The sequence below is a fragment of the Mesorhizobium sp. SARCC-RB16n genome, from assembly GCF_008520305.1.
Lineage (GTDB): Bacteria > Pseudomonadota > Alphaproteobacteria > Rhizobiales > Rhizobiaceae > Mesorhizobium.
The window spans coordinates 55,208-110,327 of sequence record NZ_ML703283.1; the positions used below are offsets into that span (position 1 = coordinate 55,208).

Annotated in this window: 56 protein-coding genes and 1 tRNA gene; 22 read left to right on the top strand and 35 right to left on the bottom strand. The window is 62.9% G+C overall.

The features are described 5' to 3' along the window. The first annotated feature begins 5 nt into the window (after window positions 1-5). Both C7I87_RS26090 and C7I87_RS26095 read left to right on the top strand, forming a co-directional pair. Window positions 6-899 carry a D-alanyl-D-alanine carboxypeptidase family protein gene (locus tag C7I87_RS26090; RefSeq protein ID WP_149906922.1) on the top strand — a complete coding sequence of 298 codons (894 nt, stop codon included), beginning with the start codon at window positions 6-8 and terminating at the stop codon, window positions 897-899. A 189-nt stretch (window positions 900-1,088) separates the two neighbouring features. Then, window positions 1,089-2,012: a DUF1003 domain-containing protein gene (locus C7I87_RS26095; RefSeq protein WP_149906923.1), complete on the top strand. Its 924-nt coding sequence runs from the start codon at window positions 1,089-1,091 to the stop codon at window positions 2,010-2,012. Between the two features lie 172 nt (window positions 2,013-2,184). Here the strand turns inward: C7I87_RS26095 and C7I87_RS26100 are convergent, their stop codons facing one another. Further along, window positions 2,185-2,571 (bottom strand): c-type cytochrome, encoded by a 387-nt coding sequence (locus tag C7I87_RS26100; protein ID WP_140508222.1) that lies wholly within the window; start codon window positions 2,569-2,571, stop codon window positions 2,185-2,187. Between the two features lie 325 nt (window positions 2,572-2,896). Here C7I87_RS26100 and C7I87_RS26105 point away from each other — a divergent pair, with 325 nt between their 5' ends. Further along, a complete protein-coding gene (locus tag C7I87_RS26105) occupies window positions 2,897-3,739 on the top strand; it encodes a DUF2189 domain-containing protein (protein WP_149906924.1) in 843 nt (280 codons plus the stop codon). Window positions 3,740-3,870: 131 nt separating this feature from the next. Here the strand turns inward: C7I87_RS26105 and C7I87_RS26110 are convergent, their stop codons facing one another. The 6 genes from C7I87_RS26110 to coxB form a co-directional block, all read right to left on the bottom strand. Then, on the bottom strand, window positions 3,871-4,341 hold the full coding sequence (locus C7I87_RS26110; protein WP_149906925.1) for an aminoacyl-tRNA deacylase: 471 nt from the start codon (window positions 4,339-4,341) through the stop codon (window positions 3,871-3,873). A gap of 105 nt (window positions 4,342-4,446) precedes the next feature. Then, the gene (locus tag C7I87_RS26115; protein WP_149906926.1) at window positions 4,447-4,827 is read right to left on the bottom strand and encodes a cytochrome C oxidase subunit IV family protein; all 381 of its coding nucleotides are present in this window, start codon (window positions 4,825-4,827) and stop codon (window positions 4,447-4,449) included. Window positions 4,828-4,836: 9 nt separating this feature from the next. After that, window positions 4,837-5,559: a heme-copper oxidase subunit III family protein gene (locus C7I87_RS26120; RefSeq protein WP_149906927.1), complete on the bottom strand. Its 723-nt coding sequence runs from the start codon at window positions 5,557-5,559 to the stop codon at window positions 4,837-4,839. 39 nt (window positions 5,560-5,598) lie between these two features. Continuing rightward, window positions 5,599-6,303 carry a cytochrome c oxidase subunit 3 gene (locus C7I87_RS26125; protein WP_149906928.1) on the bottom strand — a complete coding sequence of 235 codons (705 nt, stop codon included), beginning with the start codon at window positions 6,301-6,303 and terminating at the stop codon, window positions 5,599-5,601. Beyond that, window positions 6,300-8,075: a cbb3-type cytochrome c oxidase subunit I gene (locus tag C7I87_RS26130; RefSeq protein ID WP_149906929.1), complete on the bottom strand. Its 1,776-nt coding sequence runs from the start codon at window positions 8,073-8,075 to the stop codon at window positions 6,300-6,302. The genes C7I87_RS26125 and C7I87_RS26130 overlap by 4 nt, the downstream gene beginning before the upstream one ends. Before the next feature lie 48 nt (window positions 8,076-8,123). Beyond that, the gene (gene coxB / locus C7I87_RS26135; protein WP_149906930.1) at window positions 8,124-8,969 is read right to left on the bottom strand and encodes a cytochrome c oxidase subunit II; all 846 of its coding nucleotides are present in this window, start codon (window positions 8,967-8,969) and stop codon (window positions 8,124-8,126) included. A gap of 452 nt (window positions 8,970-9,421) precedes the next feature. Between coxB and C7I87_RS26140 the strand changes: the two genes are divergently transcribed. Together C7I87_RS26140 and C7I87_RS26145 are read left to right on the top strand one after the other, a co-directional pair. Beyond that, window positions 9,422-9,498 (top strand) — tRNA-Arg (locus tag C7I87_RS26140). A gap of 154 nt (window positions 9,499-9,652) precedes the next feature. Beyond that, window positions 9,653-10,417: a DUF5131 family protein gene (locus C7I87_RS26145; RefSeq protein ID WP_149906931.1), complete on the top strand. Its 765-nt coding sequence runs from the start codon at window positions 9,653-9,655 to the stop codon at window positions 10,415-10,417. Here the strand turns inward: C7I87_RS26145 and tcmP are convergent. Further along, a complete protein-coding gene (tcmP, locus tag C7I87_RS26150) occupies window positions 10,362-11,306 on the bottom strand; it encodes a three-Cys-motif partner protein TcmP (protein WP_149906932.1) in 945 nt (314 codons plus the stop codon). The two genes, C7I87_RS26145 and tcmP, sit on opposite strands and share 56 nt — an antisense overlap. A 450-nt stretch (window positions 11,307-11,756) precedes the next feature. Here tcmP and C7I87_RS26155 point away from each other — a divergent pair, with 450 nt between their 5' ends. The 3 genes from C7I87_RS26155 to C7I87_RS26165 all read left to right on the top strand — a co-directional run bounded on the left by C7I87_RS26155 (window position 11,757) and on the right by C7I87_RS26165 (window position 13,406). After that, window positions 11,757-12,518 (top strand): SDR family oxidoreductase, encoded by a 762-nt coding sequence (locus tag C7I87_RS26155; RefSeq protein ID WP_149906933.1) that lies wholly within the window; start codon window positions 11,757-11,759, stop codon window positions 12,516-12,518. Between the two features lie 88 nt (window positions 12,519-12,606). Further along, a complete protein-coding gene (locus tag C7I87_RS26160) occupies window positions 12,607-12,918 on the top strand; it encodes an ArsR/SmtB family transcription factor (RefSeq protein WP_015314540.1) in 312 nt (103 codons plus the stop codon). 2 nt (window positions 12,919-12,920) lie between these two features. Further along, window positions 12,921-13,406, top strand: coding sequence for an SRPBCC family protein (locus tag C7I87_RS26165; RefSeq protein WP_149906934.1), 486 nt, complete (start codon window positions 12,921-12,923; stop codon window positions 13,404-13,406). Window positions 13,407-13,442: 36 nt separating this feature from the next. On the opposite strand, the gene C7I87_RS26170 is transcribed toward C7I87_RS26165, so the two are convergent. The 3 genes from C7I87_RS26170 to C7I87_RS26180 form a co-directional block, all read right to left on the bottom strand. After that, window positions 13,443-14,243, bottom strand: coding sequence for a class I SAM-dependent methyltransferase (locus C7I87_RS26170; protein ID WP_149906935.1), 801 nt, complete (start codon window positions 14,241-14,243; stop codon window positions 13,443-13,445). Between the two features lie 119 nt (window positions 14,244-14,362). Then, window positions 14,363-14,878 carry a hypothetical protein gene (locus C7I87_RS26175; RefSeq protein WP_246696410.1) on the bottom strand — a complete coding sequence of 172 codons (516 nt, stop codon included), beginning with the start codon at window positions 14,876-14,878 and terminating at the stop codon, window positions 14,363-14,365. A gap of 182 nt (window positions 14,879-15,060) precedes the next feature. After that, window positions 15,061-16,191 carry a LacI family DNA-binding transcriptional regulator gene (locus tag C7I87_RS26180; RefSeq protein ID WP_188393997.1) on the bottom strand — a complete coding sequence of 377 codons (1,131 nt, stop codon included), beginning with the start codon at window positions 16,189-16,191 and terminating at the stop codon, window positions 15,061-15,063. A 620-nt stretch (window positions 16,192-16,811) separates the two neighbouring features. On the opposite strand from C7I87_RS26180, the gene C7I87_RS26185 reads away from it, so the two are divergent. From C7I87_RS26185 to C7I87_RS26195, 3 genes are all read left to right on the top strand, one after another. Further along, window positions 16,812-17,774 carry a sugar-binding protein gene (locus C7I87_RS26185; protein WP_149906937.1) on the top strand — a complete coding sequence of 321 codons (963 nt, stop codon included), beginning with the start codon at window positions 16,812-16,814 and terminating at the stop codon, window positions 17,772-17,774. A 123-nt stretch (window positions 17,775-17,897) separates the two neighbouring features. Further along, entirely contained in the window at window positions 17,898-19,442 is a 1,545-nt protein-coding gene (locus C7I87_RS26190; RefSeq protein ID WP_149906971.1) for a sugar ABC transporter ATP-binding protein, read from the top strand. Between the two features lie 12 nt (window positions 19,443-19,454). Then, on the top strand, window positions 19,455-20,450 hold the full coding sequence (locus C7I87_RS26195; protein WP_149906938.1) for an ABC transporter permease: 996 nt from the start codon (window positions 19,455-19,457) through the stop codon (window positions 20,448-20,450). Between the two features lie 4 nt (window positions 20,451-20,454). On the opposite strand, the gene C7I87_RS26200 is transcribed toward C7I87_RS26195, so the two are convergent. From C7I87_RS26200 to C7I87_RS26225, 6 genes are all read right to left on the bottom strand, one after another. Next, entirely contained in the window at window positions 20,455-20,670 is a 216-nt protein-coding gene (locus C7I87_RS26200) for a hypothetical protein (protein WP_149906939.1), read from the bottom strand. Beyond that, entirely contained in the window at window positions 20,667-21,422 is a 756-nt protein-coding gene (locus C7I87_RS26205; RefSeq protein WP_149906940.1) for a COG4280 domain-containing protein, read from the bottom strand. Before C7I87_RS26205 ends, C7I87_RS26200 begins: the two co-directional genes overlap by 4 nt. 80 nt (window positions 21,423-21,502) lie before the next feature. Continuing rightward, on the bottom strand, window positions 21,503-22,546 hold the full coding sequence (locus C7I87_RS26210) for an ABC transporter ATP-binding protein (protein WP_149906941.1): 1,044 nt from the start codon (window positions 22,544-22,546) through the stop codon (window positions 21,503-21,505). After that, window positions 22,543-24,372: an ABC transporter permease gene (locus C7I87_RS26215; protein WP_149906942.1), complete on the bottom strand. Its 1,830-nt coding sequence runs from the start codon at window positions 24,370-24,372 to the stop codon at window positions 22,543-22,545. Before C7I87_RS26215 ends, C7I87_RS26210 begins: the two co-directional genes overlap by 4 nt. A gap of 16 nt (window positions 24,373-24,388) precedes the next feature. Further along, complete coding sequence (locus C7I87_RS26220; protein WP_188393998.1) at window positions 24,389-25,393, bottom strand: ABC transporter substrate-binding protein; 1,005 nt, start codon at window positions 25,391-25,393, stop codon at window positions 24,389-24,391. Between the two features lie 87 nt (window positions 25,394-25,480). Beyond that, the gene (locus tag C7I87_RS26225) at window positions 25,481-26,401 is read right to left on the bottom strand and encodes a MurR/RpiR family transcriptional regulator (RefSeq protein ID WP_149906944.1); all 921 of its coding nucleotides are present in this window, start codon (window positions 26,399-26,401) and stop codon (window positions 25,481-25,483) included. A gap of 293 nt (window positions 26,402-26,694) precedes the next feature. On the opposite strand from C7I87_RS26225, the gene C7I87_RS26230 reads away from it, so the two are divergent. From C7I87_RS26230 to C7I87_RS26245, 4 genes are all read left to right on the top strand, one after another. Next, on the top strand, window positions 26,695-27,537 hold the full coding sequence (locus tag C7I87_RS26230) for a transporter substrate-binding domain-containing protein (protein WP_246696411.1): 843 nt from the start codon (window positions 26,695-26,697) through the stop codon (window positions 27,535-27,537). A gap of 84 nt (window positions 27,538-27,621) precedes the next feature. Beyond that, window positions 27,622-28,368, top strand: a complete 747-nt coding sequence (locus C7I87_RS26235) for an ABC transporter permease (RefSeq protein ID WP_246696412.1) — start codon at window positions 27,622-27,624, stop codon at window positions 28,366-28,368. A gap of 9 nt (window positions 28,369-28,377) precedes the next feature. Continuing rightward, on the top strand, window positions 28,378-29,109 hold the full coding sequence (locus C7I87_RS26240) for an ABC transporter permease (protein WP_149906946.1): 732 nt from the start codon (window positions 28,378-28,380) through the stop codon (window positions 29,107-29,109). After that, complete coding sequence (locus C7I87_RS26245; RefSeq protein ID WP_149906947.1) at window positions 29,109-29,924, top strand: ABC transporter ATP-binding protein; 816 nt, start codon at window positions 29,109-29,111, stop codon at window positions 29,922-29,924. The genes C7I87_RS26240 and C7I87_RS26245 overlap by 1 nt, the downstream gene beginning before the upstream one ends. A 69-nt stretch (window positions 29,925-29,993) precedes the next feature. Here the strand turns inward: C7I87_RS26245 and phnN are convergent, their stop codons facing one another. The 9 genes from phnN to C7I87_RS26290 all read right to left on the bottom strand — a co-directional run bounded on the left by phnN (window position 29,994) and on the right by C7I87_RS26290 (window position 40,007). Then, window positions 29,994-30,623 (bottom strand): phosphonate metabolism protein/1,5-bisphosphokinase (PRPP-forming) PhnN, encoded by a 630-nt coding sequence (gene phnN, locus C7I87_RS26250; RefSeq protein WP_188393999.1) that lies wholly within the window; start codon window positions 30,621-30,623, stop codon window positions 29,994-29,996. After that, window positions 30,620-31,759, bottom strand: coding sequence for an alpha-D-ribose 1-methylphosphonate 5-triphosphate diphosphatase (locus C7I87_RS26255; protein WP_149906948.1), 1,140 nt, complete (start codon window positions 31,757-31,759; stop codon window positions 30,620-30,622). Before C7I87_RS26255 ends, phnN begins: the two co-directional genes overlap by 4 nt. A gap of 31 nt (window positions 31,760-31,790) precedes the next feature. Continuing rightward, a complete protein-coding gene (locus C7I87_RS26260) occupies window positions 31,791-32,498 on the bottom strand; it encodes a DUF1045 domain-containing protein (protein WP_149906949.1) in 708 nt (235 codons plus the stop codon). A 255-nt stretch (window positions 32,499-32,753) separates the two neighbouring features. Continuing rightward, entirely contained in the window at window positions 32,754-33,566 is an 813-nt protein-coding gene (gene iolB / locus C7I87_RS26265) for a 5-deoxy-glucuronate isomerase (RefSeq protein ID WP_149906950.1), read from the bottom strand. A 381-nt stretch (window positions 33,567-33,947) separates the two neighbouring features. Next, window positions 33,948-34,181, bottom strand: coding sequence for a DUF3329 domain-containing protein (locus tag C7I87_RS26270; RefSeq protein WP_149906951.1), 234 nt, complete (start codon window positions 34,179-34,181; stop codon window positions 33,948-33,950). Between the two features lie 42 nt (window positions 34,182-34,223). Then, window positions 34,224-35,141: a myo-inosose-2 dehydratase gene (gene iolE / locus C7I87_RS26275; protein WP_149906952.1), complete on the bottom strand. Its 918-nt coding sequence runs from the start codon at window positions 35,139-35,141 to the stop codon at window positions 34,224-34,226. A gap of 40 nt (window positions 35,142-35,181) precedes the next feature. Beyond that, window positions 35,182-37,023 (bottom strand): 3D-(3,5/4)-trihydroxycyclohexane-1,2-dione acylhydrolase (decyclizing), encoded by a 1,842-nt coding sequence (gene iolD / locus C7I87_RS26280; RefSeq protein WP_149906953.1) that lies wholly within the window; start codon window positions 37,021-37,023, stop codon window positions 35,182-35,184. 48 nt (window positions 37,024-37,071) lie between these two features. After that, window positions 37,072-39,006: a bifunctional 5-dehydro-2-deoxygluconokinase/5-dehydro-2-deoxyphosphogluconate aldolase gene (gene iolC / locus C7I87_RS26285; RefSeq protein ID WP_149906954.1), complete on the bottom strand. Its 1,935-nt coding sequence runs from the start codon at window positions 39,004-39,006 to the stop codon at window positions 37,072-37,074. Window positions 39,007-39,161: 155 nt separating this feature from the next. Next, on the bottom strand, window positions 39,162-40,007 hold the full coding sequence (locus C7I87_RS26290) for a MurR/RpiR family transcriptional regulator (protein ID WP_149906955.1): 846 nt from the start codon (window positions 40,005-40,007) through the stop codon (window positions 39,162-39,164). 152 nt (window positions 40,008-40,159) lie between these two features. On the opposite strand from C7I87_RS26290, the gene C7I87_RS26295 reads away from it, so the two are divergent. Further along, window positions 40,160-41,269, top strand: coding sequence for a Gfo/Idh/MocA family protein (locus C7I87_RS26295; protein ID WP_149906956.1), 1,110 nt, complete (start codon window positions 40,160-40,162; stop codon window positions 41,267-41,269). A gap of 3 nt (window positions 41,270-41,272) precedes the next feature. On the opposite strand, the gene C7I87_RS26300 is transcribed toward C7I87_RS26295, so the two are convergent. Beyond that, on the bottom strand, window positions 41,273-41,971 hold the full coding sequence (locus C7I87_RS26300; RefSeq protein WP_149906957.1) for a helix-turn-helix transcriptional regulator: 699 nt from the start codon (window positions 41,969-41,971) through the stop codon (window positions 41,273-41,275). A gap of 128 nt (window positions 41,972-42,099) precedes the next feature. Between C7I87_RS26300 and C7I87_RS26305 the strand changes: the two genes are divergently transcribed. Then, window positions 42,100-42,735 carry a LysE family translocator gene (locus C7I87_RS26305; protein WP_149906958.1) on the top strand — a complete coding sequence of 212 codons (636 nt, stop codon included), beginning with the start codon at window positions 42,100-42,102 and terminating at the stop codon, window positions 42,733-42,735. Window positions 42,736-42,772: 37 nt separating this feature from the next. On the opposite strand, the gene C7I87_RS26310 is transcribed toward C7I87_RS26305, so the two are convergent. After that, window positions 42,773-43,864 carry a 3-deoxy-7-phosphoheptulonate synthase gene (locus C7I87_RS26310; RefSeq protein WP_149906959.1) on the bottom strand — a complete coding sequence of 364 codons (1,092 nt, stop codon included), beginning with the start codon at window positions 43,862-43,864 and terminating at the stop codon, window positions 42,773-42,775. A gap of 326 nt (window positions 43,865-44,190) precedes the next feature. On the opposite strand from C7I87_RS26310, the gene C7I87_RS26315 reads away from it, so the two are divergent. Further along, window positions 44,191-44,436: a type II toxin-antitoxin system VapB family antitoxin gene (locus C7I87_RS26315; RefSeq protein WP_027142415.1), complete on the top strand. Its 246-nt coding sequence runs from the start codon at window positions 44,191-44,193 to the stop codon at window positions 44,434-44,436. Further along, a complete protein-coding gene (locus C7I87_RS26320; RefSeq protein WP_246696413.1) occupies window positions 44,433-44,858 on the top strand; it encodes a type II toxin-antitoxin system VapC family toxin in 426 nt (141 codons plus the stop codon). The genes C7I87_RS26315 and C7I87_RS26320 overlap by 4 nt, the downstream gene beginning before the upstream one ends. Window positions 44,859-44,893: 35 nt before the next feature. Here C7I87_RS26320 and C7I87_RS26325 read toward each other — a convergent pair whose 3' ends face one another. The 7 genes from C7I87_RS26325 to C7I87_RS26355 all read right to left on the bottom strand — a co-directional run bounded on the left by C7I87_RS26325 (window position 44,894) and on the right by C7I87_RS26355 (window position 52,042). Continuing rightward, entirely contained in the window at window positions 44,894-45,688 is a 795-nt protein-coding gene (locus C7I87_RS26325) for an SDR family oxidoreductase (protein WP_149906960.1), read from the bottom strand. A gap of 37 nt (window positions 45,689-45,725) precedes the next feature. Then, window positions 45,726-46,721, bottom strand: coding sequence for an inositol 2-dehydrogenase (gene iolG / locus C7I87_RS26330; RefSeq protein WP_149906961.1), 996 nt, complete (start codon window positions 46,719-46,721; stop codon window positions 45,726-45,728). Between the two features lie 118 nt (window positions 46,722-46,839). After that, window positions 46,840-47,607 (bottom strand): ATP-binding cassette domain-containing protein, encoded by a 768-nt coding sequence (locus C7I87_RS26335; protein ID WP_023772158.1) that lies wholly within the window; start codon window positions 47,605-47,607, stop codon window positions 46,840-46,842. A gap of 2 nt (window positions 47,608-47,609) precedes the next feature. Beyond that, complete coding sequence (locus tag C7I87_RS26340; RefSeq protein WP_149906962.1) at window positions 47,610-48,686, bottom strand: ABC transporter permease; 1,077 nt, start codon at window positions 48,684-48,686, stop codon at window positions 47,610-47,612. 103 nt (window positions 48,687-48,789) lie between these two features. Continuing rightward, window positions 48,790-49,731: a sugar ABC transporter substrate-binding protein gene (locus C7I87_RS26345; protein ID WP_149906963.1), complete on the bottom strand. Its 942-nt coding sequence runs from the start codon at window positions 49,729-49,731 to the stop codon at window positions 48,790-48,792. 400 nt (window positions 49,732-50,131) lie between these two features. Beyond that, complete coding sequence (locus C7I87_RS26350; protein WP_246696414.1) at window positions 50,132-50,812, bottom strand: hypothetical protein; 681 nt, start codon at window positions 50,810-50,812, stop codon at window positions 50,132-50,134. A 198-nt stretch (window positions 50,813-51,010) separates the two neighbouring features. Continuing rightward, window positions 51,011-52,042 carry a LacI family DNA-binding transcriptional regulator gene (locus C7I87_RS26355; protein ID WP_149906964.1) on the bottom strand — a complete coding sequence of 344 codons (1,032 nt, stop codon included), beginning with the start codon at window positions 52,040-52,042 and terminating at the stop codon, window positions 51,011-51,013. A gap of 165 nt (window positions 52,043-52,207) precedes the next feature. Here C7I87_RS26355 and C7I87_RS26360 point away from each other — a divergent pair, with 165 nt between their 5' ends. Genes C7I87_RS26360 through C7I87_RS26370 form a run of 3 tightly spaced genes read left to right on the top strand, consistent with a single transcriptional unit; the run spans window position 52,208 to window position 54,875 of the window. Further along, window positions 52,208-53,299, top strand: a complete 1,092-nt coding sequence (locus C7I87_RS26360) for a fatty acid desaturase family protein (RefSeq protein WP_149906965.1) — start codon at window positions 52,208-52,210, stop codon at window positions 53,297-53,299. Between the two features lie 26 nt (window positions 53,300-53,325). Further along, window positions 53,326-53,640 (top strand): MocE family 2Fe-2S type ferredoxin, encoded by a 315-nt coding sequence (locus C7I87_RS26365; RefSeq protein WP_149906966.1) that lies wholly within the window; start codon window positions 53,326-53,328, stop codon window positions 53,638-53,640. Continuing rightward, window positions 53,637-54,875: an NAD(P)/FAD-dependent oxidoreductase gene (locus C7I87_RS26370; protein WP_188394000.1), complete on the top strand. Its 1,239-nt coding sequence runs from the start codon at window positions 53,637-53,639 to the stop codon at window positions 54,873-54,875. Before C7I87_RS26365 ends, C7I87_RS26370 begins: the two co-directional genes overlap by 4 nt. The last annotated feature ends 245 nt before the right edge of the window (window positions 54,876-55,120 follow it).

Below are 55,120 nucleotides of genomic sequence, written 5' to 3' on the forward strand. Positions count from 1 at the left end.
AGCCCTTGTCCTTCCCGCGTCTCTTTCCGCTTCTCCAGAAAATCCTGGCTGCCCTGGCCCTGGCGGCCATGGCTGCCGGCTGCTCGACCATGACCCCGCCCGACAGCGTGCTGGCCGTGCCGGCGCCGCCGCAGAAATACGCGGCCATCGTCGTCGATGGACGGAGCGGCAAGCAGCTGTTCGAAGTCAATTCGACGGCGCAGCGCTATCCGGCCTCGCTGACCAAGATGATGACGCTCTATCTGCTGTTCGAGGCGATGGAGACCGGCCGCGTCACCAAGGAGACGCGGATCCCGGTTTCCGACCACGCAGCCTCGCAGCCGCCGACCAAGATGCGCTTCCGGCGCGGCGAGAGCATCGACGCCGATTCCGCCATCCGCGCCATCGTCGTCAAATCGGCCAACGATGTCGCGGTGGCGGTGGGCGAATATCTCGGCGGTTCGGAGGACCAGTTCGCCGCCATGATGACATCCAAGGCGCGCTCGCTCGGCATGAGCAGCACCACCTTCCGCAACGCATCCGGCCTGCCCGACGACGGCCAGGTGACGACCGCGCACGACATGGCGGTGCTCGGCATGTCGTTGCAGCGGCGCTTCCCGCAGCACTTCCATTACTTCTCCGAAAGCGACTTCATGTTCCGCGGCAGGCTGGTGCGCGGCCACAACGACATGCTCGGCCGCGTGCGCGGCGTCAACGGCATCAAGACCGGTTACATCAGGGCCTCCGGCTTCAACATCGTCACCTCCTACGACGCCGACGGCCGCCAGCTGATCGTGGTGGTGATGGGCGCCGACAGCGCCCGCCAGCGCAACGACCATGTCGAAGCGCTGATCCAGCGCAGCCTTTCGCCCACCATGGCCGACACCAAGACAAGGCTGATGTTCGCCGAACAGCAGTAGGGCAGCGAGGAGCGGAGCCTTCCTTGGTTGGGGAGGCTTCGGCCAACTCCGAAAACCCCGCAGCCGGCTATTGTCTTGCGACTGTCACGCAATCGTGCGGAAGACGTGGCATAGGCTGCGGAATCCGACAGTGGATATGCCCCGCCGCCATGGCGTAGTCTAGACACAGCACGACAGCAGGAGCCCATCATGAGCACCGTTCCCAAGGCATCCGAGCAGAAGTCGGCCGACAATGAGAACGACAGCGGCGGCGAGTATTTCGAGGCGACGACCACTGAAGCGGACCTGCATGAGGTCTCCGACGAGCATTTCGACACGCCCGAAGTGCCGGATTCCGAACCCGCCGGCCCCGGCGCGTCGCGGCTGAAGCCGAAGAAAAAGCCGTCGGCGATCTCAGGCCGCAAATTCCGCAAGCGTGACCTTGTGCGCATCGACACGCTGCGCCCGAGCCTCGCCGACCGCATCCATGCAGACCACCCGGATCTGCCCAAGGGCGCCCGCATCAGCCGCGAGGAGCTCGGCCGCTACCGCATGCGCTACATGGAGGAGCTGCTGCAGCAGGAGCACGGCGAGTTTTCCGAGCTCGACCGCCAGGTGGTGGAATCGATCGCCCGGCAGGACACGATTTCCGAAAACAGCGAAGAAGAATTCGAGGAGCACCGGACGTTCGCCGACCGCGTCTCCGACGGCATGGCCGCCTTTGGCGGCAGCTGGTGGTTCCTGATCTCGTTCGGCAGCGTGCTTCTGGTGTGGATCGGCATCAATCTGTTCGAGGGCACGACCGGCGCCTTCGATCCTTATCCCTTCATCCTGCTCAACCTCGTGCTCTCCTGCATCGCCGCCATCCAGGCGCCGATCATCATGATGAGCCAGAAGCGCCAGGAGGTGAAAGACCGCCTGCGCTCCTTCAACGACTACCGCGTCAACCTCAAGGCCGAGCTCGAAGTGCGCCACCTGCACGAAAAGCTCGACTACCTGATCTCGCGCCAATGGACGCGACTGGCGGAGATGCAGCAGATGCAGCTCGATGCCATGCACGAACTGGCGAGTGCGAAGAAGGTGAAACGGGCGGTACGGGGGCGGCGGCCGGTGAAGAGCCCGGCGGGGGAGTGAGGGGTGGTGCCGTCCGAAGGCCGGAGCTGCGATCGCCGCAAGCCAGCCGATCGCCTCGGGTGCGGCAACTTTCGCATGTCTCTGGCATGAATTCGCTACAGCCTCGGCAAGCATCACCCGCCTCCGAGTCCAGCAAAGGCTCAGGCATTCGAGTTCCGCCGGCCCCGCCCCTCTACTGCTTGGCGGCGGCTTCCAGGTAGGCGATCACATTGGCGATGTCGGCATCGTTCGGGAGCCCGGCGAAGGGCATCTTGTTGCCGGGCACCTTTGTCTTCGGCGACTTGATGTATTCAGCGATATTGGCCTCGTCCCAGACCAGGCCGCCTGCACCCGCCTTCTTCATCGCGTCGGAATATTTGGCCTGGAAGCTCGGCAGCGAACCTGCCTTCCGGCCGATGACGCCGTGCAAGGATGGACCGATCTTGTCCTTGTCGGTCGCCGCTTCATGGCAGACCATGCATTTGGTGAAGATCTTCTTGCCGGCATCGGCATCGCCCGCTGCAAAGGCCGGAGTGGTCGCGATAAATGAAATTGCAAGAAGGGCCGCGGTCAGTCTCATGGCATTCTCCTCCCTCAAATCGGCGCTGTCCGCGCCGTGGATGCTATCGCATGTCGCCCGAAAGTAACCTCGGTTTTGGGACAGCGACATGCATAAGGCTAAAATTAGCGGGTTGCATCACTCCTTTTCGACGCCACGCGCTTCAATGCCGCGCACGGTAACGCGTCATGCGGTATTTAGGTTGCAGACCGGGGGCCGAACGCGACAAGGTCTGGGAACAATGCTATGATCCCGACGGTGCAGGTCGCGGTTTGGCGTGGCCAGTCACGCAGACGGCAGCACCGAAAGCCGCGACCGAACCGGGCTCGATCCTGGAGGAATGGTCATGGCAAATTTCCATGTCTACGCAGCAGGCACCGGCAGCAAGCTCGAACATCCCGCTATCCGCCGGATAGGGGTTGCGGATGTTTTTGACGCGCTTCGCCGGGGATTTGACGATTTTTGGGAAAAACCCTCGCACTACGTCTTTTTATGCCTGATCTATCCGGTTGCCGGTATCGTGCTGATCACCTGGAGCTCCGGCGGCAACGCGCTTCAGCTCGTCTATCCACTGATGACCGGCTTCGCGCTTCTAGGCCCCTTCGCCGCGCTTGGCCTCTACGAGATCAGCCGCCGGCGCGAACAGCAACTCGACCCGTCGTGGCGACATGCCTTCGACGTCCGAAAATCGCCCGCCATGCCGGCTATCGCCGCTCTAGGGGTCATGCTGGTGGTGCTGTTCATCGCCTGGCTGGTAACCGCGCGCGCGCTCTATGCATACCTCTATGGCGACGCCGCGCCGGCATCGTTCTTCAGCTTTATCGCAGATGTGCTGACCACGCAGCGCGGCTGGACGCTGATCATTCTGGGCAACCTCATCGGTTTTCTGTTTGCCCTCGTCGTGCTCAGCACCACGGTCGTCGCCTTCCCGCTACTCCTCGACCGCGACATCGGCGCCTACGCGGCCATCGAGACTTCGGCGCGAGCGGTCATGACGAACCCCGTGCCGCTGCTGCTGTGGGGTCTCATCGTCGCCGTTGCGCTGGGTCTCGGCTCGCTGCCGCTGCTCGTCGGGCTGGCCGTGGTCCTGCCCGTGCTCGGCCATTCGACCTGGCACCTTTACCGCAAGCTGATCGAACCGGCGCCAGCCCCTGTCCCAGCCAAGGCAAAAATACGCAAAGGGAGCTGATCCGATTTGCCCAGTGCATGCGCGCAAAGTGACGCGGCAACGACATGCACAAATAGAGGCGGCGTCGCCTTGCCGCCGATTGCTCGACGAAGGAGAGGCGCCCACCGTGTAAAGAGGCGGGCGCTTCTGGTTCACGCCGGATGGCTGAAGCGAGCGACCCGCGCATCCCTCAGCAGATTGCGGAAGTCGGCGCCCGTGACATGCACCAGCGTCTTGTGATCGCCGGCTTCGAAATAGACATCGCCTTCCGCGCCAAAGCTCTCGTCGAGAATGACCGGCACGCCATAGGCGGCGCCCAAGGGCGGCACGGCGCCAATGTCGCAGTCGCTGAACACCTCTCCGATTTCATCTTCGGAAGCGAGGCCAAGCCGTCTGTCGACCACGTCCTGCAACGTATTGAACTCGACCCGATGGCTGCTCGGAACCACCGCCAGCGCATAGCCCATCTCGTGATGGACCAGCACCGATTTGGCGAGTCGGCGGCCCGGAACATGCGCTGCCTGCGCCGTCTGGCTGCTGGTCGAGGTTCGGTGGTGGGCAACGGTATCGTAGGCGATGCCCTTGCCGGCAATATAGTCCTGGAGTTTCCTTGCGATCGTCATCGTAGGCGCCTTTCTGTTGGAGGTGGGGACGCGTCTGAGAACGAGGCAACCATTGTCCTCCCGTCACTTTTCCTGTCAACGAAGAAACGCGATCCGGCGAGCGGTCTATGGCCCCATGCCGAATGACAGGACACGGGTGAGTTCGGTGTAACCGGACTCGAGAACCATGATCCAAACGAACACCAGGATCAGCAGTGGCGGCACCAGGATCGCATAGGCAAGCGCCAGCCGCTCCCAGGCCATGTGCATGAACACGGCGACGATCAACCCGGCCTTGAGCATCATGAAGGTAATGATCAGGCCCCATCTGAGATGGCCCTGGAGGCCGAAATAGTCGATGCTGTATGAGCCGGCGCTGAGGATGAACAGCCAGCCCCAGACGACGAGATAAAGCCTGATCGGGTGCTGCTGGCCTTCCGCGTGTCCCACCTGATGCAAGGGAGCGTGTCCTTGCAGCCCTTGTTCCCGTGCTTCCGCCTGTGCCATCGCTCCACCTCACCAAAGATAGAAGAATGCGAAGATGAATACCCACACCAGGTCGACGAAGTGCCAGTAGAGCCCCATGATCTCGACGCTCTCGTACTGGCCGCGCCGGCTGGTGAAGAACCCGCGCGCGCCGGCTTCGAAGTCGCCGCGCCACACCTTGCGCGCGGTGATCAACAGGAAGATCACACCGATGGTCACATGGGTGCCGTGGAACCCGGTGATCATGAAGAAGGATGAACCGAATTGCACGGCGCCCCAGGGATTTGTCCAGGGCCGCACGCCCTCGGTGATGAGCTTCGTCCACTCGAAAGCCTGCATGCCGACGAAGGACGCGCCCAGGGCGGCGGTGAGCAGCATCAACGCCGCGGTCTTCCTGCGATCGTGCCGGTAGCCGAAATTGACCGCCATGGCCATCGTGCCGCTCGACGAAATCAGCACGAAGGTCATGATCGCGATCAGGATCAGCGGAATGTCCTGGCCGAACAAGTGCAGCGCGAAAACCTCGCTCGGGTTGGGCCAAGGCACCGTCGTCGACATGCGCGCGGTCATGTAGGACAACAGGAAGCAGCCAAAGATGAAAGTGTCGCTGAGCAGGAAGATCCACATCATGGCCTTGCCCCAGGAGACGTTCTTGAACGCCCTCTGGTCGGATGACCAGTCGGCCGCGATGCCGCGCAGGCCTGGCGGCCGCGGAGCGACCGGTGCGGCGTGTTCCAGCGTGGTCTCGGCCATGAGCATTTCCTCCTTGGGTATGGCCCGTCGCGCGGCCGTCTAGGTCAAGAGCCCTCGGCAGATGTCGATCACATTATCCGCCCAGCCCATGAGCACGCAGAAAAGCACCAGCCAGACGGCAAGCAGGATGTGCCAGTATGTCGCGCAGAGCTCGGTCGACAGAACGAGGCTTCCGGACCGGGCGCCTTGCCATGCGCGCACATTGACCCGGCCGAGCGCCACCAATCCGCCGATAATGTGAAGGCCGTGCATCGCAGTCAGGAGATAGAAGAAGCTGGCGGCCGGGTTCTCTGTCGCGAAATAGCCTTCGGCGGCGAAATCGCGCCAGGCGAGCAATTGCCCAGCCAGGAAAGCCACCGATGCCAGGGCGCCGGCGAGAAGGGCAAGCCGGAGATTGTCCAGTTGGGCTTTGTGCGCGGCAGACACCGCGCCTTGCAGCGCCAAGCTCGCCAGCACCAGCATGGCGGTGTTGAGCCACAGCAGCCTCGGGGCTGGAGCGGCCTGCCAGTCGGCATAGTCCATGCGCATGACATAGGCGCTGATCATAAGCGCGAACAGCGCGCCGACCACGGCAAGGAACACGCCGAGCCCGATCTTGGCCGGATGCACGAGCGACGCTTCCGTCTCGGGAAACGCCGTGACCGGCCCGGCCTCGAGCCACGGCTTGGACATCAGCCGCTGGCGCGACAGCCACCAGCCGACAACGCCGGTTACGGCGGCCAGGAGGATCAGGATCGCGATCATGCGGGGCCGCCTTGCGTCAATGGGCGCGGATCGTTCTGCGCAATGAAGTCTTCCGGCGCGCCGGGCACGCTATAGTCATAGGCCCAGCGGTAGACCACGGGCAGTTCCTTGCCGAAATTGCCGTGTGGCGGCGGCGTGCCGGCCGTCTGCCACTCGAGCGTCGTCGCCCGCCACGGATTGTCGCCTGCTGGCCGCCCGTGGCGAATGCTCCACAGCAGGTTGAACAGGAATACCATCTGGGCGAAGCCGACGATCAGCGCGGCCACGGTGATGAACTCGTTCAGCGTATGCACCGAAGGCGGGACGAAGGCCGTATCGCCGAGCTCGGGATAGCGGCGCGGCACGCCGACCAGCCCGATATAGTGCATCGGGAAGAAGATCATGTAGGTACCGATGAAGGTCACCCAGAAGTGGAAGCGGCCCATCGCCTCGTTGAGCATCCGGCCGGTGATCTTGGGGTACCAATGATAGATTGCACCGAATACCACCATGATGGGTGCCACGCCCATCACCATATGAAAATGCGCGACGACGAACATCGTATCCGACAGCGGCACGTCGACCACCACATTGCCGAGGAAAAGCCCGGTCAGCCCGCCATTGACGAAGGTGACGATGAAAGAGAGCGCAAACAGCATCGGGATGGTCAGGTGGATGTCGCCGCGCCACAATGTCAGCACCCAATTGTAGACCTTGATGGCGGTGGGGATGGCGATGATCAGCGTGGTGGTGGCGAAGAAGAAGCCGAAATAGGGATGCATGCCCGAGACATACATGTGGTGCGCCCAAACGACGAAGGAGAGCGCGCCGATGCTGATGATCGCCCACACCATCATGCGATAGCCGAAGATGTTCTTGCGCGCATGCGTGCTGATGAGGTCGGAGACGATGCCGAAGGCGGGCAGCGCCACGATGTAGACTTCAGGATGGCCGAAGAACCAGAAAAGGTGCTGGAACATGATCGGGCTGCCGCCATCGTGCGGCAGCGGGGTGGCGCCCATTTCCACGATCGCCGGCATGAAGAAACTCGAGCCGATCACGCGGTCGAACAGCATCATCACGCAGGCGACGAAGAGCGCCGGGAAGGCCAGCAGCGCCATGACCGTGGCGGTGAAAATACCCCAGACGGTCAGCGGCAGGCGCATCAGCGTCATGCCGCGCGTGCGACCCTGAAGCACGGTCACCACATAGTTGAGGCCGCCCATGGTGAAACCGATGATGAACAGGATCAGCGACACGAGCATCAGGATGATGCCCCAATCCTGTCCGCCGGGCGTGCCTGAGGTAATGGCCTGCGGCGGATAGAGCGTCCAACCGGCGCCTGTCGGCCCCCCCGGCGCAAAGAAGCCGCCGACGAGCACCAAAACGGCAAGCAGATAGATCCAGTAGCTCAGCATGTTGACATAGGGAAACACCATGTCGCGTGCGCCGACCATCAACGGAATGAGGTAATTGCCGAAGCCGCCAAGGAACAGCGCGGTCAAGAGGTAGATCACCATGATCATGCCGTGCATGGTCATGAATTGATAATACATGTCCGGCGAGATGGACGCGAAAGTGTCGGGAAAACCAAGCTTCAGGCGCATCAGCCAGGACAGCACCAGCGCGACGAGCCCGATGGACAGCGCCGTGCCGGCATATTGGATGGCGATGACCTTGGCATCTTGTGAAAAGACGTATCTCGTCCACCAGCTGTGCGGGTGATAGAGTTCCACCTCCGCCACTTCCGCGGCCGGAATGAAGTCTGCTCCATGAGGCGTGACGTCAACCATCCCTGAACCTCTCCGCTCTTTCCGGTCCTCCTCGGGGCCGGTTTATGCTTACTCTGCCTTCGCCTGTGCCGTCGCCGGTGCGGCAAGCACGCCCACTTTGGCAGGTGCCGACATCTGGGCAAAGGTCGACTGCTGCTTCAGCCAGGCCAGATAATCCTCCTGGGTGTCGACCTTCACGACGCCACGCATGAAAGCGTGACCGACGCCGCAAAGCTCGGCGCAAAGAACTTCGAAACTCCCTGTCTTGGTGGGGGTGAACCAGAAATAGGTGACCGTGCCGGGAACCATGTCCATCTTGGCGCGGAACTCCGGCACGTAAAAATCGTGCAGCACGTCGATCGAGCGCAGCAACACCTTGACCGGCTTGCCGATCGGCAGATGCAGATCGGTCGCCACGACGACGACATCGTCCTGACCGTTCGGGTCCTGTGGGTTGATGCCAAGCGGGTTCTCGGAACCGATGAGCCGGGCGTTCGAGGTGCCAAGCTTGCCGTCGGCGCCAGGCAAGCGGAAGCTCCATTGCCATTGCTGCGCAACGACCTCGATCTCGGTCGCGTCCTTGGGAACGGTGACGAACTGGCTCCACACGAACAGCCCAGGCGCCAGCAATGCTGCGACGCCGACAGCGGTGACCACGGTCAGCCAGGATTCGAGCTTCCTGCTTTCGGGCTCGTAGTGCGCCTTCTGCCCTTCCTTGTGCCGGAAGCGGTACACGCAATATGCCATGAACAGCACAACAGCGGAGAAGACCGTGCCGGTGATCCAGAATGTGATGACGAGAGTGCTGTCGATATAGCCCCAGTTGGAGGCTATCGGCGTCCACCACCAAGGGCTCAGCACATGGAACAGCACCGAGCCGACGACAATCAGAACGAGTACGAGCACAACGGCCATCCTCGGTTCCTCCCGGCATTCCGAGGGACTCTGTCCCGCAGGAAGGCCGCGCCCATTATGCGCGACTTACCTCGGGAATACTAGGGGATGTGGCTGGCGGGGGGAACGTCATACTTTGCAGGGCGACGCGCGGCGGACGGTGAGCGAGGCGGGCAGCGAGGGACAGCGCGGATTGACCCGAAGAAGCGGGCTGCGACGCCCTCGGAAAGGCTTGGGTTCCTCGCCCCCGGGAGTGGGGGTCCGAAGGACGGTCGAGACCCGTGGCTCGCCCCGGCAAGGTGGCTCGACGGAGCGGACACGGAGAGGGGAGAACCATACGCGAAAGAGTCCTCGCCTTACGAGGGAAATCTCCAATCCTCAATTGCCCGTTGAAGCCCGCGCCCGCTTCCGCTAAGAAGCCGTGACTTGCCGGTTCACCGGCTGGTTCGTTTTCCGGGCTCTTCGTCCTGAAAGCACCCGTAGCTCAGCTGGATAGAGCGCTGCCCTCCGAAGGCAGAGGTCACAGGTTCGAATCCTGTCGGGTGCGCCAATAAATCAAAAACTTGGCCCGCATCGCGAATATTGTCGGCGGCATCTCCGCGCGCCGTTCCCACATAGTGCGCATTGAGCCCCTTTCTCGTCCAGGGAAACGGAAATTTCATAACCTCAGATTAACCATGATCGACAACTAGGAGAATTGTCCTATGGCTGAAACTTCGATCGAATGGACCGACGCGACGTGGAACCCAGTTGCAGGCTGCACTATCCTAACTTCGGGCTGCACCAATTGCTATGCAATGCGCATGGCCGCTCGGCTTGAGGCGATGGGCCAGGAGAAATATCACGGCCTGACCCGCAAAAGTGGCGGCCGCGCGAAATGGACAGGGAAGGTGACGCTCGATCCGAAGTCACTCGCCACGCCGGCGACGTGGAGCAAGCCGCGTCGGGTCTTTGTCAATTCCATGTCCGATCTGTTTCACGCCGATGTGCCTCCCGATTTCATTCGCCAAGTTTGGAGTGTAATGGATGAGACGCCGCGACATACCTATCAAATCCTCACCAAGCGGCCAGAGCGCATGGCGGAAGTTCTGACACGCGGAGACTTTCCGGTGCTGCCAAATGTCTGGCTCGGCACAAGCGTGGAGGACAATCGTGTTCTCGATCGATTGGACGAATTGCGCAAAGTTCCTGCTGCTATCAGGTTTGTTTCGCTCGAACCTCTAATCGGCTCGGTTGCGGGTGCCGATCTGACCAATATTAATTGGGCTATCGTTGGCGGCGAGTCCGGGCCGAACTCGCGCTATATGGATCCACGCTGGGTCGATGAAATTGAAACGATGTGTCGGCGTTCCGGCACGGCCTTCTTCTTTAAACAGTGGGGCGGTCGCAATAAGAAGGCGACTGGTCGCACGCTCAACGGCCGGACCTATGACGAGATGCCTGCGGCTTCGGTGCATATTTCCGGTTGACATAGCGGACAAATTTTTCGGCAAGCTCAGTCGCCTTTGGGTCAGGATTGGCCACAGCCAAGAACAATGAAAAGGTATGGCCGCCATGCGGGGTCATGATTGGAAGCGATTCCGACACAAACGCGAACGTCTCCCTGAGCAGCCCTTCAAACCACTGATCGATTTGCTTTTTGCTGACGGTTCTCTGAGCGGTCGCGGGTTTCTGAGGCGCATCAAAGAGGCTCGCGAAGATGTCGGTTTGCCCGGAAGGATTTTCCGGCTGCATGGCGTACAGGTCCCGCCATCGCGGACTGAGAACGCGATCAAGCATGCCTTCCTTGTTGCCGACCCCAGCTAAGTCATGGGCCAACTGCCGGGTGACAGCCGCAACATTGAATAGATACCATATATCAAGGCATTCGGTTTGGCTGAGTGCTTTCAGGGTCGACCAATCGACTTGCATGGAAAAAGGATCCAGAAAAACGACGCCGCGCGAGCGACTACGCGATTTGCTGGTCCAGGGAGCTTTTCCGATGATCTCCAGCAATTCATTATTGGCGTCACCGCGAAGGACTTGAATTTCCGCATCTGGCCAATCAGCCTGAACAGATTCCAGCGCCGCCGCACGTTCAGGATCCTTTTCGATAAAAATAAAATGTTTGAACGGCGGCTCGATTTTGAGGCCGCGCCGCGCCGAACCGTCTAAAGTTTCAATGACGGTTTCGATCTCGCGCCCCTCGAAGATGCCCCCGACCTGGCGCTCCGCCTCCCGATCGCCAGAACCCGCAAACGCATCAATGTACCATAAGTCCATCTTTGCCCACGTCAGGGCCTTTGTGTAGCATTGCAAGTAGTATTCTACCGCGTCTAGTTTTATCTCTGACCACGGCCCGCCGTATTTGTGCGCCATGTCTTGTCCCACCCTCTCGATTCTAGCTGATCTAACTATTTTTCCGAATGCATCACAAGTGTTGTGGACTGCAAGCACCGGGCGGAGTTGGGGTCAGGGGGGCAAGCCGACGGTCGGCCTTATGGGGACCGCGAGCTAGCAAGAATGTCGACTAGGCTTTCATTGGATCTTCAATGCGATGAGCGGTCGGCTGCGGAAGCGTGCGGAACACGCCAGCCCGAACGCGCTTGAAGCGGCAGGTAACTCAATTCGCGAACGGCCTCGCCTCATGTCCCCTTTCAGGGCACCTTGCTCTCCTTTGCAAAGGGCTGAAGGGCAATCCTTCCATTGGAAACGACCGCCACCAATCTCGCTGGAGCGGCAAATATGCTACATCGAGTGTCGCCGATTGCCGCCTTCGACTGCGCCCATCCACCAACAAAGCGATAGATCCCTCCCAAGGAGCCTGACTTGGCCACAGCTACCCCCACCAGGCGCGTCCTGATCACCGGCGCTGGCGCTGTCGACGGCATCGGCTTTGCCATTGCGCGCCGGTTTGGCCATGGCGGGCATGCGGTTTTCCTGACCGGCGCCAGCGCGCGGGTGCTGGAGCGCGCTGGCGAGCTTCGCGGCGAGGGCATCGATGCCACGGCCGCGGTCGCCGATCTCACCATTGCCGCTGAGGTGGAGCGGCTGTGGGCCGAGGTCGGCGCTGTCGATATCCTGGTCAACAATGCCGGCATGGGATCGCTGGCGTCGCCGTCCGTCGACAAGACTTTCCTGGCGATGAGCGAGAGCGAGTGGGACCAGGGCATCGAGACCAGCCTGAAGACCGCGTTTCTCGTCACCAGGGCGTTTCTGCCGGCGATGGTCGAAACGGGGTATGGGCGCATCGTCAATGTCGCATCGGTGACTGGGCCGCTTGTCTCCTACCAGGGCAGCGCCGCCTATTCCGCGGCGAAGGCCGGGATGGTCGGCCTGACCCGAACATTGGCGCTGGAAGTGGCGCGTCACGGCGTCACCGTCAATGCCGTGGCGCCCGGCTGGATCGAGACAGGCGCATCGAGCGAGCCGGAGCGGATAGCGGCCCTGCATACGCCGCCGGGGCGCGCCGGCCGGCCGGATGAGGTCGCGGCGGCAGTCGTGTTCCTGGCCTCCGAGAGCGCCAGCTATGTCAACGGCGCCTTGCTTGTCGTCGACGGCGGCAACAGCCTTGAAGAACGCAAGGGATAGACGTCGCGGCCAGTTGATGCCCCTGGTAGATTCGACCCGCCAAGCACCACCGCTTGACTCAATCATCAGTCCACACTAATCATAAGTGATGACTGTTGATAGCGCACAGCTTGCCGCCCTGGGCGATCCGACCCGAAGGCAGATCTTCGAGCTTATCGCGGAGCGGCCGCGCTCGGTGGCGGAGGTCACGCGGCAGGTCAGCGTGTCGCAGTCCGCGGTGTCGCAGCATCTGAAGGTGCTTCGGGATTCGCGGCTGGTGCGCGCGGAGCCGAAGGGCGCCAGCAACGTCTACCACATCGATCCGCACGGGCTTGGCCAGATGCGCGCCTGGCTCGACCGGTTCTGGAGCAAGACGCTCGCGGCCTACAAGCTGGCCGTCGAGACCCCGCCAGAGGAGTGACCATGAACACCCAGATCCCCATCACCTCCGTGAAGCAGTCCGTCGTGGTCGAGGCGCCGATCGAGCGCGCCTTCAAGGTTTTCACCGAGGATTTCGGCAGTTTCAAACCGCCCGAGCACAATCTGCTTACAGCACAAATCGCCGAGACGGTGTTCGAGCCCCGGGTCGGCGGCCACGTCTATGACCGCGGCGTCGATGGCAGCGAGTGCCGCTGGGCGCGCGTGCTGGCCTATGAGCCGCCCAACCGCGTGCTCCTGAGCTGGGACATCAGCCCGCAATGGCGCATCGAGACCGACCCGGCCAGGGCCAGCGAATGGGAGGTGCGGTTCACCGCCGAAACGGCTGAGCGCACCCGCGTCGAGATCGAGCACCGGAATCTGGAGCGCCATGGCCAGGGCTGGGAAGGCGTCCGCGATGCCGTCGCCGGCGATCAGGGCTGGCCGCTCTACCTGCAGCGCTATGCCGAATTGTTTGCTCGACAGGCCTGACCGCGGCTTTTAAAAGGCGCTTCGCCGCATGTGCGGTCAGGGCACAACGCCCCTGCACGCCCAGGCCACATTGGCGAACGACCTCGGCCCGTCCGGTCGCCCGGCCTCATAGGCATCGCGGACGACAGCCTCGGTGCGCTCGCGCTCGGCTGCCTCCAGCGTGGTCATATATTTGCCGAGCGGTCCCTCGCCGGCTGATATCGGCGCCCAATAGTCGGCGAAATCCTGGTAATCCATGCGGATCATCAGCTCGGTTTCGGTGACGTCGGCCAGCCCCTGCTCGATGAAAGTCCGTTTCATTTCGCCGGGCTGCATCATCGGCTGGAAGCAATAGCGGCTGCGCATCTGGCGCCCGCCTTCGCTGAGCGCCGCCACCGTGTCGATCATCATGCGCATGCCGGCCATGCCGCCGAGATGGTCCCACACCACGGCCGCGACCACGCCGCCCGGCCGCGTAACGCGGCACATTTCGGCAACCGCCTTGCCGGCTTCCGGTACGAAGTGAAGCACCAGCAGCGCCAGCGCACGGTCGAACGCATTGTCGGCGAACGGCAAGGCGGTGGCGTCCGCCTGCTTAATTTCGATGCGCGGATCGGTATTGCGCCGCTTTGCCGCCTCGACGAAAACAGGCGAAAAGTCGATCGCCGCGATCGCCGCGAGCTCGGCGGATTGCGCCAGCTCGAATGTCAGGCTGCCGGTGCCGCAGCCGACGTCGAGTATTTTTTCGCCTGGGGCGAGCCCGGCGAAGCCGATGAACTTGGGCGCGAGCTTTCGGCTCCAGCGGCCCATGAGTTGCTCATATCCGGACGCGTCATGAACGGTGAAACTCGACGTCATATGCCCTCCCCTTGGCTGGAGGCGCAGGCTAGACCTCTATCAGGATGAAGCCAAGACGCGGGAGCACGGTGAATGCCAGCATCCGGGGCGGGCTAAAGCTTGGCGATCGGATGGCGCCCTCAAGAGGAAGGAATATGCGGCTCCTCCACCAGGTAAAACCGGTCCTTAGGCGAGAAATCCGTCACCAGGAACGAAAACGAGGCGGTTTCGAGCGGGTCTACCTTGCCTTTGCGGAACAGCAGCCTGTCATAGGGTTCGAAGTCGCGTTTGAATTCGGCGAAGCTGTCGGACTTGATCATGCCGCTCTCGCGCTCCGCCTGGTCGAACGACAGCCCGTCGCCATAATCGCTCGGCCTGTTCATGATCGACTGCAGCTCGAATTCGAATTCGATCCAGGCGTCACCGCTGTTGTTGAGGGCGACGATCTTCAGCGGCAGGAAGCCGGTCGTGTAGTCGCCGGAGGTTCCGAACGGCTGGATCGGCCTGGCGGCCCGTATGGTCAACGTAACCGGGTCCGCCGTCTCCAGTTCCTCGGTGATGACGATCGGGTCGTCGCGCGTTCCAGCGCCCTTGGCCGAAAGGATCCTGAAACCGCCAAGTTCGTCGGAGAACGAGTAGGCGCCGGCTTGGACCATCCTGATCCCGTCGGCCTCGGCGCGCGGGCAGCTTGCGGCCAGCAAAGCCGCACACACCTGCACACAGCGCAAGCCTGGACCCGTCATGCCGCAAGTATGAACGACAATTGCCCGGCCGCATACTGGAATGACATGCCTGATGGGGTCGTGGTCTATTGGCCGGCTGAAAGAATGGTGCTGCCTCAGCCCCCTATCCGCCCCACGCTCTCCCGTTCCACCAGCGGGCACTCCAGCTTGGTGATCGGATAGCGCCCCCGTCCCGCCACCGCCGGTGCTTCCAGCTGCTCGATCGCCCATTGACCCATCGCCATGTGGGGCAGGATCGAGGTGGTCAGCGGCGGGAAGAGATGGCGGGCGATTTCCTCGTCGTCGTAGCCGACGACCGAGATATCCTGCGGAATGTGCAGGCCGGCTTCCTTCAGCGCTTCGTAGCAACCGATCGCGGTGCGGTCGTTCTGGCAGAAGATGGCGGTGGGGCGGTCTTTCAGGGCCAGCAGCTTTATCGTTGCGGCGTAGCCGGCGCTGGCCGACCAGTCGCCCTCGACCACCAGCTCCGGATCAAAGGGGATGTCGGCGGTGGCGAGCGCGCGGCGGTAGCCTTTCAGGCGGTCCTGTGCGGCCTGCATCCAGGGTTCGCCTGTAATGGTGGCGATGCGGCGGTGGCCGTGACTGATCAGATGCCGGGTCGAGCTCTGGCCGCCGGCGATCTCGGAGGGCACCACGGCGGGGAAGGCATAATCCGACGTGTAGCAGTTGAGCAGGATGACCGGGATGTCGAGGCCGTAGAGGAAGTCGGGCGCTGTGATCTCGCGGGTGAAGATGGTCATGTAGATCAGCGCCGAAATGCCCCGCCTGGTCAAAGCCTGTATGGCGCGCGGCTCCATCACGGCGTCGCCCATGGTCTGCGCCACCAAAAGCACGTTGCCGGCGTTCCACGAGGCCTGGCGCGCTCCCTCGATGGCGACGACGGCTTCCGGGCTGGTGGCGAGCTGATCGACGGCGAAGCCGATCACCCCGTCGAGTCCGTCGAAGGCGGGTCCACCAGAGGCGGAGCCCTCGAGGGCGGCAACCGGCTGCTTCAGCGCCGAGAAGGCGGGCGCGCTGTAGCCGAGCGCCCGCGCCGCCTCGATCACCCGCTCGCGGGTCTGCTGCGACAGGCGGATGCCAGGCGTATTGTTGAGCACGAAGGAAACCGTCGCCTGCGAGCAGCCGGCGGCGCGCGCAATGTCGGTCATGGTGACGCGGCCTTTGGGCTTTGCCGGTGCCTTGCGGCGCTTCGCAGTTGCGATGGCCGGATCCGTCGTCTCGCTCATGCAGCAGATGTCCCCCGATCCCCAGCCTGTCTAGCGACGGCCGGCAGGGCCGGCAAGATGACGTGAAGCTGCCGGCTCATGGGAGCATCGAGTTTGTTTATAAGTATTATCATACTTGCGGTCCATCGTTCATGCAGGCTCGGGCCTCGAAAAACCCAGGATCGCAAGGCTCCGTCTCGGCGTGATAGAGGTCCTTGAACCGGCAAATCTGCTCGAAGGCACACCCGCGCGCCACCGCGCCGATCCTTGCTAATAGTGTTTACTAATACAAAAATGCGCTGTACCGTCAATCCATCGCATCCAGCCCGGACGGACCTGGGTGCGTTGGGAGTATTTGTGAACGGCCCGATGGCGAGGGGATATTTGCCCCCGCCAGCTTTGTCTCAGATATGTGATATGTCAGACAAATCGGACTATTTACGAATGAAGAATGGTTGTCTAAAGTCCGTGGCCGTGGCTGGAAACGACGCCATTCTTTTCAGTGTCGGGAACCCTTGAGGAGGAGGGGCGTCCAGGCCGCGAACGGTAATTCCAAGTGAGCTAGGCAATTCCAGTGAGCAAGACATTCTAGTGAGCAAGACGGGTCAGCCCGGTGGCTGGACCAAAACGGGAGGTAGAACATGAAATCCTTGATACGCAATGCATCCGTGGCCGCCGCGGCCCTGGTTGTCGGCCTGACGGCGACGGCCATCGCGCGCGCCGACGACAAGCCGACGCTGGCCTTCGTCGTCAACGGCGCTTCCGATTTCTGGAAAGCGGCCGAAGCCGGCGTCAAGAAGGCCCAGGGCGAACTGCCCGACTACACGCTCGAACTCAAATACCCCGAACAATCCTCGGTCGCCATCCAGCAGCGGCTGATGGACGATCTCGTGACCGCTGGCGTCAAGGGCATCATGGTCTCGGCCGTCGATCCCAAGACCTCTACCGACGGGCTGAACAAGATTGCCTCGGAGACGGCGCTGTTCACCACGGACTCGGATGCTCCGCAGACCAAGCGCGTCGCCTATATCGGCTCGTCCAATGTCGACGCCGGCAAGCAGGCAGCCGAAATCGCCAAGAAGGCGATGCCGAATGGCGGCAAATGCCTCGGCTTTGTCGGTCTGCTCGGCGCTGACAATGCCAAGGAGCGCATCCAGGGCATGAAGGATGGCCTCGCCGGCACCAAGATCGAACTCGTCGACGTGCGCGGCGACGACATCGACCAGGCGCGCGCCAAGAAGAATGTCGAGGACGCGTTGGTCGCCAGCCCCGACGTCACCTGCATGGTCGGCTTCTATTCCTACAACACGCCGCGCATCTATGAAGCGCTGCGCGACGCCGGCAAGCTCGGCTCGATCACCGTCGTCGGCTTCGATGACGATCCGATCACGCTGGGCGGCGTCAAGGAAGGCACCATTGCCGCCACCGTGGTGCAGCAGCCCTTCGAATGGGCCTATCAGGGCATGAAGCTGATGGCCGCCTACCTCAAGGGCGACAAGTCGGGCATCCCGGCCAATGGCTTGATCATCATCCCGACCAAGATCATCGGCAAGGATGATGTCGACGCCTATGCCAAAAATCTGAAGGCGATGGCTGGAAACTGAGACCACAGGCAGTTCAGCCGGCTCAACTTCGGTCGAGCCGGCTGCTCTCGCATTGACGAACCCTGCCGGGGTCGTCAGTCTGCAGAACGGGCCGTTTTGGCCCACCGGCTGCTGTCAGGCATGATGAATTATTCCGACACATCCATCGCGGCGACCACTCCGTTCCTCAGCCTCGAGAACGTGCGCAAGACCTATCCGGGCGTCGTGGCGCTCGACGGGTTTTCCATGGAGGTCAGGCCCGGCGAGGTCATCGGCCTGGTCGGCGAGAATGGCGCGGGCAAGTCCACGCTGATGAAGATCCTTGGCGGCGTCACCACGCCGGACACCGGCACCATCACCGTCGACGGCATCGCCCATAAGGACCTGACGGTCGAAGGCAGTCTTGGTTCCGGCATCGCCTTCGTCCACCAGGAACTCAATCTGTTCGACAATCTCGATGTCGCCGCCAACATCTTCTTCGGCCGCGAGCCGCTGCGCGCCGGGCCGCTAAGGCTGGTCGACCGCGCGAAACTGCGCGAAATGGTGGCGCCGCTGCTGAAGCGGGTCGGCGCCAATTTCTCCGCCGACACGCAGGTCGCGGATCTGTCTCTGGCGCAGCAGCAGATGGTCGAGATCGCCAAGGCGCTGTCGATCAAGGCAAGGCTGGTCATCCTCGACGAGCCGACATCGAGCCTGCCGATCGCCGAGACCGACAAGCTGCTCGACGTCATCAAGGCACTGAAGGCCGACGGGATCAGCGTCATCTTCATCTCGCACCGCCTGCATGAGATCGAGCGAGTCGCCGACCGCGTCATCGTGCTGCGCGACGGCATGCTGGCCGGCACGCTGGGCAAGCGCGACATCAACCACGACCAGATGGTCAAGCTGATGATCGGCCGCATGCTGAAGGAGCGCGAGAAGGCCTCCGAGGCCGGGCGGGCGCCAGGCGCCGTGGCGCTGTCGGCCAAGGCGGTGCGCACCCCGACCTACCCTAGCCGGCCGGTCGATCTCGATGTCAGGCGCGGCGAAATCCTCGGACTGGCCGGCCTCGTCGGCTCCGGCCGCACCGAACTGGCACGGGTGTTGTTCGGCATCGATGCCAGCCTTGGCGGCACGCTGGAGCTCAACGGCAAGCCGCTGGCGCTGGCCAGCGCAGCCGATGCCGTCGCGCAAGGCATTTTCCTCGTGCCGGAAGACCGCAAGCTGACCGGCATCCTGCTCGACCTGTCGATCGCCCAGAATATTTCACTCCCCAATTTGCCGGCACATGCGAAGCGCGCGCTTGTCTCGAACAGCGCGGAAGTCGTTACCGCCGAAAAGCAAAAGAAGAATCTCGGCATCAAGGCGCCTTCGGTGCAGACGCGCACCGGCACGCTGTCTGGCGGCAATCAGCAAAAGGTCGTGCTCGGCAAATGGCTTGCCATGAACCCGAAGGTGATGATCCTCGACGAGCCGACGCGCGGCATCGACATCGGCGCCAAGGCCGAGATTTATGGGTTGATGCGGGCGCTGGCCGATGCCGGCGTTGCCGTGCTGATGATCTCCAGCGACATGGAAGAGGTGATCGGCGTCTCCGATCGCATCGCCGTCATGCATGAGGGCCAGATCTCGGGCATTCTCGACAAGGATCAGTTCAGCCAGGAAAACGTACTGCTGCTGGCGGTGGGCAAGCCGGCAAACAGGCCGTAAGCGGAGACGACGATGACAAAGAAAGATCTCGGCCTGCTGATCCTGATCCTGGTGGTCGGAGCAATCGTTGCCATCATCAATCCGCGCTTCCTCTTGCCGATCAATCTCGCCAACACCTCAAACCTCATCGGTCTTTTTGGTATCCTGTCGATCGGCCAAGCCTTCGTCATCATCACCGGCGGCATCGAGCTGTCCGTCGGCTCCGTCGTCGCGTTGCTTGGCACGCTGTTCATCGACTTCATCGCCGTGCGCGGCGTGGGATGGCCGATCGCCTTCGCGCTGATCCTGGTGCTCGGCGCTATCATCGGCCTGGCGCATGGCTGGCTGATCACGCGGCTCAAGCTGCAGCCCTTCGTCGTCACCCTGTGCGGCCTGTTGATCTATCGGGGCGTCGCGCGTTTCTACACAGCCGACGGCACGGCGGGCTTCGCCTTCGGCCAAAATTTTCCAACGCTTGAATTCCTGACCGCCGGCCGCTCGTATGGCGTGCCGAACTCCTTCTTCGCGCTGGTCGTCATCGCCATCGTCATGTGGGTGGTGCTGCACCGCTCGGTGTTCGGGCGCTATCTCTACGCCATCGGCAAGAACGAGGAGGCGGCGAAATATTCGGGCATCCGCACCGGGCGCGTCGTGATGGCGGCTTACGTCATCTGCGGCGTGCTCACCGCGCTGTCGGCGATCTATTTCGCCATGTATACCCGCTCCATCTCGCCGGCCAGCCATGGCCAGTTCTACGAACTCTACGCCATTGCGGCCGCCGTGCTCGGCGGCTTCTCGCTGCGCGGCGGCGAGGGATCGCTGATCGGCGTCATCCTCGGCACTGTGCTGCTGCAGGAATTGCAGAACCTGGTCAACCTGCTCGGCATTCCCTCCTCGCTCAACTTTGCCGTGATGGGTGGCGTCATCCTCATCGGCGTGCTGGTCGACCAGCAATGGGGCGTGTTCCGCGCGCGCCGGCGGATGGTCGATGCCGCCCGCAAGGGCGCGGTCGGCGCGGCCGCGGAGTAAGTAACTACCTGCTGCTCTGGCGTGCCGCGCGGCGAACGCTTTGCAAGAGGATGGCAAGGCAGCCGACCAGCAGCAGCGCGCCGCCAAGCAGCGGTGGCAGCGCCAGGAGCTTAACCCCCGCGGTGACGGCGGCCACCAGGACCAGCGCCAGCAGGGCCAGATTGCCGTCATCGACGAACATGCCGAAGAATTCCCTGGCAACGAGACGAATGACGTTCATCGGGCGAGCCCTCCGGCGGCTGTGGGATAGGTGCCGCGCAGCCAGCGCACCATCGCAAAGGAGGCCAGCGCGACGATGGCGAAGATGGCGAGCAGGGCAAGATCGGCACCCGGCCAGTCGGCGCCGATCCCCTCGCCGGTCCAGAAGATGCCGAAGCTGGTGAGCATCAGCCCGACCACGAATTTCAGCGCATTCTCCGGCACGCGCGCCAGCGGACGGTGAACCGCCAGGCCGACAAGCATCACCAGGATGAAGGCCGCCAGCGCGCCCATGCTGGCGTACAGAGTCTGCCCGTGCGCCGCGCCGACGGCAATGACGATGAACACCACCTCGACACCTTCGAGCAACACCGCCTTGAAGGAGGCCAGTCCGGCGAGGTAGTCGGCACGCCGATCGTTGGCCTGCCGGTGCAGTGCGGCGGTTTCCTTGGCGAAGGCCGCTTCCTCGTCATGCAGGGCAATGACGCCGACGCTGCGCAGGATGGCCTTTCGCAACCAGCGCATGCCGAACAGGATCAGCAACACCCCGACGGCGAACTGCAGCGTCGTGATCGGCACCAGCGCCAGCAGCGGCCCGAACGCCAGCACCAGGGCCGCCAGCACCGCCAACGCCAGGGCAGCGCCCGTCAGTGCCGGACGCCAGCTGCGTGTCACCCCGACCGCGAGCACGATGGTGAAAGCTTCGACGACCTCGACAAGGGAGGCAAGAAATGCCGCCGTGATTGTCGAGAGGATGGGTGTCAGTGTCTGCATCAAGGCTTCCTGTCTTGTCTCGTTCGACCATGATCTTTTTGGCCGGTCATTTCCAGCTTCGGGTTCACGATCCGGAATCACTATGCGGTCAGCACCACACAGCGCTCCGGTGGCAACGAAAAGGCAAGTGCTGCGCCAATCGGCGGCGCTTCGGGCCAGTCGAGCCGTACGCGTTGTTGTCCGAGATCGACCGCCAGCCGCCAGCATCGACCCTGGAAAGCGCTCGACAGCACCTTGCCCTGCAGTCGATTGCCGGGATAGGCGTCTGCCGGCCGGGCGTCCTCGGGACGGATGACCAGCATGCCTGCGCCGGATCGAGCTCCCGGCGTGCGCACGGTTTCGGCATCACTGTCGGCGATCCTGAAATGCTCGTCCCTGACCTGCCCGCGAACGATCGAAAAGCCACCGATGAAGCTCGCCACGAAAGAATCGGCAGGCGCTTCATAGATGGCGCGTGGCGTGTCGAACTGGACGATCTCGCCTGCCCGCATGATGGCGATGCGGTCGGAGACCGCCATGGCCTCGGCCTGGTCATGCGTCACATAGACGACTGTGATGGCTTCGCGGCGAACCATCTCCATCATCTCGATGCGCATGTCCTCGCGCAGCGCGGCATCGAGGTTGCTCAGCGGTTCGTCGAACAGCATCAGCGCCGGGCGCGCGGCGAGGCAACGCGCGATAGCGACGCGCTGCTGCTGGCCGCCGGACAATTCCGTGGGATAGCGATCCTTGTAGGGGGCAAGGCGGGTGACGTCGAACGCATGGTTCACCCGCTGGGAGATTTCATGTTCCGAAAGCCGCTGCGCGCGCAGGCCGAAAGCGAGATTGTTGGCCACCGTCATATGCGGCCACAGCGCATAGTCCTGGAAGACCATGCCTATCCGCCGCTTTTCAGGAGGTATGACCGACGTCTCGCTCCATACGATCCGTCCGTCCAGCGTGATCGATCCCTTTTCAGGTGCGACCAGCCCGGCGATGATACGCAGAAGCGTGGTCTTGCCGGAGCCGCTGGCACCGAGAAGCGACACCACTTCGCCGGCATCGATCTTGAGGTCCAGGTCGGTCAGGATGGGGCGACCGCCGAGCGACTTGCAAATGCCGGCACAATGCAGGGACGCGGTCATGACAAGGGTTCCGCTCCGGCGATCTGGTGATGGCCCGCATCGACAAGCGCCGCACTCCGGCGCGGTCTGACGAACCGGCGAAGCGGATACCAGACCAGCGCGGCACCCATGCCCGCGGCCGCCATGGCGACCAGCGCGATCGCCGACGCCAGTCCGTCCCGGTCGTGGCTGAACAGCTTCAGGATGAGCGTCGGCGCCGGCGGGCCGCTCTGGGGGATAAGCATTTGCGAGATCGGCAGTTCGAATACGGTGCGGATGAACGTCAACAGGAAGGCCGTCACCACGCTCAGCAGGATCAGCGGCAAGGTGATTGCCAGCAATCGGCGGGTCGCGCCGACACCGTGCAAGCGCGCCGCATCCGTCAGGCCCGGCGCCAGCTGCCCGATGGCCGAAAGGATCACCACCAGACAGTAGGGGAGCGCTGCGGCGACATAGCCCATGACCAGCAGCGAGCCATCGCCATAGTGGGGAAACGGCCAGTCGCGGAAGCCCGGCAGGCGATTCCAGACAAGGATATAGCCGAAGCCGAGCACGATGCCCGGTATCGCCACCGACCCAAGCGAAAGGCCGATGACGGCGCTGCGCAGAACCAGGCCCGCGCGGTCGAGTTGCGCCGACAGGAGCAAGGCGAGCGAACTGGCGATGAGCGCCGTCAGCCCGGCATAGAAGAGACTGCGCAGCAGGCCGTCATTGGCCGCGGTGTTCAGGCTGAGCGCCGCCACCACATTGGCCGCGGTGAAATTGCTCCAGATGAGCCCGTGGCCCAGCGTTTGCGTCAAGGCGCGCGCCGCGATCGCGGCCAGCGGCAAAGCCAGCGCCAGGAAGGCAATGGCAAGGGCCGCCGCCATGGCGAGCCAGCGCCATTTGCCGAGATTGTACAACCTGGCTGGCCTGGCGCGGCCCGAAATCAAGCGCGGGTCGGCGCGGCGGCGCAACAGCCGGTCCGCCACCACGACGAGCAGGACGAGGCTGAGCAGAACGAGCGCCTGGGCGCCGGCGGCGGGAAAGTCGACCGGATAGTCGCTGGCGGCGGCATAGATGCCGTAGGTCAGGACACCAAAATTCGACATCCTGGCGATGGTCGAGGCCAGGCCGAAGTCGGATAGCACCTCGGCGAAGGTGGCGATGAAGCTCAAGGCGATGGCCGGCGCCAGCAACGGGCCGTTGATGCGCAGCCAGATCCTGAGCGGAGCGGCGCCGGAGAGCCGCGCGGCATCCTCCAGTTCGCTGCCCAGTCCGGCCAGCGCGCTGCCGATGATGAAGGCGGCCAGCGGAAACAGGCTGAGCGTGTGGACGAACACCAGGCCGGTCAGGCCGAAAAACGCCGAGCCCAGCGAAGCAGGCAGCAACCCGAATTGAGCCAGGTAACCACCGGAAGACATCAGCAGCATCCAGGCGAGCGCCTTTAGATAGGACGGCGTCAGGAAAACCAGCCACGGCACCATCGAAATTGCTGTCCGCCCCGGAATGTCGCAGCGCTGGACGAGCACCGCGAAAGCGCCGCCCAGCGCCGTCGTGGTGCAGGCGACGAGCATGCCGAGCTCAAGCGAATGCAGGACCGAGCCAGCGACATAGGGAGAATTAAAGACACGGCTCAGCGGCTCGAGGCTCAGACCGTTGCTGGCGTCTTGCGCGGCAAACAGGCCGGGCATGACCGCCTGGACCAGCACCAGGGCAAGCGGCAATCCGATCAGCAAGGCAAACACGGCGTAGACGGCAAATGGCCCGCTGTGGCGAGCAAGCGCCGACAGGCGGCCTAGCGGAGGCTTTCCGGTGCCAACGCCGCGGGCAAAAGCCGCGGCGTTGGAATGCTGGAGGATCGTCATTTCCCAGACAGCCGGATCACTGGACGAAATTGGCCTTGTACCACTGTTTCCACTCGGTCTCGTGGGCGGAGGCCACGGCGTCGTCGAGATGCGTGTAGGTGATGTTGGTCTCGCGGCCTGGCTTGGCGTTGATGCCCTTGATGATCGGGATGTAGAAGAAGTCGGTGTCGTCGCCGTTCTGCATGGCGGCCTGGCCTTCGGCGCTGGTGACGAAGTCGATGAATTTCCGGGCCGCGTCCATGTGCTGGGTCTTGGCGCTGATACCGAGGCCCTGCGGCAGGGATACCGAACCTTCGCTTGGATAGACCGCGACGACGGGTTCGCCCGCGGCGATCTTCGAGAAGATGGCGCTGTCCTGGTTGATGCCGACCGAGGCATCGCCTGTCAGCACCGCCTTGTTCACCTTGCCGCCGCTCGACAGGCCAGACAGGGACTTGTTGGTCAGCGTCTTGGCCAGGAGAGCCTTGCCGGCATCGAGGCCGTTGGTCTGGAAGAAGCCGGCCAGCCACTGATAGGCAGGGCCTGACAAATTCGGATCCTTGGCCGCGACTTTGCCGGCGAAGGACTGAAGCTCGGCCCAGGATTTGGGCATCTTGTCGGCGGGCACTTTCTTGGTGTTGACCTCGATGGCCGTGGTGCTGGTGCCGGTCGGCAGGAAGGCGTGGCTTTGCGGGATCAGCGACTTGCCGAGATCGGTGAAGGCCACCTTGTCGTAGGCGGCGGCGGGAACAGCCTGCAGCACATGATCTGCCGCCATGCGCTCCATCACGGCGGAGCCGTCGAGCCAGACGATGTCGAATTGCGGATTGCTGCCTTCGGCGGCGATCTTGCCTAGCGTCTCGCCGGTGCTGCCGGGTTCGACGACGTCGACGGTGAGGCCGGTCCTGGCCTGGAAGGCCTTGGCCACCGGGCCGGCGAAATCGAGCGCGTCATAAAGCACGAGGTCGGATGCCGAGGCAGGTGCTGCCATGGCAAGCGCGCTCAAGCCAAATGCCAAATAGAAACTTGTACGTGCGTTCATCTTGCTCTCCAGTAGATTTCCCATGGGCACAGTAACTCCCATTGTATCATGTACGAACAGATTGAATGTTTTGTGTCATTTGTGGAACTAGTTATTTTTATTATTCTTGTTCTTTCGTACGCCCCGCTTTATCCAGGCCTTGTCGATAGATCCCCGAACCGTGCTCAGCCGCTCAAGGGCATCAAAGGCGGCTTCGCTGTTTCGTTTCGCCAGCCCGATGATCATCGCCTCGATGAGGACGATCGTTCCGCCATGCATGGCCAGGTGATCGGCCTTGCCACGCGGAACCGGGAGGCTCTCCGCCACCTTGCCGGGAACCAGCGGAGCCAGATTGTCACTGATCAGCACGACCGGAATGTCGAAACGCGCGGCATGGTCGAGCACGACTTCCACCTCGCGATAGAGCGGTGCGTAGGCCATCATCAGCACGGCGTCGCCCTTGCCGAGCCACAGCAGGCGATCGGCGAGCGCAATTCCCGATACCGACAGCGCGCTGGTCGGCAGGCCGATCCGGTTGAACTGCAAACTGGCATAGTCGGCCATGGCGCCCGATGGACCTATGCCGAAGACATGGCGGCGGCTCGCCCGCGCCAGAATGTCGACACTGCGCTCGAAAGCCGCCGCCAACTCCGGACGTTTGAGCACTTCGAGCACGCTTTCATGAATGTCGATCACATGCCGCAATGCTCCGGCGCTGCCGTCGCCGGTCTCATGCAAGGTGCGCGCCAGGCGCTTGCCGGGGGACGGCGTGCCGGTCAGGTCCGACAGCAGCATCTGGCGAAGCGCCGAGAGGCTTTCGAAACCAAGCGAGCGCGCCGTCCGGACGACGGTCGCGTCGCTGGTGCCGGCGAGTTCGGCAATCTCGGCCGCCGACCCCAGCAGGACCGACTGCTTCTGGTCGACGAAGAACCGCGCCATGCGCTGCTCGGCCGGCGGCAAGCTTTCGAGTGCCGCATGAACACGGGCATCGACCGTCATTCTTCGGTCGTCCGAGGTATCATAGGTCATGGTGGTCGGTCCGTTCACCCGTCTGTAGTGATTACAACACCACCCACAATCCGAAATGTCTGTTACAGGGATGTGACGGCGGTCGTCAGGCGCCGGTCCGGAAGGCGCTCGACAGGACCCTGCCCCGCAGGCGGCTGTCCGGATAGACTGACCGCTGCCCCGCATCGGCGTGCCCGGACCTTCGACGTGCTTCACAAACGTGTGCACCAGATAACTGCCCTTGTCGGAAAATTGGGGCTGGGCTAAGCAATCAACATTACCTGTCGCAGGAACAGGGTATGGGAGGGAATACCGTGAAATCATCACGTTGGATCGCGCTCGCCGCGCTGGCGCTGACCTGTTCGACCCCGGCTGTGGCCAAGGACTGGAAGACCGTCACAGTGGCAATGGAGGGCTCTTATGCCCCCTGGAATCAGACGGATGCCAGCGGCAAGATCGTCGGGTTCGAAGTGGACATTCTGAATGACGTCTGCGCCCGCGCGAAACTGGAGTGCAACATCGTGGCCCAGGATTGGGACGGCGTTGTCCCGGGCCTGACGGCCGGCAAGTTCGACATTGTGATGGACGGAATGTCGATCACGGAGGAGCGCATGAAGACAATCGACTTCTCGATCCCCTATGCCTCTTCACCGGTGGCCTTCCTTGCAGACAAGAATGGCCCGCTGGCGCAACTGTCCAACAGCGGCAAGATGATCGATCTTTCGAAAGACGACGCCGAATCCAAGGCGACGCTTGACACTTTGCGCAAGGAACTCGCCGGCAAGAATGTCGGCCTGCAGGTCTCGACCACGGAAGCGACTTTTGCCGACAAGTATCTCAAGGATGTCGCAAACGTCCATGAATACAAGACGACGGACGAGCATGACCTCGACCTGATGGCGGGCCGCATCGATGTGGCTTTCGCCGACACCACCTACTTCCTCGGCACGTTGGCCAAGCCCGATGCCAAGGACCTGGAATTCGTCGGACCTCAGTTCAAGGGTGGCCCGATCCTGGGGCCGGGTATCGGCGCTGCTTTCCGCAAGACCGACAAGGACCTGCAGGACATCTACAACAAGGCCCTCAAGGCTGCCCTCGATGACGGCTCGGTATCGAAGTACAGCATGCAGTGGTTCAAGATCGACATTACCAAGTAATGTCGCAACGGGAGCAGCCAGGGCTGTTCCCGTTTTGCATTGAGGTGAAGTCAATGCATATCTCGGCGCCCGGAGGAGGCGTACGTGGAGTTTTTCGGTAGTCTGCTGGAACAGTTGTCGACGGCCTATGACCTCTTGGCCGCCGGCTGGGGCGTGCAATTGCTCTGGGGTATCGGATGGACCCTGGCGGTGACCACGGTCTCGATGGTGATCGGCGCGGTGCTGGGATCGCTGGTGGCGGCGGCCAAGCTTTCGCATCGTGGCGGGTTGAGATTTCTCGGCGAGAGCTACACCACCGTGTTCCGCGGCGAGCCGGAACTTCTGGTCATCTACCTTTTCTACTATGGCGGCACGCAGGTGCTGACAGGCATGGCGAGGTCCGCGGGATCGATAGGGTCGACGGACATCTTGAACATGCCGAGCTTCCTGGGCGGTGTTCTCGCGGTCGGCATCATTTCGGGCGCGTATCAGGCTGAGGTTTTCCGCGGGTCGTTCCTGGCGATCCATCGCGGCGAACTGGAGGCGGCCCGCGCCTATGGCATGTCGACCTTCCTGCGGTTTCGTCTTGTGATCATGCCTCAGGTCCTGCGCCTGGCGGTGCCAGGGCTGGGCAATGTGTGGCAACTGACCATCAAGGATTCGGCTCTCATCTCGGTCACCGGCGTCGCCGAGTTGATGCTGACCGCGAACAAGGCCGCTCGCTCAACGCACCATTCGTTGCTTTTCTACACGGTCGCGGGCATCCTTTACCTGGTGATGACCTCGGTCTCGACACCGATCTTCGACAAGGCCGAGCGTTATACGTCACGCAGCTTCACACGGCCGAAATGAGAGGTCGCGGTGGATTTTGACTTCTATCTTTCGACCATGTGGAGCGTGCTGAAAGCACTACCGCTGACGCTCGAGATCTGGTTCTTCGGGGTCGCAATCGGCCTGGTGCTTGCCACCGGCCTGACCTGGCTGCGGGCATCGGGCTACAAATTGGGCGAGTATTTTACGCGGGCCTATGTCTTCGTGTTTCGGGGGTCGCCGTTGCTGGTGCAGCTCTATCTGATCTATTTCGGGCTCTCCCAGTTCGATTTTATCCGTCACAGCCCGATCCTGTGGCCGATCCTGCGAGATCCCATGTACTGCACTATCGTCGCTATGGCCCTCAACACCGCAGCCTACTCCAGCGAGATTTTCCGCGGCTCGCTGCGGGCGGTGCCGGTCGGACAGATCGAGGCGGCCAAGGCTTTCGGCATGCCGGCGTTTACCCGCTTCCGCCTCGTCACGCTGCCGATAGCCTTGCGGCTGGCGCTGCCGGCCTATTCGACCGAAATCATTCTCATGACGAAGGCTACCGCGCTCGCTTCCGTGGTCACGATCATGGAGATGATGGGAACGGCGCAGAAAATCCAGCACGACACTTTTCGGCCGATCGAGGTGCTTACCTGCGCCGGCGTGATCTACCTGCTCCTCAACCTGTCGATCGCCCGGCTGTTTGCCTGGGTCGAATACCTGCTCTCGCCGCATCTGCGACCCGCCCCTGGCCAGTCCCAGCAAATCAAGCCCGTCCCGGAGGTGTTGTGATGTCGGCAAGTCTTGCCACTGCCGCGAATGCAAAACCGTCCCTCGACACGACGGCGGCCATCAGCGTCAAGGACATGCGCAAGTGTTTCGGCGACCATGAGGTGCTCAAGGGCATTTCGCTCGAAGCCCACAAAGGCGATGTCATCTCGATCCTCGGCTCCTCCGGTTCCGGCAAAAGCACCTTGCTACGCTGCATCAATCTCCTGGAAACCCCGGACTCCGGCGAAGTAAGGGTGGACGGCGAACTCATTCGGATGAAACAAAGCCGGGACGGCCATCAAACGCCTGCCGATATCCACCAGGTGGAACGAATCCGCGCCGACCTCGCCATGGTTTTCCAGAGCTTCAATCTTTGGTCGCACATGACCGTGCTCGAGAACCTCGTCGCCGCGCCGGTGCATGTGCTGAAGCGCCCACGCGCGGAATGCCTGGAGCAGGCGGAAGCATTGCTGAAGCGCGTCGGGATATGGGAGCGCCGCAACTATTACCCGCCTCACATGTCGGGAGGCCAGCAGCAGCGCGCCGCCATAGCGCGTGCCCTGGCGATGAACCCCAAAGTGATGCTGTTTGACGAGCCGACATCCGCGCTTGATCCGGAACTGGTTGGCGAGGTGCTGCGGGTCATGCGCTCGCTCGCGGAAGAAGGGCGCACCATGCTGGTGGTGACACATGAAATGGGTTTTGCCCGCGACGTGTCGAGCAAGGTGATGTTCCTTCACAAGGGCGAGGTCGACTCACTGGGAGAGCCAAAGGAAATGTTCGCCAGGCCACCCACACAGCAGTTCAAGCAGTTCATCACGAACTTCAACAAGTGATGTGGAAGCGTCAGCCAATCCCAGCGTGGAGTCCGCTCCGGAAGACGTGACCTTTTGCTCAGCTATGCTCTAGATCAGACCCGACATGTCGGAGAAGGCCATTGCCTTGCGCAGCAGCTCGGCGAAGCGTTCGCCGGCCACCTCGCGCGGGCCGCTGTTGTCGATCGAGGTGACGCCGGGGCCGGACAAGGTCACACTGGCGCTGCGCGCAAGCCGCGCCAGCACTTCGCCGCGTGACTCGCGGCCGCGCATCGCCAGCCGCTCGGCCAGCACCTCAGGCAAAGCTGTGATCTCCACGATCGCCAGATTGGCGTAGCGTTCGCGCAGAGTGGGGATGATCGCGCGCGACACGTTGGCCACGACAACGTGTCCGTTGGAAACAGACCAGTCGACATCGGCAGGCAGGCCATAGCGCAGGCCATGCGCTTCCCAGGAGATGGCGAAGGCGCCGTCGGCATCGGCCTCGGCGAAGGCGGCGTCGGCCAGCGTGTCGTGATCCTCGCTCGCCGCATCGCTCGGCCTGGTGATGACGCGGCGCACGAACTCCAGTTGCGTCTCATCGGCGAAGAGCGCCTTGGCGTAGCCGATCACCGTGTCCTTGCCGGCACCGCTGGGGCCCACGACAGCAACAAAGACGCCGTGACGGATCGGAAAGGTTTCGGCGGACAGTTCGCGCTCGATCAAGGCCGACACCATCATGCCACCCGGCGTCCCTGCCGCCAGACGGTGCGCACGACCGGAACATGATCGTCGACGCGCACGCGCACCAGATCGGCGCGGCGCCCCTGCTCGATGACGCCGCGGTCGTCAAGGCCGACGGCCTGCGCCGGGTTCTTCGAAACCATGGCGACGGCCTGCGGCAGCGAAATGCCTTCGACCATGTCGCCGAGGAAGAAGGCCGACTGGATCAGGCTGAAGGGGATGTAGTCGGACGACAGGATGTCGAGCAGGCCGTCACTCGCCAAGGTGCGGGCCGAAACATTGCCCGAATGCGAGGCGCCGCGCATGACATTGGGTGCGCCCATCAGCACGCCGAGACCGGCGGCCTTCGAGGCACGCGCCGCTTCCTCGGTGGTCGGGAACTCGGCGACCCGCACGCCCTGCTCGATGGCCTCGTCGACATGGGCCGACGTGGCATCGTCATGGCTGGCGAGCACGATGCCGCGCTCCTGGCTGGCGGCGGCGATGAAGACGCGGTTCGGCCCGGAATTGCGTGCCGATTCGCCCATCCGCTTCTCGCAGAATTTCCTGAAATCCTGATCCGAGAGTTTCAGCTTGCGCTGGTAGTAGTAGGCATAGGTTTCAAGATTGACGAACTGGCGCTGGCCCGGCGCATGGTCCATCAGCGAGACCAGCTTGACTCGATCATCGGTCTCGAAATTGGCGAAGGCCCTCAGACAATCCGGTGCCGAGACCTCGCAGCGCAGGTGGATGAAATGGTCGGCCCGCAGACGATCCTGCTGGACACTGTCCTCGATCGCGTCGGCGAGCTTGCGGATGTCGTCCGAGGTGAGGTCGGCATCCTCGTCCATGCCGACGCGCAAGGCATCGAGCACGGTGGTGATGCCGGCGGTCGCCACCTGGGCATCATGGGCAAGCACGGCGGCGATGGGGTTCCAGCGCACTTTCGGCCGCGGCGCATAATGGCCCTCGAGATGGTCGGTATGGAGTTCGACCAGCCCTGGAATGATGAAGTCGCCGCCCATGTCCTCGCCGGTTCGGGCAGCACCGGCATCGATGCCGGCGATAAAGCCGTCGCGCAGCACCAGTGAGCCTTCGACGATCTCGTCGGCAAGAACGATGCGGGCGTTGGAAAGAACAGTTTCGGCGGTCATTTAGGCTAGTCCTTGCTTCTTCCGGCGCCTGTCAGGCGGTTTTTCTGGCCGGGCGGCGGCCAAGCGCGTGCTGGGAAAGCACCATGAACGGCGCACCGGGTTCGGGTTCGACAAACAATGTCAGCGCATCCACCAGCATTGGCTGGCGCAACACATCGGCAAAAAGGCCTTCGATCGCCGTGCGCAGGCGAGGGCTTTCCTGTGGGCCGGCCCGGCCGGACAGGGTCATGTGGAAGCGGAAGGTCTCGAAAACATAGGGATATCCCCACTGGCAGAGATTGCGAAACTCGGCCGGCTTCAGCGAATCCGGGCTGCGCCGCTCGATTTCGGCCTCGCTCAAGGGCGCGCGAAACCGGTCGAAATCGCGTACCACATCGTCGGCGAAGCGGTTGAGCGGAGGCAGCGGACCTTCCGGCACCAGCGCGAAGAAGCTGTCGATCTGGCTGACGACCAGTCGCGGGATCGTCACGACAGGCGTCACCTCGGCAAAGTGATCGAGCGTCGCGCGCAGCGAAGCTTCTGTCTCGTTGGTGGCCAGGCGGAAAGGCGCTTTCAGTGTCGCATGGAAGCCGTAGCGGCGCGCCGAAGCGGTGTGGAAAGCCACTTCCGCCGCCGACAGGTCGGCAACGGCCTCAACCGGCCTGGTCGCGCCACCGAACGGGTCGCGGCCCAGCCAGTTGGCGGCTATCCGCGCCAGCGGCTCGTCCTGCCGGGGGGTGAAATAAATGGCATAACGCATGGGAAGTCCTCTTTAAAGCGCGCCGCGTTTGAAGCGATGGTGCGACGCGCTTTAAGTCTTCGTTTGGTGCATGTCCGTCGTCCCAAAACCGCTACGCACTTTTGGGCGACATGCACTAGCCCCGCTGCCATAGGTGATTTCCATGACGGATTGACGAAGCTTTGAAGGGTTTTCGAAGGCAAATCGACCCTCGGGGTCGTTAGCCGACGATTTTTCCAAGCTGGACCAATAAGTTCAGCCGGAAACGCAGAACGATCAGGCCTTCATCAACCATTCGTGCTCGGGCGCGTTGTGGAATTTCCACGTCCGCTTCGGCCCGGCCATCACATTGAGATAATAGAGGTCATAGCCGTGGCAGGCGGCGCAGGGGTGATAACCCTTGGGCACCAGCACCACGTCGCCGTCCTCGATCGCCATGGCCTCGTCCAGCGCGCGATGGCCATCCTTGCCGGCATCGGTATAGACGCGCTGGAAGGCAAAACCCTGCGGCGGGTTGAGGCGATGGTAGTAGGTCTCCTCGAGATAGGATTCAGCGGGCAGGTTGTCCTGGTCGTGCTTGTGCGGCGGGTAGCTCGACGTGTGGCCGCCGGGCGTGATGACCTCGACCACCAGCAACGAGTCGGCCGGCTGGCCTTCCGGCAGGATGTTGGTGACGTAGCGCGTATTGGTGCCCTTGCCGCGCACCTCCTGGCCGAGATCGTCCGGTCCGATCACCCGGACCGGCAAGCCGCCGCCAAGGCCAGGCGCCGAACAGACGGCGAGTTCCAGCTCGGTATCCGCCGTCACCGACCAGTCCGATCCCTGCGGCACGTATACGGACCATGGCTTGCCCTGGAAGGGCGACATGCGTTCGCCGAGCAGGCCAAGATCCTTGCCGCCGGCTTTCGCCGTACCCTTGCCGGTGACGAACACCAGGCAAACCTCGCGGCCGTCCGTCTTGCCCGAGGCGCTTTCGCCTGGCTTCAGCCGATGCAGGTCGAAACCGACATAGGTCCAGCCGGCGCTTTTCGGCGTCACATGGGCGACGCGGCCATGGCCCTTGTCGGCTTTGACGAGCAGTTTCGACATTTTGTCTCTCCTATTCCAGTGGCTTGACGAGTTGCAGCTTGTCCGAGCCGACGATTTCACCGGTTGTTCAAAAGGATCATCGCAGACGCCTCAGATTGGCCGACGCCCTCTCAACTTCGTCATCCTAGGGCGAAGCAGGAGCGAAGCTCCGTCGCGGAGACCCTAGGATCCATTCCGTGACCTCGGTCGAAGGACGCAGCGGAGCGGAGCGGAATTCTGCACCGTCGCAACGCTTCAATCCAACGGCATGGATCCTAGGGTCTGCGCCGCGTCGCTGCGCTCCTTGCTCCGCCCTAGGATGACGAAGCGAGGAGCGTTTCGGCCAATCACCAACGTATGCGATCCGTTGCGCACATATCCAATCCACTGGAACTTCTTCCATCATTCCTTGGGTTCGACGCCGACCTTGGGTTCCTCAGGCGTCGCCTTCGCCTCCTCCACGGGCTTGTAGAGATAAAAAAACTGCCAGACGCCGTAGCCGGCGAAGCCGAGCGCGATGACGCCCCAGAACGGCGTGCCGGTGGCGAACTCGATGACCGACCAGATGACGCAGACCGCGACGACGGCGACACGACGCCACAACGGCCGGAAGAACGGGTGCTCGGAATCTTTCATCGATCCAATCTACAGCAAGCTGCTTCGCGAGGAACCCTCGCATCAGGCATTCGGAAAACCTTGGGTCTCCACCGTGTAGCCGGCTGATGTCATCACCCGCATCAGTTCCTTGTGGCCGACTTGCGCCATCTTTAACGGCGGATTCTTCCTTGGGTCCTGTTCGGCCTCGACTACGAACCAGCCTTCATAACCGTGATCGGCGAAGCGCTGCACGATGGCGCCGAAATCGAGCGAGCCGTCGCCTGGCACGGTGAAGGCGCCGAGCGCCACGGCGTCGAGGAAGGACTGCTTCGTACGGTCGAGCTTGTCGATCACATCCATGCGCACGTCCTTCACATGGACGTGGCTGATGCGTTTGTGGTGGTTGTCGATGGCGCGCAGCACGTCGCCGCCAGCAAAGGCCAGGTGGCCCGCATCGAGCAGCAGAGGGATGCCTTCGCCGGAATGGCGCATGAAGGCATCGAGTTCCGGCTCGGTCTCGACCACCGCCGCCATGTGATGGTGATAGGACAGCGGCATGCCTTGCCCGGCGCACCATTCGCCGAATTCGGTCAGGCGCCGCGCGTAGGCCTTCATTTCGTCACCGGTGAGCTTCGGCTTGGTGGCGAGCGGCTTGGAGCGGTCGCCCTGGATCGAGCGGCCGACCTCGCCATAGACGATGCAAGGCGCGTCGACCGCCTTGAACAGGTCGATCATCGGCTGGATACGGTCCTTGTTGGCAGCCATCTCCTCGTCGACCAGCGTGCCGGAAAACCAGCCGCCGCACAGGGTCATGTCGGCAGCCTTCAGGATCGGCAGCATGATGGCGGGGTCGTTGGGAAAGCGCCGGCCCATCTCCATGCCGGTGAAGCCGGCCGAACGCGATTGGCGCAGACATTCCTCCAGCGACACGTCATCGCTGAGTTCGGCAAGATCGTCGTTCCACCATGCAATGGGGGACATGCCCAGTTTGGCTTTCAAGTCGTCACTCCGGTTCAAATCATTTGGGTCGCGAAAGCGGTCACTGCCGCTCCAGCAACGCGTCCTCGTACTTCTTGCGCGCCGTATTGACTTCCCGTCGCGCCGACACTTCCGGCACCGCGACATCCCACCAGTGACCGCCGGCCTCGGTCGAGACAAGCGGATCGGTGTCGATGACCAGCACGGTGGTCCGGTCGTTCTTCTTGGCCTTCTGCAGCGCGTTTTCCAGTTCGGCGATCGACGGCACTTTCTCTGATATCGCCCCCATGCTCGCCGCATGCGCGGCGAAGTCGATGTCGGGCAGGATCTCGTGGCGCGAGTCCTTCAGGAGATTGTTGAAGTTCGCGCCACCGGTCGCCATCTGCAGCCGGTTGATGCAGCCAAAACCCCTGTTGTCGAGCAGTACGATGGTCAGTTTCAGACCGAGCATCACCGAGGTGGCAATCTCGGAATTCAGCATCAAATAGGAGCCGTCGCCGATCATGACGACGACCTCCTTGTCGGGCTTGGCCATCTTGGTGCCGAGCCCGCCGGCGATTTCGTAACCCATGGTCGAGAAGCCGTATTCGGCGTGGTAGGAGCCGGGCGCGCCCGCTTGCCAGAGCTTGTGCAGTTCGCCCGGCAGGCCGCCTGCCGCATGCAGCAAGGTCACGCCGGAACCCATGGCGCGTTGTACCGCACCGATCACCTGCGCATCCGAGGGGTAAGCGGCATTGGTCGATGCCGTCACCTTGGCCGCATCGGCCTGCCAGGCCTTCTTGCCGGTGGCTGCATTGTCGGTCCAGGCGGCTGGCGCCTTCCAGCCTTGCAGCGCGGCACCGAGTTCGGCGAGCGCTTCGGCCGCGTCCGCGACGAGCGGCAGTGCCCAGTGCTTGCCGGCGTCGAAGGGCTGCACGTTGAGCCCGATGATGGTCTTGCCGGAGTTCTTGAACAGCGCCCACGAGCCGGTGGTGAAATCCTGCAGACGCGTACCGACGGCAAGCACGACATCGGCTTCCTCCGCCAGCCGGTTGGCGGCCGAGGTGCCGGTGACGCCGACCGCCGCCATGTTGAGCGGGTGATCGTCCGGCAGCGAGGATTTGCCGCCCTGCGTCTCGCAGACCGGAATGCCGAAGCTTTGCGCGAATTTGGCCAGTTCATCGGAAGCCTGCGAATAAAGCACGCCGCCGCCGGCGATGATCAGCGGTTTCTTCGCGCCCTTGAGCGCGGTGACCGCCGCCGCCAGTTCCCGGCGATCTGGACGTGTCCGGCGTGGCGTCCAGAGCCGTTCGGCAAAGAAGCTTTCGGGATAGTCATAAGCCTCAGCCTGCACATCCTGGCAGAGCGACAAAGTCACCGGTCCGCATTCGGCCGGATCGGTCAGCACCTGCATGGCGCGATTGAGCGCCGGGATGATCTGTTCCGGCCGCGTGATACGGTCGAAATAGCGTGATACCGGCCGGAAGCAGTCATTGACCGTCGCCGTGCCGTCGGAAAAATCCTCGGCCTGCTGCAGCACCGGATCGGGAATGCGGTTGGCGAAGACATCGCCTGGCAAAAACAGGACGGGCAACCTGTTTACGTGGGCAAGGGCCGCCGCCGTCACCATGTTCAGCGCGCCGGGTCCGATCGAAGATGTCGCCGCCATGAACCGGCGACGGAAATTGGCCTTGGCAAAGGCGATCGCCGCATGCGCCATTGCCTGCTCGTTGTGGGCGCGGAAAGTCGGCAGTTCGTCGCGCACCTGATAGAGTGCCTCGCCGATCCCCGCGACATTGCCGTGCCCGAAGATCGCCCAGATGCCACCAAAAATCGGCACTTTTTTGCCGTCGATCTCGGTCATCTGGCGGGACAGGAAGCGGGTCAGCGCCTGCGCCATCGTCAGGCGGATTGTCTTGCTCATCGTCTTTTCCTCCGCAGTCCCTATGCCGCCTGTTTGTGCCGCGCCTTGTTATGCCGCCTTGCGGCCGCGCGCGGCAAGCCACGCTTCGGTCAGCTTTTCGAAGCGCGACGCCATGTCGGCGACAGCCTCGTCATCCGACATCCTGCCGGCCAGCCATTGTTCAGCCGCGTGGACGAAGATTGTGCGGCCGACGGCAAAGCCCTTGACGATGGGCGCCTTGGCGGTGGCGGCAAAGGCGGCCTCCAGCTCGTCCTGCGGCGCCTCCAGCCCAAGCAGCACGACGCCCCGGCACCAAGGGTCGTGTTTCAGGATCACCGCCTCGATTTTGGCCCAGGCGCCGCTCGACGCCTGCGGTTCCAGCTTCCACCAATCCGGCTTGATGCCGAGCGCATAGAGTTCTTCCAAGGCGCGCGGGATGGTGGTGTCGTCGAGCTTGCCGTTCTTGCCGGCGATGATCTCGACCAGCAATTCCCGGCCAACCTTGCGCGCGGCTTCGTAGAGGCTCTTGAGCTTCTGCTGCTGTTCTTCCTTGAGATCAGCCGGATCGTCGGGATGGTAGAAGCACAGGCACTTGATACAGTGATCGACCGGCCATTCGGTGAGCTGCGAGCCGATGTCCTGCGAGAATTCGAAGCGCAGCGGCCGCGAACCCGGCAGTTCCACCGGCCGGCCGAGCCAGGCGAAGGAATGCCGGGCGAATTCGAACATCGCCTCGCGGCCATGTTTCTCGTCGATCAGCATGCCATAGCCGTCGCGGCCGGCGGCGACCCTGGCCGCCGCCTTGACCGCGAGGACCTTGAAATCGCGGATGCGCGCCGGATCGGCGCCGGCCTTGGCCGCCACATCCTCGAGCTGCACACGGTGGTCGCAGGCGAGCGCCATCAGCGAAGGGATGTCGCGCCGGCGGGTGGTCGCCCAATGGATGTGGTTGATCGCCTCGTCCTTGCGCAGCGCGCGGTGCTTGCTGCCGTTCTTGAGGAAGAATTGCAGCTCCTCGAAGGTCGGATATTCCGGCGCGCACAAGAGCCGCGACACCGCGAAGGCGCCGCAGGCATTGGCCCAGGTCGCCGCGGTTGCATGGTCTTCGCCGCCGAGCCAGCCGCGCAGCAGGCCGGACATGAAGGCATCGCCGGCGCCCAGCACATTGTAGATCTCGATCGGGAACCCCTCGCCGACGATGCCGTCCTCGAGATCGTCGCTGATTTGCCCGTCATAGACGATGCAGCCCATGGCGCCGCGTTTCAAGACAATGGTCGCCGACGACAGCGCTCGGATCGTCTTCAGGGCATTCAGGCAGTCGTCGGCGCCGGACGCGATCATGATCTCTTCCTCGGTGCCGACGATGAGGTCGCAATCGGGCAGCACTGTCTTCAACTGGGCCGAGACCCGGTCCGACTTGACATAGCGCTCGAAACCTTCGGCGTGGCCGGCGAGACCCCACAGGTTCGGCCGGTAGTCGATGTCGAAGACAACCTTGCCGCCCCTGGCCTTCATGATGCGGATCGCCTTGCGCTGGGCGGCGTCGCTGTTGGGGCGGGAAAAATGCGTGCCGGTGACGACGATCGCGCGGGCCGAGGCAATGAACGCCTCGTCGATGTCCTCTTCGGCCAGCGCCATGTCGGCACAGTCGGAGCGGTAGAAGATCATCGGCGAAACGCCTTCGCTCTCGACGGAGAGCAGAACCAGCGCGGTCAGCCGTTCCTTGTCGGTCTTCAGACCGTCGACATTGACGCCCTCGCGCTTCAACTGCTCGCGGATGAAGCGGCCCATCTGCTCGTCGCCGACCCGCGTCAGCAGCGCCGAGCGCAGGCCGAGCCGCGCCGTGCCGACCGAAATGTTGGCCGGGCAGCCGCCGACCGATTTGGCGAAGGAGGTGATGTCCTCCAGCCGCGAGCCGATCTGCTGGCCATAGAGGTCGACGGAAGCGCGACCGATGGTGATGACATCGAGCGGTGAATGTCTTGCGTCCACGGCTTCGCTCATTGGAACCTCCCGTCGGCCTTGTCGTCATGGACAACATTGTTTGGGTAACACGCGCGAGCGGCGGCGTGGTGCCGGCAATATGAAATAATAATTCCAATCCATAGTCAATATGGAATGAGCATTCCCCGATCTAAAGTGCCTTTTGAGGTGCTCGATCAGGCCTTGCGCTTGCGGCTCGCGTCGCGCCGCTTCTCGCCGACGCCGACGGTCAGTGCCATGGCCAGCGCCATCGTCGCCGACAGCGAACGGAAGCCGGCGAAATCCGCCTCGGCAACCTCGAACCAGACACTGGCGAACTGGGCGAGCGGTGAGAATGAGCTGTCGGTGATGGCGACGATCGGCACGCCCTGTTCGGCAATGACGCGCGCCTCCTCGATCGTGGCCGGCGCGTAGGGCGAGAAGCTGATGGCGATGACGGCGTCCGCCGGTGTGGCGAAGCCGACCATCTCGGCATTCAGGCCGGCGGCCGATTCGATCAACTGGTTGCGGATCTTCAGCTTGCCGAGCGCATAGGCGATGTAGGAAGCCACCGGATAGGAGCGCCGCTTGGCCAAAACATAGATGGTCTGCGCCTTTGCCAGCAGTGAAATCGCGTCTTCCAGATGCGCGTCGTCCAGCGTGCGGGAAATGTCGTTGAGCGAGGTGCTGGCGGCGGCGATGAAGCCGTCGAAGATCGCCCGGTGGCCGGCGCCGCCCTCGGCCTTGGCGCGCAGCGCCTGCAGCCGCTCGTCATAGGACGAGTTGCGCTCGCGTAGTCGCTCGCGGAAGACCTGCTGCAGGCTGGTGAAGCCGTCGAAACCGAGTTGCTGGGCAAAGCGGATCAGCGTCGAGGGCTGCACACCGGCCGAAGCGGCGATGCTGGCGGCGGTGCCGAAGGCGATATCGTCTGGATTGTCGAGCGCATAGGCAGCGATCTGGGCGATGCGCTTGGGCAGGCTCTCGCGCCGATCCAGGATCGCGGCGCGCAGCGTCTCGAAGTCGCGAGGTACCTGTTCGTCCATCGTCGCTCTGTTCAGGCCTGTCCGAAGGCTCTCTCTGCCCCATCATAGCGGGCCTGCGCAAGAACGCCATAAAAAATGAGGCAGACATTCCATTTCGGAAAGAAATGGACTAATTCATCCACACAGCATTCATGGCAGCGGAGAAACGAAAGATGGTCGGCGTTGGTCTCATCGGCACGGGCTTCATGGGCAAATGCCACGCCATCGCGTGGAGCGCCGTCGGTGCCGTCTTCCCCGACGCGGGCAAGCCGCGGCTCGTCCATCTCGGCGAGGTCAATGAGGACCTCGCCAGGCGAAAGGCCGGCGAGTTCGGCTTCGCCAAGGCGTCCGGCGACTGGCGTGCCGTCGTCAACGACCCCGAAGTGGATGTCGTCTCGCTGACGACGCCCAATCAGTTTCATCCGGAAATGGCCATCGCCGTCCTCCAGGCCGGCAAGCATCTGTGGTGCGAAAAGCCGATGGCGCCAAGCTTTGCCGAAGCCGAAGCGATGGCGGCCGCGGCCAAGAAATCAGGCAAGATTGCCGCGCTTGGTTACAATTACATCCAGAGCCCAGCCATCCGCCATATCGGCGCGCTGCTCGACGAGAAGATCATCGGCGAGGTCAACCATCTGCGCATCGAGATGGACGAGGATTTCATGGCCGATCCGGAGGCGCTGTTCTTCTGGAAGCACGAGGCGTCCTCCGGTTATGGCGCGCTCGACGATTTCGCCGTGCATCCGCTGTCGCTGGTCACGGCGCTGTTCGGCCGCGTCGCCAGCGTCATCTGCGACATGGCAAAGCCCTATGCCGACCGCAAGCTGGCGTCAGGCGGGCGCCGCGCGGTCGAGACCTACGACATCGCCAGCGTGCTGATGCATCTGGAAAGCGGGGTTGCCGGCACGCTGCTGGTCAACCGCTCGGCCTGGGGCCGCAAGGGCCGCATTGCGGTCCAGATCTTCGGCTCCAAGGGATCGATCCTGTTCGATCAGGAGCGAATGAACGAATTCCAACTCTATTTGACATCGGACCGGCCGACCGAACAGGGCTATCGCACCATCCTGGTGGCGCCGCAGCACAAGCCCTACGATCTTTTCGTCCCGGCGCCTGGCCACAGCCTCGGCTTCAACGATCTCAAGATCATCGAATGCCATGAATTGCTGACGCGGCTTGCCGGCAAGCCGGCCCGGCTCATCGAGTTTGCGGAAGGTCTGGAGATCGAGCGCACCGTGCACGCCATGGCGCGCTCCTTCGAGGAGAAGCGCTGGGTGGATGTGCGGTAATAGTCAGCCGCCGACAGCCGCGTTCGTCTCCCAGCCATTGACCCAGACCTGCCGCAAGCGGTCGCCTTCGCCCTTGAAGTGTAGGCCGGTCGGCTGGCAATCCTCGATACGGTCGCTGCGGAAATTGCGGATCGCCTGGCGCAGCTCACACCAGGCGACGATGTTGGCGGTCTCGGCGTAATAGATCAGCGCGATCGGGCGGATCAGGCGTGTCGTGGACCGGCCGAGTTCATCGCGGTAGGAAAGATCGAGCTTTTCCTCGTCGCGGATGGCGCGGCGCACCAGCGCCAGGTCAATCGCGCCGGCGGAGGGCGCGGCAAAGCCCCAGGCGTGCAACGCATTGGCGTCGAGTGTCTGGCGCAAGGGCGGCGGCACCGCGCCGGCGATCTTGGCGCCGACGCGCTTGGCCGCCTGCTTGAGCTCGTCGTCTCCCGTGCGCTCCAACAGCGCCAGCGACAGCACGATCGCCTCCATCTCCTCGATCGAGAACATCAGCGGTGGCAACTCGAAACCGGGGCGCAGTATGTAGCCGATGCCACGGCCGCCTTCGATCGGGACACGCATGGCCTGCAGTGCCGCGATGTCGCGGTAGATCGAGCGTATCGTCACTTCCAGTTGCCCGGCAATCATTGCCGCCGTCACCGGCTGCCTTGCCAGCCGCAGGATCTGGATGATCTCGAACAGGCGCGAGGCCTTGCGCATTTTTCTCACCAACTGGAATCACAACTGACACATCATCGTCAGTTGGGTCGATCTATATGATCTCCTATCGACTTGAAAATCAACAAACTCCTTGGCAATGCGCCGCCAAGAGGCGACAGGCAACTGACATGAGCTACGCGGAAAATCTCTGGCTTTTCTTTCTTCTCCTGTTCGGCATCATCGCCGTTCCAGGCATGGACATGCTGTTCGTGCTTGCCAATGCGCTGACCGGTGGACGCGACAGGGGCCTTGCCGCGACCGGCGGCATCATGGTCGGCGGCATGGTGCACACACTGAACGGCGCTGTCGGCGTCGGCCTGCTCATGCATTTCGTGCCGATCCTGTTCAAGCCGCTGCTGATCGCCGGCGCCGCCTACATGGCCTATATCGGCATCACGCTGATGCGCAGCTCCATCACCGTTGGTCATGACGGACCTGCCGGCAGCCGTTCCGCTTGGAAGGCGTTTCGCCAGGGTTTCGTGACCTGTCTGATCAATCCGAAGGCCTATCTCTTCGTCCTGGCCGTCTACCCACAGTTCCTGAGAGCGGACTACGGCCCGATCTGGATGCAGGCGACAATCATGGGCCTGCTGACCGTGCTGACACAGGCCGCGATCTATGGCGGGCTCGCCATATCGGCCGGCCGCAGCCGCAGCCTTTTGATCGCCAATCCCCGGGCGACTGCATTCGCCGGCCGTGCGGCCGGGCTGCTGCTGTTTGCGGTCTCGGTCTTCACCGCATGGGAGGGGCTAAGGGCGGCGTAGTTCCCGTTGGCGCCGCCCTTCCCGCATTGTCGTCGTATCAGGCGGCGCCCTGCCGGCTGTCCAGCATGGCGCGGCGCGCCGAGCGGCACCATTCGACAGCGCCGGCAAGGCCGTGCAGCACCGTCTCGGTGGTCGCCCAGTCGATGCAGCCGTCGGTGATGCTCTGGCCGTAGACCAGCGGCTTGCCGGGCACGACGTCCTGCCGGCCGGCGACGAGATTGCTCTCTATCATGACGCCGATGATGCGCTCGTCGCCCGCCGCCACCTGGCCCGCGACATCGGCCGCCACCTTCGGCTGGTTCTCGGGCTTCTTGCTCGAATTGGCATGGCTGACGTCGATCATCAGACGGGGTGCGATACCGATGCGGGCGAGTTCCACGGAGGCGGCCTCGACGCTTGCCGCGTCATAGTTCGGCGCGATGCCGCCGCGCAGGATGACATGGCAATCCTCGTTTCCGGTCGTCGCCGCAATCGCGCTGCGTCCGCCCTTGGTCACAGCCATGAAATGGTGCGGCTGGGCGGCCGACTTCACCGCCTCGCCGGCGATCCTGAGATTGCCGTCTGTGCCGTTCTTGAAGCCGACCGGGCACGAGAGACCCGAGGCCAGCTCGCGATGGATCTGGCTCTCGGTCGTGCGCGCGCCGATAGCGCCCCAGGCGACGAGGTCGGCAATGTATTGCGGCGTCGTCATATCCAGGAATTCGGTCGCCGCCGGCAGGCCGAGATTGTTGACGGCCGAAAGAACGTTGCGCGCCATCCGCAGCCCCTTGTCGATGTTGAAGCTGCCGTCGAGGTCGGGATCGTTGATCAGGCCTTTCCAGCCGACCGTCGTGCGCGGTTTCTCGAAATAGACCCGCATGACGATCTCCAGCCGGTCGGCCAGGGCCTCGCGCAGCGCCGCCAGACGGCTGGCATAGTCGACGGCCGCGACCGGATCGTGGATGGAACAAGGGCCGACGATGACAACAAGTCGATCGTCGGCCCCGGTCAGGATGGAATGGATGGCGTTGCGCGAGGCGGCAACGGTGCGGGTCGCCGTCAGTGAGCGCGGTATCTCGCGCATCACCTCTTCCGGCGTGCTCAGCAGTCTAAGTTCCTTGACCCGAAGGTCGTCTGTGGTGGTCAACACGGCTTTCTGCTCCTGTTAGAGCAATTCCAGGAAAAGTGCGTAGCGGTTTTCCGTCCGGAATTGCGTAAAACTATGTTTGGGAACCTGCCGGCTGAAACAAAAAAGCCGCCAGGTCTGGCGGCTGTTCGGACCTTGTTGCTGCAATCTTCAGATCGAGCGCAATCCTCCCGCCGCCAGCGAGCTCCTAAAGTACCAATACGTGGCGGTCAGGTTGATCATGAGTGGGCGTATAGCTGAAGTCGCGTTGGATGTCACGCATCTGATGGCAATCTTGTATAAATATGTAAGAATGCATATGTTGGATATACCCAAAAGGATATGCTCCAATGCCGCTTTACGTGAAGGACCGGGAAGTCGACCGGCTGGTACTTGAGGTGCAGCGCCTCACAAAGGCGCCGAGTAAGGCCGAGGCGGTTCGCCGCGCTCTGACGCATGAAATCGAGCGCGCCCGCAGTGTCCAATCCGTGTCGGAACGCTTGGCGGAGGCAGTCAGAATGGCTGGCGAAATCGGAGCGGACAATCCTGACTTCGATATGAAGGCCTATTCGGACGAGCTCTCAGGCGGGCTATGAGCTTGTTCATTGACGCGTCGGCGGTTGTCGCTCTGTTACGCCCGGAGCCCACGGCAGGAGAACTCGCCGCCCGGATGGATGCCCACGGCGGGCCTTTCTTCATTTCGGCGGTCGTTCGTTTCGAGACCGCAATGGCCTTGGCGCGTTCAAAGACCCCCCTGCCTTCACCCATAGAACCAGCGGCAATCACAAAGGCGAATGCCGCCGTTGACCGTTTCGTACAGGATTTGGGAATCGGCGAGGTCCTCATTTCGGCCGAAGTCGGGCGGCTCGCTGTCGAAGCGGCACGCAGCTACGGCAAGGGTGTCAATTCGCCGGCGCAGCTCAACATGGGCGATTGCTTTTCCTATGCCTGTTGCAAGGCATATAATTTGGCTTTGCTCTACACCGGTCAGGATTTCACAAAGACGGACATACGATAGGTTCAAGGTGCGCCACGCAGACTGCTCGCATGAACCTACTCCGGCGACGACCCGGCGACGCTCTGGTCGTAGTCGACCAGCGACCCGGTCATGACGCCCGATTGCGGGCTGACCATGTAGCTGATCAGTCGCGCGAGTTGGTCCGGCTTGACCAACTGACCCATCGGCTGCGCGGCCTCGGCCTTCGCCAGCCAGTCGTCGGGCGCATCGTGCCATTTCTTCTGCACGATGTCCTCGCCTTCGGTGTCCATCCAGCCCGGCAGAACGGCGTTGCAGCGGATGCGGTTGAAGCGATAGGCGTTGGCGACGTTCTTGGTCAGCGTCATCAGCGCGCCCTTGCTGGTCGAATAGGGCGTCAGGAAAGACTGGCCGGTATGCGCCGACATCGACAGCACGTTGACGATCGAGCCGGGTGCCTTTTTCTCCAGCAGATGCGCCACCACGCCCTGCATCAGGAAAAACGGGCCGCGCACATTGGTGTCGAAGATCTGGTCGAAGAGCTCTTCCGATGTCTCGACCAGCGAGCCGCGCGCCGAGGTGGCGGCGGCATTGACCAGCGCGTTGATGGTGCCGAAATGGGAGAGCGCGGTGGCGATCGCGCGCTTGCAGTCGGCAACCTTCGAAACGTCGGCGCTGATGAAGATCGCGTCGACGCCTGATTTCTTGAAATGGGCGACTGCCTTGTCGCCCTTCTCCTGCGAGCGGCCGATGAGCGCCAGCGCCCGGCAGCCTTCGTCGGCCAGTGCTTCGGCCACCGCGAAGCCTATGCCTTGTGCGCCGCCAGTGACGATGGCGCGTGTGTTCGAATTGCGATCGGCGGATGCGCTCATCGCTCTGCTCCCTGTGCCTTGGGTCCGGATTGCGTTCTTACTTGTCCAAGCGGACGGTCTTGCCCGTGGTCGCCGACTTCAGCGCGGCGTCCGCCAGCTTCAGCGCGACAAGGCCATCCGCGCCGCTCGGCGCCGCCTTCTTGCCGGAAGTCGCAGCGGCGATGAAGGCGGCGATCTCAAGGGCGTAGGCGTCGAGATAGCGGGTCATGAAGAAGTCGTGCAGTGGCGGACGCGTGTAGCCCTTCTCGTTGGCGACCTCGATCGACACCGGCCGCTGGTTCTCAGCCGCAACCATGCCTTTCGAGCCATGCACCTCGATGCGCTGGTCGTAGCCATAGGTGGCGCGGCGCGAATTGGAGATGACGGCCTGCTTGCCGGATGCGGTTTCAAGGATGACGCTGACCGAGTCGTAATCGCCGGCTTCGCCGATCTTCTTGTCGACCAGCACCGAGGCATGCGCGCTGACCGCGACGGGTTCCTCGCCGAGCAGAAAGCGCGCCATGTCGAAGTCGTGGATGGTCATGTCACGGAAAATGCCGCCCGAGCGCTTGATATAGTCGATCGGCGGAGCGCCGGGATCGCGCGAAGTGATGGTGACCATCTCGACGGAGCCGATGGCGCCGTCGTCGATCGCCTTGCGGACCGCGGCGAAATGCGGGTCGAAGCGCCTGTTGAAGCCGACCATCAGCGTCGCCTTGGCCTTGTCGACCACGGCCAGGCACTTCTCCACCCGCTTGACGTCGAGGTCGATCGGCTTCTCGCAGAAGATCGCCTTGCCGGCCTTGGCAAAACGCTCGATCAAATCGGCATGGGTATCGGTCGGCGTGCAGATGACGACGGCGTCGATGTCATTGGATTTCTCGATGGCGTCGATGCTCCGCACCTCGGCGCCGTAGGCAACAGCCAATTCGCTCGCCGCCTTCTCGAAGGCATCGGCAACGGCAACCAGTTTTGCCTGGGGGTTGGAACCCACGGCGCGGGCGTGGACCTTGCCGATGCGGCCGGCACCAAGGAGGGCGAAGCGAACAGTCATGGATATTCCTCTGGGGATGGGTTCGAGAGAGTTGTGTCGGCACCTTCCTGTCGAGGAAAGGTGGCAAGGTCATTTTCTCGGCGCGGCGGATCGTCCCGGAGCCGGGCAACCGCCCCGCCTAGGCCGCGAGTTCCGCCTCCCCGGTCTTGGCGCCGGTGATGTAGGACACGATATCCTGCCCGTCGGTATTCTCCTTGCGCAGGTTGGCGACAATCCGGCCGCGCCGGAACACGACGATGCGGTCACAAAGGTCGAACACCTGGCGCATGTTGTGGCTGATCAGGATCAGCGGCTCGCCATTGTCCTTCAGCGTGCGGATGATGTTTTCCACCTGCGCGGTCTCCTGCACGCCGAGTGCGGCCGTCGGCTCGTCCATGATGATCAGCTTGGAGGCGAAGGTGGCGGTCCTGGCGATCGCCACGCACTGCCGCTGGCCGCCCGACATGTGGCGGATGGTGTTCGAGAGATTAGGGATCTTCACTGCCGTGCGGACCAGCGCCGCCTCGGTTGCCTTGCGCATATATTTGCGGTCGAGGATCGAGAAGGGCCCGAGATTGAACAGCACCTTTTCGCGGCCAAGGAACAGGTTCGACGGTACGTCGAGATCGTCGGCCAGCGCCAGGTTCTGGAACACCGTCTCGATGCCCGCCTCGCGGGCCTCGATCGGTCCGGCGAAATTCACTTCCTTGCCATCGAACCAGACCTGACCGCTGGTCCGCTGCTCAACGGCGGTGATCTGACGCACGAAGGTCGACTTGCCGGCGCCGTTGTCGCCCATGATGGCGACATGCTCGCCCTTGCGCAGCTCGAAGTTGGCGCCTTCCAGCGCATGCACGCCGCCATAGCGCTTGGTCAGGTTTTCGGTTTTCAGGACGATGTCTGACATGGTCAAGCCCTCAATGCCCGCATGCGCTGGCGCCACTGGTCGAGAACGACCGCGCCGACGATGATCACGCCCTTGACCATCTCCTGGTAGTAGGCGTCGAGGCGCAGGAAGGTGAAGCCGGAGATGATGACGCCGAAGATCAGCGCACCGATCACCGTGCCGATGATGGAGCCACGGCCGCCCGACAGCGAGACGCCGCCGATGACCGCCATGGCGATGGCATCGAGTTCGTACATCACGCCCATGCCTGCCTGGGCGGTGAGGTTCTTGGAGGAGAGCACCACGGCGGCGAGCGCGGCGAGAATGCCGGCGATGACATAGACGAGGATCTTGTGGTTGGCGATCTTGATGCCGGACATGCGCGCGGCATCCTCGTTGGAGCCGATCGCGTAGCAGTGCTTGCCATATCGCGTGTAGGTCATGATCAGCTGGAACAGTATGGCCAGCGATAAGAAGATGATGACGGGCATCAGGCCCTTGCCGATCGCGGCGAAACTGTCTGTCGGGAACGAGATCGGCTGGCCCTTGGACCACCATTTGGCGATGCCGCGCGCGGTCACCATCATGCCGAGCGTGGCGATGAACGGCGGAATGCGCGTGTAGGCAATCAGGGCGCCGTTGACCAGGCCGGCCAGCAGGCCGCAGCCGATCGCCACCAGCACCGGCACGACGACCGGCAGGTCGGTCCAGCCCTGCGCCAGGAACATCGCCTTTGGATTGGGGTTGCCGTTGACGGTCGCGACCTGGGCGAAGCTCATGGCGATCATGGCGGTCGCGCCGACGATCGAACCCGAGGACAGATCGATGCCGCCCGTGATGATCACCTGCGTGACGCCGATGGCGATGATGCCGACAATCGACACCTGCAGTATGATGATCTGCAGGCGCGCCTCGTTGAAAATGCCGGAGACGTCGCTGCGGGTGTTGAACAGGAAGCTGTCGCCGAGGAAGACGCGGCCGATCAGTTCGAAGATGACGACGAGGATGACGAGCGCCAGGAAGACGTTGAATTCGGCCGGCCATGTGCGCTTCTTGGAGTCATAGCTGACCCCGCCGACGCCGTGAGATGTCTGTGCCAATCTTCTATCCTCCGTCAGCCGCGGCCCTTCCTCGCGCCTTTTCGGCGCTAGGGAGAGGGGCGACGCTGCCGCTGCGCGAGAGCGCCGCCCATATGTCCGCGGCTCAGTTCTTCTTCAGGAACTTGTCGATATTTGCCGGGGTTACCAGTTGGAAGGGCACATAGACCTTGTGCTCGACCTTCTCGCCCTTGGCGAGCTTGAGCGCCGCATCCAGCGCACCGGCGCCCTGGCCGGCCGCGTCCTGAAACACGGTTACGTCAAGGTCGCCCGCCTGCATGGCGGCAAGCGCGTCCTGTGTGGCGTCGACGCCGCCGACGACAACCGACTTCATGTCGATGTTTGCGGCCTTCATCGCCTGGATGGCGCCGATGGCGCTTTCGTCATTGTTGGCGATGACGCCGTCGAACTTCTTGCCGGTCGACAGCCAGTTGGTCATCAGGTTCTGGGCCTGGTCACGATCCCAATTCGACGTCTGCTTGTCGATGATCTTGATGAAGCTGCAGTCCGGCGTGGCGATCACATCGTCGATGTCCTTGGTGCGCTGCACGGCCGCCTGATTGGAGAGCTCGCCCATGATCACATAGACATTGGCTTCCTTCTTGCCGGCTTCCTTGAACAGGCGGCAGACTTCCTTGGTCTCGAGCGTGCCGGAATCGGCCTCGTTGGAAGCGACGAAGGCCTGGTTGGCCGGCAGCGTGTCGACATTGACCGGCTGGCGGTTGACGTAGACCAGCGGGATCTTGGCCGCGGCGGCCGCATCCGACATCGCCTGCGTGGCCGAGGTGTCGACCGGGTTGACGATGATCGCGTCGACGCCCGACGCGGCGAAGTTCTTGATCTGGTCGAGTTGCTTGGCGACATCGTTCTGCGCGTCCTCGACCTGCAGTTCGACGCCACTCATGCCCTTGGCCTGCGCAATCATGCCGTTGCGCAGCACGGTGAGGAAATTGTCGTCGAACTTGGCCATCGAGACGCCGATCTTGGCGGCCATGGCCGATGAACTCATCAGCGCCGCGAAGGCGACGCCCAAAAGCAGTTTCTTCATTGTATTTCTCCTCCACTTTTGGTGTCCGGTTGCACCGATCTCTCCGGAATCCCCGATCTGCCTGGGGAATCTCTCCCGATTGTCTTCCCTCCCCGGGGTGGCGCCTGCCGTTTGCTGGAACGGCAAAGCCTCTGTTTGAAACAGATGTTCCGGAACGAAAGAACCAAAATGCATGACTGGTGAAATATTTATTCCATTTCGTCGGGAGGCGTCAAGGGCGATTCCAAAACCGGACGTGCGATTTTGGCGGACGCGTCGACGCGGTGCGATGATGCAAGGCGGATGCCGCTGCCTTGTCGGCACGAAGCAGGCAGGCGCATGCCCGCCGCCGACGAAGTTCGCGCGCCGGGTCCGCGCGGATCCATTTCTTTGATGCCGTCGACAGGCGATGGCGTTGCGTTCAGAAATGCCAGATGTCTCTTTGCTGCAGGAGATCGAGCGGCGCTCTCCAGACCCTGTATCCCGCCGCCTGCCTCACCTGCTGTTCGACACAGAGCTTGCCGTTGAGATCGAAGAAAGCTCCAATTCGCTTTCCGGCGTGAAGCTTCTTTCCCCTGGTGTTGTAATTGCCGATCGGCAGCCGGTGTCGGCTGATCGTTCGTCCATCCTGTGATAGCGCGATCCCGGTACAGAATTGTTCCGGGGTGTGCAAACGCACGATTTCACTGACTTTCTCGCTGGCCGCGTACGCTCGCTCCAGCGCCGGGATGTTATCATGATGAACGCCAAGGACGCCGCTCGCCCACATCGTCTCGTCTCCCGTCAGGATGTGACCTCCAATTGAGAGGCCCTTGCCCTCGAGCGCGCGATAAGGGGCCTTTGGGCGCCCTTCGCACCGCCACATTATGGAGGACAGGGCTGAAATTCTGTTGAAACATCGCGATATGTCGCCGGTCGGATACATGTCCGTATCCATGAAGAACAGGCGCTCGCAACGCTGCAGCAGATCGACGATGCCTGCGGCCTTGATGCCAAACATGTATCGATTGCCGAAGGACATCTCCGCCTGTCTCTTGGCCGTGAGATCGATCGTTTCGATGGGATAGCCGTCGAAAATGGAGGGCCTGTCGGTCAGGACCATAACCCTGGCATCCGGGCAATAGTGAAGCAGGCGAAGCGCGCTGAAGAGCGCCCCACGCGCATAGAGCTCGTCGCTCCCAAAGGCGATGTAGCCAAACCCATTCCCATCCATTAGGCGTGTATATATTAGCGATCGTTTATGCGTCAATTTGGATGCGCCGTCAGGCGCGATGCGCCTGAAACGCCCAGGCTCGCTAATTTAGATGTTCTCGGGCAGGTAGATGTCGAATGGCAGGAAGGTCTGGCCGGGTGCGTTGGCTGCCCCCGTCTCGATAGCGTGCGCCATGAGATCGAGCAGTTCGCGGCATAATGCCGCCAGCGGCGTGGAGATCACCATGGTCAGCACCCCGTCCGCCAGGGCGGACCGCGAGACCGCCGATATCTCGTTGCAGACGACCGCCGGCATCTCGGCCGGCTTGGCCTGCCTCAGCGCCGCGACCGCGCCTTCCATGCCGCCGCCCGCGACGTAGCAGCCGACCAGGTCCGGGTGGCGGCCGAGCAGGTCGAGCAGCGTGTCCTGCGTGATCTGGTTGGCTTCGAGATTGACCAGCGTTTCCAGCAAGGTGAAGTCCGGGGCCTGTTCGCGGAAGAAAGAGCGGAAACCGATCTCGCGCAGTTCGTGGCCGTGGAAGCGGTGGCTGCCGACGAAGAGCGCGACCTTGCCCGGCCGCTTCGCCGCTTTCGAGATCATCCAGGCCGCGGTGCGGCCGACCTTGCGGTTGTCGAGGCCGACATAGCCCTCGCGAATGCCGGCCGCGAAGTCGGACAGCAGGGAAAAGACCGGCAAACCCCTGGCCTTCATCTCTTCCACGGTGACCGTCAGCGCCGGGTGATCCGGCCCGACCAGGGCGACGGCCCTGCATTTGGCCGCCAGCTTGCGCGTGCGCTCGACGATTTCGTCCGGCGTCAGCGAACTGGCGAAGTCGATGATCGCGACGCCACGGAAGCGCTGCGATTGCGACACAGCGAGTTCGAGCTGCCGCGCGAACTCCGTGTAGAAGACATCATTGCCTCTCAGAAGCAGGAAGCCGAGCCGGTATTCCGGCAGCTCGTGACGCAGCCTCTGCTTGATCAGGCCGGCCGCGTGATAGCCGATCTCGGTCGCGGTCTCGTAGACGCGGCGCGCGGTTTCCTCGCGCACCGGCAAGCGATTGTTGAGCACGCGGTCCACCGTGGCAACGCTGATGCCTGAAACGCGCGCCAGATCAGTTATGGTCGGCCGTTTCGCCATGATCGCCCTCGTTCGATTGCCTGACATCGATACATCACTTTGATAGAAAATGATAGAAACTATCTTTGTGATGTTGAGTCTATCATGGCTGGGCGTTATTTCTGAGCATGGAGCCAGTTGGCGATCGGCATTCGCATGGCGAATGCGCTGCCTTGGGAGGCAATCATGACCGCAACGCCGTCCCGGCGTGACTACAGCCTGATCGGCCGCGACGCCCGGCTTGCCGTCGAGAACGGCCTGTCGGCGGCCGAGTGGTATCACACCGATATCCCTCGCAAGCAGATGAAAGAGCTGATGCAGCGCTCCGATGGCCCGGCGATCCGCGACACCGCGATCTGGCTCGCCGCCCTCGTCATCAGCGGCGCCGGCGCTGCCTGGTTCTGGGGCAGCTGGTGGTGCGTGCCGTTCTTCTTCGCTTATGGGGTGCTCTACGGCTCATCGACCGATTCACGCTGGCACGAATGCGGCCACGGCACGGCGTTCCGCACGCAATGGATGAATGATGCGGTCTATCAGATCGCCTGCTTCATGATCATGCGCAATCCGGTGACCTGGCGCTGGAGCCATACGCGCCATCACACCGACACCATCATCGTCGGCCGCGATCCTGAGATCTCGGTCATGCGGCCGCCGGACCTGGTGCGCCTCGTCCTCGGTTTTGTCGGCGTGCTCGACGCCTGGCACGCGATGAGCGATATGCTGCGCAACGCCGCCGGCAACATCAGCGCGGCCGAGAAGACCTTCATTCCCGAACAGGAGCAGCCCAAAGCGATCCGTGTTGCCCGCATCTGGACCGCGATCTATGCCGCGACCATCGCGCTGGCACTCTACACCGGGTCGTTCCTGCCCTTGATGCTGGTCGGCCTGCCTAGGCTCTACGGCGCCTGGCATCATGTCATGGTCGGCCTGCTGCAGCATGGCGGCCTGGCCGACAACGTCACCGACCATCGGCTCAACAGCCGCACCGTCTACATGAACCCGATCAGCCGCTTCATCTACTGGAACATGAACTACCATGTCGAACATCACATGTTCCCGATGGTACCCTACCATGCGCTGCCCAGGCTGCATGCGCTGATCAAGCATGATTTGCCGGCGCCGACGCGATCGATCCTGGCCGGCTATCGCGAGATGATCCCGGCCTTCCGCCGCCAGCTGCGCAACGAGGATTATTTCCTCAAGCGCGAGCTGCCGCCGACCGCCAGGCCGTACCGCGAGGAATTCCACAACGATACCGTCGCCGCGGCGGCGGAATGACATCAAACGACTGCAGGGAGGACTGAATGAGCGATTGGGTCGAGGCCTGCACCGCCGGTGACATCGATGAAGAGGACGTGATGCGCTTCGATCATGGCGGGCGCACCTTCGCCATCTATCGCAGCCCGGACGACGACTATTTCGCCACCGACGGACTTTGCACGCATGAGAAGGTGCATCTCGCCGACGGGCTGGTGATGGACGACATCATCGAATGCCCCAAGCACAATGGCCGCTTCAATTACAAGACCGGCGCGGCCAGGGGCGCGCCGGTCTGCGTCAACCTGAGGACCTATCCGGTCAAGGTCGACGCCGGCAAAGTCCTCGTTCAGATCGGATGACCGGCATGGCACGGGGCATGGTGATCATCGGGGCCGGGGAATGCGGCGGGCGGGCGGCACTTGCCTTGCGCGATCTCGGCTATGACGGGCCGGTCACGCTGGTCGGCGACGAGCCGCATCTGCCCTATGAGAGGCCACCTTTGTCCAAGGAGGCGATGGCCAGTGACGCGCCCGCAATCAAGGCGATCGCCAGCGACGAGGCCTTGGCCGAAAAATCGATCCGGCATATCCATTCCGTCCAGGCCCTGGCGATCGATCGCGCGGCGCACACGGTGCGCCTGTCGGACGGTTCGGTGCTGCCCTACGACAAGCTGCTGCTGGCCACCGGCTCGACGCCGCGCAAGCTGCCGATGCCTGGTCTTGGCGCGCGCTGCGTCTATCTCAGGACCTTCGCCGACGCGCTGGCCATCCGCGCCCATCTCAGCGCCGGCAACCGCATCGCCGTCATTGGCGGCGGCTTCATCGGCCTCGAGCTTGCCGCGGCCGCGCGCAAGCTTGGCGCTTCGGTGACCGTCATCGAAGCACAGCCGCGAATTCTGATGCGTGGCGTTCCGGCCGAGATCGCCGAAATCATCCATGAGACGCATGTCGCCGAGGGCGTCGACATAGTGTGCGGCGAAGGCATCGCTTCCATCGCCGACGACGGCAAGGAGGTGCGGGTGACGCTTGCCGGCGGGCGCGAAATATCAGCCGACCTCGCCGTCATCGGCATCGGCGCCGTGCCGATGACCGGACTCGCCGCCGAAGCCGGCCTGACCATTGAAAACGGCATCGCAGTCGACGCCGAACTGCGCAGCAGCGACTCCGACATCTTTGCCGCCGGCGATTGCTGCTCGTTCCCGCTTGCGGTCTATGGCGGCCGCCGCGTGCGGTTGGAAGCCTGGCGCAATGCACAGGAGCAAGGCGCGCTGGCCGCGAAGAACATGCTGGGCGCGGGCGAGGCGCATGCGGCGGTGCCGTGGTTCTGGTCGGATCAGTATGGCCTCTCCCTGCAGATCGCGGGATTATCAGACGAAGGCCGCGGCACCGTGCGCCGCGATCTCGGTGACGGCGCCTTCATCCTCTTCCACCTGGCCGAAGACGGCAGGCTGGTGGCGGCCAGCGGCATCGGCCCGGGCAATGCAGCGGCGCGTGACATAAGGCTGGCCGAAATGCTGATCGGCAAGCGTGCCAAGCCGGCGCCGGAGGCGCTGGGATCGCCCGAAGTCAAGCTGAAGGCGTTGCTGGCGGCCTGAACGGTCGCCCAACCCCGTCGATGTCGGCGCCGCCCCTCATCTGCCTGCCGGCCCCTTCTCCCCGTAGAACGGGGAGAAGGGGCTGTGGCAACCTCGCCGCGATTCACGCACCGCTAGTAATTGGCGAAATCGTTGAAAATGGCATCTTTCTCCCCGTCACTATACCAGGGCTATCGCATATGAGTGATGGCATTGATGAGATAGTCGTCATTGCAGCCCGTTCTCGATCTGCCAGTGAGCTCTGG

Excerpts from the sequence above, each read along its gene's own strand:
- C7I87_RS26095 (WP_149906923.1), top strand. The coding sequence starts at position 1,089 with ATGAGCACCGTTCCCAAGGCATCCGAGCAGAAGTCGGCCGACAATGAG.
- C7I87_RS26100 (WP_140508222.1), bottom strand. The coding sequence starts at position 2,571 with ATGAGACTGACCGCGGCCCTTCTTGCAATTTCATTTATCGCGACCACT.
- C7I87_RS26105 (WP_149906924.1), top strand. The coding sequence starts at position 2,897 with ATGGCAAATTTCCATGTCTACGCAGCAGGCACCGGCAGCAAGCTCGAA.
- C7I87_RS26110 (WP_149906925.1), bottom strand. The coding sequence starts at position 4,341 with ATGACGATCGCAAGGAAACTCCAGGACTATATTGCCGGCAAGGGCATC.
- C7I87_RS26115 (WP_149906926.1), bottom strand. The coding sequence starts at position 4,827 with ATGGCACAGGCGGAAGCACGGGAACAAGGGCTGCAAGGACACGCTCCC.
- C7I87_RS26120 (WP_149906927.1), bottom strand. The coding sequence starts at position 5,559 with ATGGCCGAGACCACGCTGGAACACGCCGCACCGGTCGCTCCGCGGCCG.
- C7I87_RS26125 (WP_149906928.1), bottom strand. The coding sequence starts at position 6,303 with ATGATCGCGATCCTGATCCTCCTGGCCGCCGTAACCGGCGTTGTCGGC.
- C7I87_RS26130 (WP_149906929.1), bottom strand. The coding sequence starts at position 8,075 with ATGGTTGACGTCACGCCTCATGGAGCAGACTTCATTCCGGCCGCGGAA.
- coxB (WP_149906930.1), bottom strand. The coding sequence starts at position 8,969 with ATGGCCGTTGTGCTCGTACTCGTTCTGATTGTCGTCGGCTCGGTGCTG.
- C7I87_RS26145 (WP_149906931.1), top strand. The coding sequence starts at position 9,653 with ATGGCTGAAACTTCGATCGAATGGACCGACGCGACGTGGAACCCAGTT.
- tcmP (WP_149906932.1), bottom strand. The coding sequence starts at position 11,306 with ATGGCGCACAAATACGGCGGGCCGTGGTCAGAGATAAAACTAGACGCG.
- C7I87_RS26160 (WP_015314540.1), top strand. The coding sequence starts at position 12,607 with ATGACTGTTGATAGCGCACAGCTTGCCGCCCTGGGCGATCCGACCCGA.
- C7I87_RS26165 (WP_149906934.1), top strand. The coding sequence starts at position 12,921 with ATGAACACCCAGATCCCCATCACCTCCGTGAAGCAGTCCGTCGTGGTC.
- C7I87_RS26170 (WP_149906935.1), bottom strand. The coding sequence starts at position 14,243 with ATGACGTCGAGTTTCACCGTTCATGACGCGTCCGGATATGAGCAACTC.
- C7I87_RS26175 (WP_246696410.1), bottom strand. The coding sequence starts at position 14,878 with ATGGTCCAAGCCGGCGCCTACTCGTTCTCCGACGAACTTGGCGGTTTC.
- C7I87_RS26180 (WP_188393997.1), bottom strand. The coding sequence starts at position 16,191 with ATGAGCGAGACGACGGATCCGGCCATCGCAACTGCGAAGCGCCGCAAG.
- C7I87_RS26185 (WP_149906937.1), top strand. The coding sequence starts at position 16,812 with ATGAAATCCTTGATACGCAATGCATCCGTGGCCGCCGCGGCCCTGGTT.
- C7I87_RS26190 (WP_149906971.1), top strand. The coding sequence starts at position 17,898 with ATGAATTATTCCGACACATCCATCGCGGCGACCACTCCGTTCCTCAGC.
- C7I87_RS26195 (WP_149906938.1), top strand. The coding sequence starts at position 19,455 with ATGACAAAGAAAGATCTCGGCCTGCTGATCCTGATCCTGGTGGTCGGA.
- C7I87_RS26200 (WP_149906939.1), bottom strand. The coding sequence starts at position 20,670 with ATGAACGTCATTCGTCTCGTTGCCAGGGAATTCTTCGGCATGTTCGTC.
- C7I87_RS26205 (WP_149906940.1), bottom strand. The coding sequence starts at position 21,422 with ATGCAGACACTGACACCCATCCTCTCGACAATCACGGCGGCATTTCTT.
- C7I87_RS26210 (WP_149906941.1), bottom strand. The coding sequence starts at position 22,546 with ATGACCGCGTCCCTGCATTGTGCCGGCATTTGCAAGTCGCTCGGCGGT.
- C7I87_RS26215 (WP_149906942.1), bottom strand. The coding sequence starts at position 24,372 with ATGACGATCCTCCAGCATTCCAACGCCGCGGCTTTTGCCCGCGGCGTT.
- C7I87_RS26220 (WP_188393998.1), bottom strand. The coding sequence starts at position 25,393 with ATGAACGCACGTACAAGTTTCTATTTGGCATTTGGCTTGAGCGCGCTT.
- C7I87_RS26225 (WP_149906944.1), bottom strand. The coding sequence starts at position 26,401 with ATGACCTATGATACCTCGGACGACCGAAGAATGACGGTCGATGCCCGT.
- C7I87_RS26245 (WP_149906947.1), top strand. The coding sequence starts at position 29,109 with ATGTCGGCAAGTCTTGCCACTGCCGCGAATGCAAAACCGTCCCTCGAC.
- phnN (WP_188393999.1), bottom strand. The coding sequence starts at position 30,623 with ATGATGGTGTCGGCCTTGATCGAGCGCGAACTGTCCGCCGAAACCTTT.
- C7I87_RS26255 (WP_149906948.1), bottom strand. The coding sequence starts at position 31,759 with ATGACCGCCGAAACTGTTCTTTCCAACGCCCGCATCGTTCTTGCCGAC.
- C7I87_RS26260 (WP_149906949.1), bottom strand. The coding sequence starts at position 32,498 with ATGCGTTATGCCATTTATTTCACCCCCCGGCAGGACGAGCCGCTGGCG.
- iolB (WP_149906950.1), bottom strand. The coding sequence starts at position 33,566 with ATGTCGAAACTGCTCGTCAAAGCCGACAAGGGCCATGGCCGCGTCGCC.
- C7I87_RS26270 (WP_149906951.1), bottom strand. The coding sequence starts at position 34,181 with ATGAAAGATTCCGAGCACCCGTTCTTCCGGCCGTTGTGGCGTCGTGTC.
- iolD (WP_149906953.1), bottom strand. The coding sequence starts at position 37,023 with ATGAGCAAGACAATCCGCCTGACGATGGCGCAGGCGCTGACCCGCTTC.
- iolC (WP_149906954.1), bottom strand. The coding sequence starts at position 39,006 with ATGAGCGAAGCCGTGGACGCAAGACATTCACCGCTCGATGTCATCACC.
- C7I87_RS26290 (WP_149906955.1), bottom strand. The coding sequence starts at position 40,007 with ATGGACGAACAGGTACCTCGCGACTTCGAGACGCTGCGCGCCGCGATC.
- C7I87_RS26295 (WP_149906956.1), top strand. The coding sequence starts at position 40,160 with ATGGTCGGCGTTGGTCTCATCGGCACGGGCTTCATGGGCAAATGCCAC.
- C7I87_RS26300 (WP_149906957.1), bottom strand. The coding sequence starts at position 41,971 with ATGCGCAAGGCCTCGCGCCTGTTCGAGATCATCCAGATCCTGCGGCTG.
- C7I87_RS26305 (WP_149906958.1), top strand. The coding sequence starts at position 42,100 with ATGAGCTACGCGGAAAATCTCTGGCTTTTCTTTCTTCTCCTGTTCGGC.
- C7I87_RS26315 (WP_027142415.1), top strand. The coding sequence starts at position 44,191 with ATGCCGCTTTACGTGAAGGACCGGGAAGTCGACCGGCTGGTACTTGAG.
- C7I87_RS26320 (WP_246696413.1), top strand. The coding sequence starts at position 44,433 with ATGAGCTTGTTCATTGACGCGTCGGCGGTTGTCGCTCTGTTACGCCCG.
- C7I87_RS26325 (WP_149906960.1), bottom strand. The coding sequence starts at position 45,688 with ATGAGCGCATCCGCCGATCGCAATTCGAACACACGCGCCATCGTCACT.
- iolG (WP_149906961.1), bottom strand. The coding sequence starts at position 46,721 with ATGACTGTTCGCTTCGCCCTCCTTGGTGCCGGCCGCATCGGCAAGGTC.
- C7I87_RS26335 (WP_023772158.1), bottom strand. The coding sequence starts at position 47,607 with ATGTCAGACATCGTCCTGAAAACCGAAAACCTGACCAAGCGCTATGGC.
- C7I87_RS26345 (WP_149906963.1), bottom strand. The coding sequence starts at position 49,731 with ATGAAGAAACTGCTTTTGGGCGTCGCCTTCGCGGCGCTGATGAGTTCA.
- C7I87_RS26350 (WP_246696414.1), bottom strand. The coding sequence starts at position 50,812 with ATGGTCCTGACCGACAGGCCCTCCATTTTCGACGGCTATCCCATCGAA.
- C7I87_RS26355 (WP_149906964.1), bottom strand. The coding sequence starts at position 52,042 with ATGGCGAAACGGCCGACCATAACTGATCTGGCGCGCGTTTCAGGCATC.
- C7I87_RS26360 (WP_149906965.1), top strand. The coding sequence starts at position 52,208 with ATGACCGCAACGCCGTCCCGGCGTGACTACAGCCTGATCGGCCGCGAC.
- C7I87_RS26365 (WP_149906966.1), top strand. The coding sequence starts at position 53,326 with ATGAGCGATTGGGTCGAGGCCTGCACCGCCGGTGACATCGATGAAGAG.
- C7I87_RS26370 (WP_188394000.1), top strand. The coding sequence starts at position 53,637 with ATGACCGGCATGGCACGGGGCATGGTGATCATCGGGGCCGGGGAATGC.